The sequence below is a fragment of the Curtobacterium phyllosphaerae genome (assembly GCF_049341865.1).
Classification (GTDB): Bacteria; Actinomycetota; Actinomycetes; order Actinomycetales; family Microbacteriaceae; genus Curtobacterium; species Curtobacterium phyllosphaerae.
This window is the reverse complement of the sequence record NZ_JBMPIU010000003.1, coordinates 57,672-115,342: the sequence shown is the minus strand read 5'-3', so window position 1 is coordinate 115,342 and position 57,671 is coordinate 57,672. Positions and strand designations below refer to the sequence as shown.

At 69.8% G+C, this 57,671-nt stretch carries 40 protein-coding genes (2 of these 40 cut by a window edge); 16 read left to right on the top strand and 24 right to left on the bottom strand.

All coding sequences use genetic code 11. The features are described from left to right. Positions 1-1,100, bottom strand: partial view of an alpha/beta fold hydrolase gene (locus ACO0E0_RS06230; protein ID WP_422870539.1) — the 5' portion only. The gene continues 1,729 nt to the left of window position 1, outside the view; the window shows 1,100 of its 2,829 coding nt (coding positions 1-1,100); it begins with the start codon at positions 1,098-1,100; its stop codon lies off the left edge, out of view. A gap of 329 nt (positions 1,101-1,429) precedes the next feature. Between ACO0E0_RS06230 and ACO0E0_RS06225 the strand changes: the two genes are divergently transcribed. Next, entirely contained in the window at positions 1,430-2,047 is a 618-nt protein-coding gene (locus ACO0E0_RS06225) for a hypothetical protein (RefSeq protein ID WP_422870538.1), read from the top strand. Positions 2,048-2,069: 22 nt separating this feature from the next. On the opposite strand, the gene ACO0E0_RS06220 is transcribed toward ACO0E0_RS06225, so the two are convergent. The 5 genes from ACO0E0_RS06220 to ACO0E0_RS06200 all read right to left on the bottom strand — a co-directional run bounded on the left by ACO0E0_RS06220 (position 2,070) and on the right by ACO0E0_RS06200 (position 9,645). Continuing rightward, the gene (locus ACO0E0_RS06220; RefSeq protein WP_422870537.1) at positions 2,070-2,582 is read right to left on the bottom strand and encodes a DUF427 domain-containing protein; all 513 of its coding nucleotides are present in this window, start codon (positions 2,580-2,582) and stop codon (positions 2,070-2,072) included. Positions 2,583-2,702: 120 nt separating this feature from the next. Further along, positions 2,703-3,140 carry a hypothetical protein gene (locus ACO0E0_RS06215; protein WP_422870536.1) on the bottom strand — a complete coding sequence of 146 codons (438 nt, stop codon included), beginning with the start codon at positions 3,138-3,140 and terminating at the stop codon, positions 2,703-2,705. Between the two features lie 246 nt (positions 3,141-3,386). After that, complete coding sequence (locus tag ACO0E0_RS06210; RefSeq protein ID WP_422870535.1) at positions 3,387-5,309, bottom strand: S9 family peptidase; 1,923 nt, start codon at positions 5,307-5,309, stop codon at positions 3,387-3,389. Beyond that, positions 5,309-7,108: an N-acetylglutaminylglutamine amidotransferase gene (locus tag ACO0E0_RS06205; RefSeq protein WP_422870534.1), complete on the bottom strand. Its 1,800-nt coding sequence runs from the start codon at positions 7,106-7,108 to the stop codon at positions 5,309-5,311. The genes ACO0E0_RS06210 and ACO0E0_RS06205 overlap by 1 nt, the downstream gene beginning before the upstream one ends. Beyond that, positions 7,108-9,645, bottom strand: coding sequence for a glutamate--cysteine ligase (locus tag ACO0E0_RS06200; protein ID WP_422870533.1), 2,538 nt, complete (start codon positions 9,643-9,645; stop codon positions 7,108-7,110). Before ACO0E0_RS06200 ends, ACO0E0_RS06205 begins: the two co-directional genes overlap by 1 nt. 259 nt (positions 9,646-9,904) lie before the next feature. Here ACO0E0_RS06200 and ACO0E0_RS06195 point away from each other — a divergent pair, with 259 nt between their 5' ends. Genes ACO0E0_RS06195 through ACO0E0_RS06185 form a run of 3 tightly spaced genes read left to right on the top strand, consistent with a single transcriptional unit; the run spans position 9,905 to position 14,762 of the window. Continuing rightward, positions 9,905-10,885 (top strand): 3-oxoacyl-ACP synthase III, encoded by a 981-nt coding sequence (locus ACO0E0_RS06195; protein WP_422870532.1) that lies wholly within the window; start codon positions 9,905-9,907, stop codon positions 10,883-10,885. Further along, a complete protein-coding gene (locus ACO0E0_RS06190; protein ID WP_422870531.1) occupies positions 10,882-13,794 on the top strand; it encodes an alpha/beta fold hydrolase in 2,913 nt (970 codons plus the stop codon). Before ACO0E0_RS06195 ends, ACO0E0_RS06190 begins: the two co-directional genes overlap by 4 nt. Next, positions 13,791-14,762 carry an NAD-dependent epimerase/dehydratase family protein gene (locus ACO0E0_RS06185; protein WP_422870530.1) on the top strand — a complete coding sequence of 324 codons (972 nt, stop codon included), beginning with the start codon at positions 13,791-13,793 and terminating at the stop codon, positions 14,760-14,762. The genes ACO0E0_RS06190 and ACO0E0_RS06185 overlap by 4 nt, the downstream gene beginning before the upstream one ends. Positions 14,763-14,865: 103 nt before the next feature. Here ACO0E0_RS06185 and ACO0E0_RS06180 read toward each other — a convergent pair whose 3' ends face one another. From ACO0E0_RS06180 to ACO0E0_RS06155, 6 genes are all read right to left on the bottom strand, one after another. Continuing rightward, complete coding sequence (locus ACO0E0_RS06180; RefSeq protein ID WP_422870529.1) at positions 14,866-16,197, bottom strand: family 1 glycosylhydrolase; 1,332 nt, start codon at positions 16,195-16,197, stop codon at positions 14,866-14,868. Then, a complete protein-coding gene (locus tag ACO0E0_RS06175) occupies positions 16,197-16,994 on the bottom strand; it encodes a carbohydrate ABC transporter permease (RefSeq protein ID WP_422870528.1) in 798 nt (265 codons plus the stop codon). The genes ACO0E0_RS06180 and ACO0E0_RS06175 overlap by 1 nt, the downstream gene beginning before the upstream one ends. Before the next feature lie 139 nt (positions 16,995-17,133). Then, positions 17,134-17,967 carry a carbohydrate ABC transporter permease gene (locus tag ACO0E0_RS06170; protein ID WP_422870527.1) on the bottom strand — a complete coding sequence of 278 codons (834 nt, stop codon included), beginning with the start codon at positions 17,965-17,967 and terminating at the stop codon, positions 17,134-17,136. A 173-nt stretch (positions 17,968-18,140) separates the two neighbouring features. Beyond that, a complete protein-coding gene (locus tag ACO0E0_RS06165; RefSeq protein ID WP_422870526.1) occupies positions 18,141-19,400 on the bottom strand; it encodes a sugar ABC transporter substrate-binding protein in 1,260 nt (419 codons plus the stop codon). An 85-nt stretch (positions 19,401-19,485) separates the two neighbouring features. After that, entirely contained in the window at positions 19,486-20,514 is a 1,029-nt protein-coding gene (locus ACO0E0_RS06160) for a LacI family DNA-binding transcriptional regulator (protein WP_422870525.1), read from the bottom strand. Positions 20,515-20,661: 147 nt separating this feature from the next. Next, positions 20,662-22,530: an arabinofuranosidase catalytic domain-containing protein gene (locus ACO0E0_RS06155; protein ID WP_422870524.1), complete on the bottom strand. Its 1,869-nt coding sequence runs from the start codon at positions 22,528-22,530 to the stop codon at positions 20,662-20,664. Positions 22,531-22,693: 163 nt separating this feature from the next. On the opposite strand from ACO0E0_RS06155, the gene ACO0E0_RS06150 reads away from it, so the two are divergent. The 6 genes from ACO0E0_RS06150 to ACO0E0_RS06125 all read left to right on the top strand — a co-directional run bounded on the left by ACO0E0_RS06150 (position 22,694) and on the right by ACO0E0_RS06125 (position 28,369). Beyond that, positions 22,694-23,791 (top strand): PHP domain-containing protein, encoded by a 1,098-nt coding sequence (locus tag ACO0E0_RS06150; RefSeq protein ID WP_422870523.1) that lies wholly within the window; start codon positions 22,694-22,696, stop codon positions 23,789-23,791. A gap of 207 nt (positions 23,792-23,998) precedes the next feature. After that, positions 23,999-24,907, top strand: coding sequence for a hypothetical protein (locus ACO0E0_RS06145; RefSeq protein ID WP_422870522.1), 909 nt, complete (start codon positions 23,999-24,001; stop codon positions 24,905-24,907). Then, complete coding sequence (locus ACO0E0_RS06140) at positions 24,904-25,344, top strand: phage holin family protein (protein WP_422870521.1); 441 nt, start codon at positions 24,904-24,906, stop codon at positions 25,342-25,344. The genes ACO0E0_RS06145 and ACO0E0_RS06140 overlap by 4 nt, the downstream gene beginning before the upstream one ends. Beyond that, positions 25,341-25,946, top strand: a complete 606-nt coding sequence (locus ACO0E0_RS06135; protein ID WP_422870520.1) for a DUF3618 domain-containing protein — start codon at positions 25,341-25,343, stop codon at positions 25,944-25,946. The genes ACO0E0_RS06140 and ACO0E0_RS06135 overlap by 4 nt, the downstream gene beginning before the upstream one ends. Positions 25,947-26,127: 181 nt before the next feature. Next, positions 26,128-26,700 carry a hypothetical protein gene (locus ACO0E0_RS06130; protein ID WP_422870519.1) on the top strand — a complete coding sequence of 191 codons (573 nt, stop codon included), beginning with the start codon at positions 26,128-26,130 and terminating at the stop codon, positions 26,698-26,700. Between the two features lie 196 nt (positions 26,701-26,896). Then, a complete protein-coding gene (locus tag ACO0E0_RS06125; RefSeq protein ID WP_422870518.1) occupies positions 26,897-28,369 on the top strand; it encodes an amino acid permease in 1,473 nt (490 codons plus the stop codon). Between the two features lie 148 nt (positions 28,370-28,517). Here the strand turns inward: ACO0E0_RS06125 and ACO0E0_RS06120 are convergent, their stop codons facing one another. Beyond that, entirely contained in the window at positions 28,518-29,486 is a 969-nt protein-coding gene (locus ACO0E0_RS06120; RefSeq protein WP_422870517.1) for an alpha/beta hydrolase, read from the bottom strand. Positions 29,487-29,593: 107 nt separating this feature from the next. On the opposite strand from ACO0E0_RS06120, the gene ACO0E0_RS06115 reads away from it, so the two are divergent. Next, positions 29,594-33,028, top strand: coding sequence for a DEAD/DEAH box helicase (locus ACO0E0_RS06115; RefSeq protein ID WP_422870516.1), 3,435 nt, complete (start codon positions 29,594-29,596; stop codon positions 33,026-33,028). Positions 33,029-33,188: 160 nt separating this feature from the next. Here ACO0E0_RS06115 and ACO0E0_RS06110 read toward each other — a convergent pair whose 3' ends face one another. Both ACO0E0_RS06110 and ACO0E0_RS06105 read right to left on the bottom strand, forming a co-directional pair. Continuing rightward, positions 33,189-35,213: a S9 family peptidase gene (locus ACO0E0_RS06110; RefSeq protein ID WP_422870515.1), complete on the bottom strand. Its 2,025-nt coding sequence runs from the start codon at positions 35,211-35,213 to the stop codon at positions 33,189-33,191. A 77-nt stretch (positions 35,214-35,290) separates the two neighbouring features. Then, positions 35,291-36,079, bottom strand: coding sequence for an aldo/keto reductase (locus ACO0E0_RS06105; protein WP_422870514.1), 789 nt, complete (start codon positions 36,077-36,079; stop codon positions 35,291-35,293). 47 nt (positions 36,080-36,126) lie between these two features. Between ACO0E0_RS06105 and ACO0E0_RS06100 the strand changes: the two genes are divergently transcribed. Continuing rightward, on the top strand, positions 36,127-36,294 hold the full coding sequence (locus tag ACO0E0_RS06100) for a hypothetical protein (protein WP_422870513.1): 168 nt from the start codon (positions 36,127-36,129) through the stop codon (positions 36,292-36,294). Positions 36,295-36,301: 7 nt separating this feature from the next. On the opposite strand, the gene ACO0E0_RS06095 is transcribed toward ACO0E0_RS06100, so the two are convergent. After that, positions 36,302-36,907, bottom strand: a complete 606-nt coding sequence (locus tag ACO0E0_RS06095) for a hypothetical protein (protein ID WP_422870512.1) — start codon at positions 36,905-36,907, stop codon at positions 36,302-36,304. A gap of 193 nt (positions 36,908-37,100) precedes the next feature. Here ACO0E0_RS06095 and ACO0E0_RS06090 point away from each other — a divergent pair, with 193 nt between their 5' ends. Continuing rightward, positions 37,101-38,054: a diacylglycerol/lipid kinase family protein gene (locus tag ACO0E0_RS06090; protein WP_422870511.1), complete on the top strand. Its 954-nt coding sequence runs from the start codon at positions 37,101-37,103 to the stop codon at positions 38,052-38,054. Positions 38,055-38,186: 132 nt separating this feature from the next. Here the strand turns inward: ACO0E0_RS06090 and ACO0E0_RS06085 are convergent, their stop codons facing one another. Both ACO0E0_RS06085 and ACO0E0_RS06080 read right to left on the bottom strand, forming a co-directional pair. Continuing rightward, positions 38,187-39,131 carry an NADP-dependent oxidoreductase gene (locus ACO0E0_RS06085; RefSeq protein WP_422870510.1) on the bottom strand — a complete coding sequence of 315 codons (945 nt, stop codon included), beginning with the start codon at positions 39,129-39,131 and terminating at the stop codon, positions 38,187-38,189. Between the two features lie 408 nt (positions 39,132-39,539). Then, entirely contained in the window at positions 39,540-40,583 is a 1,044-nt protein-coding gene (locus ACO0E0_RS06080; RefSeq protein WP_422870509.1) for a hypothetical protein, read from the bottom strand. Positions 40,584-40,801: 218 nt separating this feature from the next. On the opposite strand from ACO0E0_RS06080, the gene ACO0E0_RS06075 reads away from it, so the two are divergent. Continuing rightward, entirely contained in the window at positions 40,802-41,602 is an 801-nt protein-coding gene (locus ACO0E0_RS06075) for a hypothetical protein (RefSeq protein ID WP_422870508.1), read from the top strand. 70 nt (positions 41,603-41,672) lie between these two features. On the opposite strand, the gene ACO0E0_RS06070 is transcribed toward ACO0E0_RS06075, so the two are convergent. From ACO0E0_RS06070 to ACO0E0_RS06045, 6 genes are all read right to left on the bottom strand, one after another. Continuing rightward, positions 41,673-42,125 carry a hypothetical protein gene (locus tag ACO0E0_RS06070; protein WP_422870507.1) on the bottom strand — a complete coding sequence of 151 codons (453 nt, stop codon included), beginning with the start codon at positions 42,123-42,125 and terminating at the stop codon, positions 41,673-41,675. A 113-nt stretch (positions 42,126-42,238) separates the two neighbouring features. Beyond that, entirely contained in the window at positions 42,239-45,736 is a 3,498-nt protein-coding gene (locus ACO0E0_RS06065) for a TM0106 family RecB-like putative nuclease (protein ID WP_422870506.1), read from the bottom strand. A 328-nt stretch (positions 45,737-46,064) separates the two neighbouring features. Continuing rightward, the gene (locus ACO0E0_RS06060; RefSeq protein WP_422870505.1) at positions 46,065-49,247 is read right to left on the bottom strand and encodes a type I restriction endonuclease subunit R; all 3,183 of its coding nucleotides are present in this window, start codon (positions 49,245-49,247) and stop codon (positions 46,065-46,067) included. Then, on the bottom strand, positions 49,231-50,415 hold the full coding sequence (locus ACO0E0_RS06055; RefSeq protein ID WP_422870504.1) for a restriction endonuclease subunit S: 1,185 nt from the start codon (positions 50,413-50,415) through the stop codon (positions 49,231-49,233). Before ACO0E0_RS06055 ends, ACO0E0_RS06060 begins: the two co-directional genes overlap by 17 nt. Beyond that, the gene (locus ACO0E0_RS06050) at positions 50,412-52,022 is read right to left on the bottom strand and encodes a class I SAM-dependent DNA methyltransferase (RefSeq protein ID WP_422870503.1); all 1,611 of its coding nucleotides are present in this window, start codon (positions 52,020-52,022) and stop codon (positions 50,412-50,414) included. The genes ACO0E0_RS06055 and ACO0E0_RS06050 overlap by 4 nt, the downstream gene beginning before the upstream one ends. A 9-nt stretch (positions 52,023-52,031) precedes the next feature. Next, positions 52,032-54,008, bottom strand: a complete 1,977-nt coding sequence (locus ACO0E0_RS06045) for a hypothetical protein (RefSeq protein WP_422870502.1) — start codon at positions 54,006-54,008, stop codon at positions 52,032-52,034. Positions 54,009-54,201: 193 nt separating this feature from the next. On the opposite strand from ACO0E0_RS06045, the gene ACO0E0_RS06040 reads away from it, so the two are divergent. Further along, positions 54,202-55,428 (top strand): DUF2130 domain-containing protein, encoded by a 1,227-nt coding sequence (locus tag ACO0E0_RS06040; RefSeq protein ID WP_422870501.1) that lies wholly within the window; start codon positions 54,202-54,204, stop codon positions 55,426-55,428. Positions 55,429-55,671: 243 nt separating this feature from the next. Beyond that, on the top strand, positions 55,672-57,671 hold the 5' portion of the coding sequence (locus ACO0E0_RS06035; protein WP_422870500.1) for a GmrSD restriction endonuclease domain-containing protein. It continues 76 nt past the right edge of the window; only the first 2,000 of its 2,076 coding nucleotides appear in the window; it begins with the start codon at positions 55,672-55,674; the stop codon falls past the right edge of the window.

The window sequence follows — 57,671 nt, the reverse complement described above, 5'->3', positions numbered from 1 at the left end:
GGGATCGGGTCGCCCGGTCCGATCTCGTTGAACGCGATGACGTTGGTCTCGCTCGACCCCGTCCAGTTCCAGAACGACGCCGTCGGACCCATCAGCGGTCGGAGCGCCGCGATGTCCGGTCCGGTGATCGCCTCGCCCACGGTGGCGAACATCCGGAGGCCTCGCAGGCGGTCGTCGGACGGATCGAGGGCGGCCGTGACGGAGCGCAGGAGGTGGGGCGTGCAGTGCAGGGTCGTCAAGTGCTGCGCGTCGACCCACGCCACGAGCTTCTCGATGCCCGTGTCCCGCGGGTCGACGATGTGCACGCTGGCGCCGGAGAGGAGGCTCGTGACGGGGAGCATGAAGCCCGCGGCGAACCCGTGCGGGAGCACCGAGGCCACCCGGTCCTGCGCGTCGAACCGGAACGTCAGCCGCTGGCTCGCCGCGTCGACGAGGGCCTGGCGGTGCGTCATCACGACGCCCTTCGGTGCCCCGGTCGACCCGGAGGTGAAGATGATGGTGAGCCCGTCGCGTCCGCCGCGTGCTCGGCCGGCGGGAACGACGGGGATGTCGTCGTCCGTCTCGGCGATCGCACGCGCCTCGTCGAGGAGCTGCTCGAGACGGTGGACGGTCCCGCGTCCCGCGTTCGGCGCCGCGGGATCGGGGGCGACGAGCGGCTGGCTCGCGGCCACGTTCTCGGCGTCCGCGAGGATCTCGGTGATCCCGGCGAGCCGGATCACGTGCATGAGCCGTGCCTCTGGGAGGTGCGGGTCGAGCGCGACGAACAGCCGACCAGCCTTCACCAGTCCGAGCATGGCGAGCAGGCCGTCGACGCTGTGCGTCGCCATCAGGCCGATGGGGACGGTGTCAGCGCCGAGGGGGGTGTCGCCGGTGACGGGACCGACACCGGCTCCGGTGTGCGGGTCCGGGACCAGCCGGTCGTCGAGGATCGTCGCGAGCGCGCTGGTGAGGCGGTCCGTCTCGCGGTGGGTGAGCGTGCGGTGCGCATCGGTGAGTGCGATGCCGTCGGGGTTGCCGACGGCGACGATCGCGAGCGCCTCGGTGAGGGACGTCGCGGGTGTTTCGTCGATTCGCGCCTGGGAGTCGGCGTGCGTCAACACAGGTGGAACCTCCCGTTCGGGTTCGGGGGTCGTCAAGGTCTTTTCACGGTACCTCGGGAGTCACAGGTCGTCCACAGAGCCTTCGGAACCATGCGGTGTCCCGCTTTCGAGGGACATCGCGATCGCCGGTTTGTCCGGCGGGCACACAGGGAGGACGGTTCCCTACTGTGGGAACAGACAGGTTCGTACCTGATCGAGCCCTGGTCGCGGCCCGGCCCGGGACGAACGCCGACTCCGCTCGGAGTGGGGGCATGTCGCTTCGCCGAACATCCAGGTCGCTCACCTACTGTCATGCCGTCCGTTTCCACAGTCCGCCCCGAGGGAGCCTCGTGCACCGCGCCGCCGTCGTCATCGCCACCGTGTTCGGTGCCGGAGTCGTCGCGGCCGCAGTCGGCGTCGTCGTGCTCGTCGTGCTCGCGGTCAACTCGCTCCACGGCCTGGCCGCCGGGTCCGCGACACCCACCGCCGTGACCTGTCCGGCTGCTGCGTCGCGGACGATCGGCGGGATCGTCGTCCCGGAGGGTCCCGTCGCCGGCTACTGCCAGGACCGTCTCGTGAACGCGGCGTACATCATCGAGGCGGCTCAGGCGCAGGGCATCGGGCCGCACACCCAGGCCGTCGGCGTGATGACCGCGATCGGTGAGTCCGGACTCGACAACATCGACCACGGCGACAGCGCCGGACCCGACAGCCGCGGCCTGTTCCAGCAGCGGGACAACGGCGCCTGGGGCTCGTACGAGCAGCGCATGGACCCGTACACCGCCGCGACGATGTTCTTCACGAAGCTCGTGAAGGTCCCCGGCTGGAAGTCGATGAGCCCGACCGAGGCGGCCCACTCAGTCCAGGTGAACGCCGATCCGGACCACTACGCGAAGTTCTGGACGCGCGCGACCGAGGTCGTCGAGGGCCTGACCGGTCAGACGGTGCCCGAGGTCGCCCCGCAGTGAGTGCAGCCCCGGACGACGGCCATCACCAGCCGAGCGTCCCGGGCTCCCCCTTGAACGGACCGACCACCCGCGACGTGATCCACCCGCCGTAGAAGTCACCCGCCTGGGCTCGCACCCGCTCGCCGTCGACCTCGCACGAGTCCATCTCGGCGGGGTAGATCGCGATCCGGTCCTGGAGCGCCGCGAACCCCGGCCACGGGGTCGGGTAGTACCACCCCGCGTGGACCGCCGTCCGCGCACCACCGTGGACGTCGACGTAGTTCGCCCGCCCCTTGAACTCGCACATGCTCGTCCCGCCGGTCGACGTGAGCGCCCCGGGCGTGAAGTCGTCGCGCGGCAGGTAGTAGACCGGCGGGTGGCTCGTCTCGAGCACGCGGACGGCCTGGTTCGTCGAGACGATGACCTGGCCGCCGAGACGGACGACGATCCGCTCCGAGGTCGGTTCCACCCGCGGCGGACGGGGGTACGCCCAGACCGACTCCTGTCCCGGCCCGGGTTCGGTGGGTGTCGGATGGCCAGGGTGCCGTGTGCTCATGGCTCCGGTCTACGCGCTCGAGATGGCGACCGCCCGATGACCGATGCCGTGGCGAGGACCGAGCGGCGACGTCGGTGATGCCGAGGTGCGCAGCCGAGGGCACCGGCACCGGGACGCGGGTCATGCGTCGACCGTCCGCGGTTCGGTCGACGCCTCGTCCGACTCCAACCAGGAGACGCCGTCGTCGTGCAGGAGCATCTGCCCGCGGACCGGGACACCGACGGCGGCGAACCCGACCTCGACCGCGTGCACCCATTCCCACTCCGATCGGCTCGGATCGGGACCGCCGCGCCGTTCCCACACGACGAGCACGACGGCCGAACCCAGTCGACGGTAGGCATGGGCCATCGCGCGTGCGAAGTGGTCTTCGGTGTCGTGGTCGACATGCTCGGGCATGTCCTCGATCGGCATGGCGAGGTCGATCGTGCGGAGGTCGTCCGCGATGAAGAGCACCCAGCACTGTCGCTGGTTCGCGCGTCGGAGGAGCGTCCCGACGAGCGCGACCGCGTCGGCGTCGGAGCGGATGGGTGTGAGCGTGGTCGGTGTGGTGTCTGGCATGCCGACGAGACTGGCCGAGCCGCGCCTCCCGTCCACCGGCGGACGCCGCTTCTGTGGAGAACAGGACGGGCCGCGCCACCTGTGCAGAACCAACGCCGCCCGCCGAGCATGCACGAACTCGGAGTCCGGAGGTCGGCCCACCCCAGGTCTCCGCATCCTCGGCGGCACCGACGGCCCCAGACCCGGCCGACGGCACCAGCCCCGGGGCCCCGGCCGCAGCCCCGGCCAGCCTCAGCCCCGGCCCGGCTAGGCCTGCAGCCGGTCGGCCAGGAACAGCACCATCGTCGACACCAGCGCCTGCCGGGATCCCTGGCGTCGGTACTCGTGGCCCTCCCCCGCGAGCTCGAGGTACGACACGTCGTGCGCCCGGTCACGGAGCGCGCCGACGACCTGCGTCGCCTCCCCGATCGGCACGTTCGTGTCGAGCTCCCCGTGCACGACCAGGAGGGGCGCCTCGATGTCGGCCACCGCACGCATGGGTGAGAGCGACGCGAGCAGGGCGGCGTCGTCGACCGGGTGCCCGTACTTCGTGGCGGCGGCCGCGGCGATCCACGGCTCGGTGTCCCGGTAGAACGTCGCGAAGTCGCTCATCCCGCAGACCGACACGCCGGCCGCGAACACGTCGGGCGTGAACGCCACCGACGCGAGCGTGGCGTACCCGCCGTAGGAACGACCCTCGACCGCGATGCGCGACTCGTCGGCGACCCCGATGGACACGAGGTACCGGGCGCAGTCCACCACGTCGGCGAGCGCATCCCACCGGAGCGCGAGGTCGTCGGCGTGCACGAACGTCCGGCCGAACCCGGACGACCCCCGGATGTTCGGCGCGAACACCGTGATCCCGGCAGCGGCGAGCGCCTGGTGCTGCGCCGAGAACGCCGGCCGCTCCTGCGACTCCGGACCGCCGTGCAGGTGCAGCATCGCGGGACCGGCCGTCGGACCGTCGGACGGTGCGGCCCGGTAGAGCCACCCCGTCAGCTCGAGGCCGTCGCGTGCCCGGAACCGCTCGAGCGTCGGCTCGACGAGCGGGACGTCGGGCAGGGTCGGGACCTGGGTGACCCGCGACCACGTGAGCGCGTTCGTGTCGAGCCGCCAGAGCTCCCATGGGTGCGTCGGGCTCTCGGCGGCGAGGAGCACGGACCGTCCGTCGCGGGAGAGCACCGGGTCGGTGACGACGAGCCCGGGCACGTCCGGGACCGGCGTCCGGGAGGCGCTGTGCGTGTTGACGAGTTCGAGCTCGCTCCGTCCGGCGACGTTCCAGACGAGGAGCAGCGTCCGTCCGGCGTCGTCGGCGTCGAGGTACTCGAGGTCGGCGTCGTCCCGCCCGACGAGCACGCGGGAGGTCCCCCGCCATCCGTGCGGTCCGAGCGGCTGCGCGACGAGCTGGCGACGCGGGAGCCCCGCCTCGGTCGCGAGGTAGGCCACGAGCGGCGAGGTCTCGGATGCCGGCGACGGTCGGATGAAGGCGATCTCGGCCGAGCCCGCGCGGGGTGCCGTCAGGAGCGGGTGGTCCTCGTCGGTGAGCCGGTCGACGACGACGACGAACTCCTGCCCGCGCTGCCCGTCGCGGAGCACGACGAGACGCTCCTCGACCGACACGTCGAGGATGTGGATGAGGTCGCCGACGGCCAGGTCGTCGCGGACGCCCGTCCCGGGGTCGACCATGAACGCGCGGGCCGGCTGCTCTGGCTCGGTCGACGGCAGGGTGATCACGACGCGGTGGCCGCTGCGGCTCCACGGTCCGAGCTCGGCGTGCTGGACCCGGGACCCCGCGATCTGCTGGGCGTCGGAGCCGTCCGGACGCACGACCCAGACCTGCTGCCGGACGCCGCCGTCGGTCGCGAGTGCCACGGCGAGCCACTCGCTGTCGGCCGACCACGACACCGCCACGACCGGGTCGTCAGACAGCCGGATCCGTGCGGGGTCCGGGAGCGGACCGTCGACCACGACGTCCTGCACGAACACCTCGGGCGTGCCGTACCGGTCGCTCACGAACGCCACGCGGCGCGCGCTCCGGGTCATCGTCGGCCCCCAGGATCCCCACGCCGCGACGAGCTCGTCACCGAGCGCGACCGCCTGCCGGACACGCGCCGACGTCGGGACGTCGGCCGCGCCTCCCGGCTGTCCGCGGGCTGCGTCGTCGAGGTGCGCCGCCGCGGATGCCGCCATCAGCGCACCCCCTGCGCCTGCAACCACATCTCGATCAGGCCGAGCTGCCAGAGGGCGTTCGAGCCGAGCTGCGTCCTGGTCTCGTTCGGTGCGTCGAGCATCCGCGACACGGTACGCGAGTCGAACAGTCCACGCGACCGGGCAGCGGGGTCGGTCAGCGCCGCGCGGACGCGGTCGAGCACCGGCCCCTCCATCTGGCGGATCGCCGGCACCGGGAAGTAGCCCTTCGTGCGGTCGATCACGGCGTCGGGGACGATCCCGCGCGCGGCACGCTTCATGACGCCCTTGCCCCCGTCGGACAGCTTCAGCGACGGCGGGATCTGCGCCGCGAGCTCGACGAACTCGTGGTCGAGGAACGGCACCCGCGCCTCGAGCCCCCACGCCATCGTCATGTTGTCGACGCGCTTCACCGGGTCGTCGACGAGCATCACGGTCGTGTCGAGGCGGAGTGCGGCGTCGACGCTCGTGTCCGCGCCGGGCAGGGCGAACCGCTGTCGGACGAACTCCATCGGGGTGTCGGTGTCGTCCAGCCACTCGGGGCGGAGCAGCCCGGACATCGCGGACCAGCGGCGGTCCATGAACACGTTCGCGTAGGCCTCGGCGGCCTCGTCGCGCGGGACGCGGGCCAGCGGCGGGTACCAGTCGTAGCCGCCGAGCACCTCGTCGGCGCCCTGCCCGGACTGCACGACCTTGACGTATTGCGAGACCTCCTCGGCGAGCAGGGAGAACGCGATGCAGTCGTGGCTGACCATCGGTTCGCTCATCGCGGCGACCGCGCCGTCCAGCCCGGCGAGGAGCCGCTCGGACGGGATCGGGATGCGGTGGTGGTCGGTGCCGAACTCCTGCGCGACCAGGGAGGAGTACTCGAACTCGTCGCCGGACTCGCCGCCGTGCGACTCGAACCCGATGCTGAAGGTCTCGAGGTCCCGTTGGCCGAGCTCGGCGAGGAGCGCCACGACGAGCGAGGAGTCGATGCCACCGGAGAGGAGCACGCCGACCGGCACGTCGGACACCATCCGGCGCTCGACGGCAGTGCGGAGGCTGTCGATGAACGCCCGCTCCCAGTCCGCGGACGTCCAGTCCGACTTGTCCGGGTCGCGCGTGAACGACGGCTCCCAGTAGGTGGTGTCGGTCGACGCACCCGTCGGTTCGTAGACGCGGACGGTCGCCGGTGGGAGCTTCTCGATGCCCGACAGGATGGTCCGGGGCGCCGGGACGATCGAGTGGAAGGTCATGTACGACGCGAGCGCGGTCCGGTCGATGGACGTGTCGACGTCGTTCCCGGCTGTGCGTGACCCGTCGAGGAGCGCCGGGAGGGTGGACGCGAACCGGACCCCGCCGCGGACGGGTGACACGTACAGCGGTTTGATGCCGAGGCGGTCACGAGCGAGCACGAGCCGGCCGGTGCGGTGCTCCCAGATCGCGATCGCGAACATCCCGAGGAACCTGTCCACGAACGCCGTGCCCCACTCGGCGTAGGCCTTCAGCACGACCTCGGTGTCGGAGGTGCTCTGGAACGTGTGCCCGAGCCCGTGCAGCTCGTCGCGGAGCGCCGCGTAGTTGTAGACCATCCCGTTGAAGACGATCGTCAGGCCGAGGGCGGCGTCGACCAGAGGCTGCGCGCCCGCCGTCGAGAGGTCGATGATCGCGAGCCGCCGGTGTCCGAGCGCCACCGGACCCCGAGCCCAGAGGCCGTCGCCGTCCGGGCCGCGGTGCGCCATGCACCCGGTCATGGTCGCGACGACGCCCGCGTCGGCGCGGGTCCCGTCGAACCGGAGCTCCCCGGCGAGTCCGCACATCAGTTGCCTCCGATGATCCACGTGTCCTTGGCGCCGCCGCCCCGCGAGGAGTTGACGACCATGCTGCCCTCCGGCGCCACCCGGGTCAGCCCGAGGTCGGCGAGCGTGCTCTGCCCGGGCTCCGTCCCCGTCAGGTACACGAAGGCCCGGAGATCGACGTGCCGCGGCTCGAGCCCGGTGGGCGTGAGCGTCGGGTGGGACGACAGCTGCACGACCTCCTGCGCCACCCACCGGTCGGGATGCGTGGCGATCTCGTGCCGGCGCTCGGCGACCTCCGGGGCACTCGCCGCCGGGCCGATGAGCACGCCGCGCCCGCCCTCGCCGTCGACGGGCTTCGTGACGAGCTCGCCGACGCGGTCGAGCACGGCCAGGCGCTCCCCTTCGTCGCTCGTGCGGTAGGTCGGCACCGACTCCAGGAGCGGCTTCTCGTCGAGGTAGTACCAGATGAGGTCGGGCACGGCGACGTACATCGCCTTGTCGTCGACGAGCGCGTTCCCGGGGGCGTTCGCGAGGAACACGTCCCCCGCCGCCGCCACGTCGAGGATGTGGGCGCCGAGGTCCGGGTCGTCGCCCGAGACCACCTCGACGATGTCGCCGTCGGACCGGAGGTACAGGGCGTCGAGCCGCTGCCCGTTCCGCGCGTCGACCACCAGCCCGTCGCGGACGGCGAGGTCGGCGGTCGTCAGGAGCACGAGTCCGGCACCGTCGGCGAGCGCCCGGTGCTCGTACCACGCGCCCGCGGTCGGGCCGTCGGAGACGAGCGCCGCCACGGGATCGGCGACGCCGCGCGCCCGGGCCGGCGCGAGCAGGGTGTCGCGGAGCAGGGGCAGCAGCGTCGTCGGGTCGAGGACGCCGTGCGGCCGGGGCGCGTCCGGGACGACCTCGTCCATCAGCTGCCGGACGGCGACGGCGAACGCCGCACCGCTCGGCGACCGGACGTTGTCCTCGAGGACCCGCCACCCGCCGAACTCGTTCCGCACGAGGTCGAACCCCATCACGGGCGCGTGCACGGTCCCGGCGGGCAGGCGCTCCGCCTCGGCCCGCCACCCCGCGGCACCGACGACCGCGGACTCGTCGAGCACGCCGTCCGCGACGACCCGGCGTGCACCGTAGGCGTCCTGCAGGAACAGCTCGATCGCCCGCGCGCGCTGTGTCAGCCCGTCGCGGAGGATCCCCCACTCGTACGCGCTGACGATCCGGGGCACGAGGTCGCATCCGAACGGCTGGCGTTCGCCGTCGACGACGAACCCGAGCTCCCGGGTCGCACTCCACGCGTCGCGGAGGCCGCAGTGGTCGGCGGTCGTGTCCGAGGTCCACCCCGAGAAGTACGCCGCGAGGTCCTGGAACGCGGGTCGCGGGAACGCCCCGGGCCCGACGGCCTCGTCACCGCGGCGGACCCGGTACCCGGCGATCGCGGACCCCCGGTCGGTGGCGTGGCCGGAGGCGGGACCGGACGTCTCCGACAGCACCTGCGCGACGACGTCGTCGAGGCGACCCCGCTCGGCGTACGCGGTCCGCTGCCGGTCGGCCGAGTTCCCGCGCGCCAGGGTCTGCTCGACGAGGGCGCACACGTCGGCCCAGTCGCCGAGCTCTTCGAGCTGCGGACGGAGGCGGTCGACGAGCTGCATGACCGCGAGGTGCGCCTGGACGCGCTCCGGGTGTTCGCCGAGCCCGAGGAGCTCCCCGCTCAGTCCGGCTCGGGCCGCCTGCCACATGGCGGCGCGGTGCACCGGCTCCCGGCGGTTCAGCTGCGTGCGCCCGGCGGTGATGTCGTCCTCGGCACGCTTCACCGCGGCGCGGAACAGCCCGGCGATGAGCACCGCGTCGTCGACGATCGGCGTCGCGTCGCACACCCGGAGTTCGAGCGTCGGCGCGTGCGACGAGGGGCGGACGTCGAAGTAGGCCATCTTCGAGTCGGCGATGACCCCGGACTCGATGAGGTCGGCGAGCAGCTGGTCATACTCCGCGGCCGTCTCGATCCGGCCGAAGGACCCGGCGCTCGGCCACCGCTGCCAGATGATGCTGCGGATCGACGCGTAGCCGGTGTCCTGCCCGTTCCAGTACGGGCTGCTGGCGCTGAGGGCGAGGAGGACGGGGAGCGCGGGGGCGACGCGCTGGGCGATCTGCACCGCGAGGTCACGGTCGCTCACGCCGACGTGCACCTGCAGGCCGCAGATCAACTGCTCGTCGACGAGCATCCGGTACTGCTCCTGCATCCGCCCGTAGCGCCCGGTCGTCGTCAGTTCGAAGTCCGCGAACTCCGACCGCGGCGCGGTGCCGACGCTCGCGATCGCGACGCCGGACGGGGCGATCGCGGCGGTGAGGTCGGTGCGGAGCCGCAGGATCTCGGTCCGCAGGTCGGTCAAGGTCGTGACGACCGGCACGTTCGTCTCGATGGTGGTCCGCTGCAGCTCGGCGCCGTACCGGTCGCCCGGCAGCTTGGACAGCAGCCGCGGGGCCTGCGCGGACAACCGCTTGGTCTCCAGGTCGATGAGGTGGAGCTCTTCCTCGGCGCCCAGCGTCAGCTCTGCCTTCATGGGTCGACCGTACGCGGAAGCGTGTGACGAGCGTGTTTCGGGCGTCGACATCGCAGAATGCAGCGCGCCCTCGGCGCACTTGCAGTTTCGGCGGAGCAGTATTGATTCGGTGTCAACGATCACAACTCGAGCGACTGCGCCGGTCGATGCGCAGCACGACGTCCCCGTCGCGGACGTCCCCCCGGCTTCGGCAGCCGCCGGGGGCGAGGGCGCTCCCGGCAACGCGACGACACGGCATCGGAACGTCGCCCTCCTCGCCGTGACAAGCACCCTCGCCGACCGCGTGACGACCTCCGCGGACATCGAGGAACGCCTCCACACCGTCCTCCGTCGGCTCCGGCTCCCGAAGCGCCTCCTCGAGCGCGTCGCCGGTGTCACCGAACGTCGGAACTGGGGCGAGGGGCAGTCCTTCGACGCCGCCGCGATCGACGCCGGCAAGCGTGCGCTCGCCCAGGCGGGCATCCGTCCGGACCAGGTCGGACTCCTCATCAACACGTCGGTGACCCGACCGCACCTCGAGCCGAGCGTCGCCGTGCGGCTGCACCACGGGATGGGCCTGCCGACGTCGGCGATCAACTTCGACGTCGCGAACGCGTGCCTCGGCTTCGTGAACGCGATGAGCATCGCGGCGGGCATGATCGACTCCGGCCAGATCAAGTACGCCGTGATCATCGACGGCGAGGACGCCGACCAGGTCCAGCTCAACACGATCGACCGTCTCAACCAGGGCGGCCGGAACCGCGACGACTTCATGAGCGAGTTCGCGAGCCTCACCCTCGGCTCGGGGGCGGCGGCGGCGGTGCTCGGTCCGGCGGACCAGCACCGCGAGGGCCACCGGCTGCTCGGCGGCGTCTCCCGCGCCGCGACGCAGTGGTACGGCCTGTGCGTCGGCAGCGTGGACGGCATGTACACCGACGCCAAGGCCCTGCTGAAGGGCGGGATGGAACTCGTCGTCGATGCCTGGAACGAGGCGCAGCGCGAGTGGAACTGGTCCGGCATGGACCGCTACATCCTGCACCAGGTCTCCGACGTGCACACCGACGCGTTCGTCAAGGCCGTCGGGCTCGACCGCGACCGCGTCCCGACGACCTACCAGAAGTACGGCAACGTCGGGCCGGCGTCGATCCCGATCACCCTCGCCGAGGAGGTCGCCGCGGGCGGTGTCAAACGCGGCGACCGCGTCCTGCTCGCCGGTGTCGGCTCGGGGTTGAACACCTCGATGCTCGAGCTCGCCTGGTGACGACGGAGCGACCGGTCCGCGGCCTGCCGCGGATCGCCGCGACGACCGCGCCCGCATCCCTGCCGCCGATCCTGCCGGGGCTCGACCCGGCGTGGTCGCGCCTGGTGACCGTGCCGACGGTCGAGACCGCCGGGGTACCGCTCGGCCGGACGGGAGGCACGGCCACCGTCCCGCGGACGTGGCACCTCCTCGACACGGCCGGGTCCCTCGGCGCGGCCGGCATCGACCCCGTCGGCACGATCCTCTGCGTGCACGGGAACCCGACGTGGTCGTACCTCTGGCGCTCGGTGCTGACCGCGTCGCTCGAGGCCGCCCGCGCCGGTGCACCCGCGTGGCGCGTCGTCGCCGTCGACCAGCTCGACATGGGGTACTCGGAGCGCACCGGTGCACCCCGCACCCTGCCCGACCGCGTCCGCGACCTCGGTGCGGTGACGGACGAGCTCGGCCTGACCGGACCGTCGGCGGCCGCCCGGGCATCCGGCCCCGTGGTGACGCTCGGCCACGACTGGGGCGGTGTCGTGTCGATGGGGTGGGCGGTCGACCACCCTGACGTCCTCGCCGCGGTGATGCTCTGCAACACCGCCATCCACCAGCCCGCGGACTCGTCGATCCCTGCGCCGCTCCGACTCGCGCTCCGCCCGGGGGTCCTCGGCCGCGCGACGGTGCTGACCCCGGCGTTCCTCGACACGACGCTCGCGATCGCGCACCCGGCGCTCACCACCGAGGTCCGGGACGCCTACCGGGCGCCGTACCGCGGTGCCGCCCGGCGTGGTGGCGTCGGCGGGTTCGTGGCGGACATCCCGGTCGACGCGCAGCACCCGAGCCGGTCCGAGCTCGACCGCATCGCCGAGGGTGTCCGACGGCTCGACGTCCCGACCCTGATGCTCTGGGGACCGCGCGACCCGATCTTCAGCGACCGGTACCTCGACGACCTGCGGGAGCGGATGCCGCACGCCGACGTCCACCGGTTCGAGGGTGCCGGACACATGCTGCCCGATGACGTCGACGTCGCGGGGAACGTGATGACGTGGCTCGGCGACCGGTTCGGTGCTGCGGGCACGTCGGGACCGACCGCCGCCGAGCCGGTCGCATCCGAGCCGGTCGCACCCGAGCCGGTCGCACCGGAGCCGGTCGCACCCGAGCCGAGCAGGCCGTTCCGTCCCGTCTGGGCCGCGCTCGACGACCTGGCCGACTCCGACGACACGGCCCTCATCGAGATGGCTCCGCCCGGCGTCGCACGACACCGCCGTCCGGCCACGACATCGCCCTCGACGACGGTGTCCCGCCCGGACAGCGGTGCGCGGTCACTCCTCGCCCCGCGCGCCGTGTCGTGGCGGCTCCTCACCCGCCGTGTCCGCGAGCTCGCCGTGGGGTTCGCCGACCTCGGCATGCGGGAGGGCGACCGCGTCTCCCTCCTCGTCACCCCCGGGGCCGACCTCACCGCCGTGCTCTACGCCTGCCTCCGCATCGGGGCGGTCGGCGTCGTGGCGGACGCCGGACTCGGCCTCCGCGGACTGACGCGCGCGGTCCGGGGTGCCCGCCCGGACTGGATCGTCGGGGCGCTCCCCGGTCTCACGGCGTCGAGGTCGCTCGGCTGGCCCGGGCGACGGATCTCGACGACACGGCTCGCGGCACCGGCGGCAGCGGCCCTCGGGGTCGAGCAGTCGCTCGCCGAGGTCGCTGCCCGCGGCGCGGACCTCCGGGCCCACGGCACGGCACTCCCCGAGCCGCCGGCGGCCGATGCCGTCGCCGCGGTGCTGTTCACCTCCGGGTCGACCGGCCCCGCGAAGGGCGTCGTCTACACGCACGCGCAGCTCGCCGCGGTGCGGGACGTCCTCGCGGCCCGGTACGACGTCGGGGTCGGCACCGGTCTCGTCGCCGGCTTCGCACCGTTCGCGCTCCTCGGCCCGGCCCTCGGCGCCCGCTCCGTGACGCCCGACATGGAGGTCACCTCGCCGCGGACCCTCACCGCGAGTGCCCTCGCCGCCGCGGTCGACCGCGCGGACGGCACGGTGGTGTTCCTGTCGCCGGCCGCCCTCGCGAACGTGGTGGCCACCTCCGCAACGCTGACGGACGCCGACCACCGCGCACTCGCCGGTGTCCGGGTGTTCCTGTCCGCCGGAGCACCGGTCCCCGAGCCCCTCCTCACCGAGGCCGCACGCCTGATGCCCGCGGCGAGTGCGCACACCCCCTACGGCATGACCGAGGGCCTGTTGCTCACCGACATCGACCTGCCGGGGATCCGGGCGGCCGCCCGGACGGGTCAGGACGGGGTCTGCGTGGGCCGGGCCGCCGCGGGCGTCACGCTGCTGATCAGCGCGCTCGACGACCTCGGTGCCGCGGTGGGCGTCCCGGACGACACCCCGGGCGTCACCGGCGAGGTCGTCGTCAGCGCCCCGCACGTCAAGGACCACTACGACGCGCTCTGGCGGACCGACCGCGAGGCGTCGCGCGGGACCGGGACGGACTCCGACGGACGGCGCTGGCACCGCACCGGCGACGTCGGCCACCTCGACGCCGAGGGCCGCCTCTGGATCGAGGGCCGACTCCCCCATGTCGTCACCACCGAGCACGGCGTCGTCACGCCGGTCGGCCCCGAGCAGCGCGCCGAGCGTGTCCGACAGGTCGGGCGTGCCGCGATCGTCGGCGTCGGGCCACGCGGCGACCAACAGCTCGTCGCCGTCGTGGAGACCGTCGTGCCCGTCCGGCGTGCCGGACTCGCGGACGCCGCCCTGACCGGCGCGGTCCGGCGCGCGGTCACGGACGCGACCACGTCGGTGACGCTGGCCGCGGTGCTCGCCGTGCCGCGCCTCCCGACCGATGTCCGACACAACTCCAAGATCGACCGGACCCGCCTGGCGGACTGGGCGTCCCGGATGCTCTCCGGCGCGCGGATGACGCGGCCATGAGGGTGCTCGTCACGGGTGCGAGCGGGTTCCTCGGCCGTGCGGTGGCGACCGCGGTCCGCGACGCCGGACACGAGGTCCGGACGTTCCAGCGGCGACCGTCCGGCGTGACCGGCGCCGGACTGGAGGACCGGCTCGGCTCCGTCACGTCGCCCCGCGACGTCGAGGCGGCCGTGTCCGGCATGGACGCCGTGGTGCACCTCGCGGCGAAGGTGTCCCTGGCCGGCGACCCGCGCGACTTCGGCCGGGTCAACGTGGACGGCACGCGGCTGCTGCTCGGCGCGGCTCGCGGAGCGGGTGTGACGCGGACGGTGTTCGTGTCCTCGCCGTCGGTCGCGCACACCGGGGCCTCGATCGTCGGGGACGACGCACTGCCCGCCGCACCGTCCACCGCCCGGGGTGACTACGCCCGCACCAAGGCCGTCGCCGAGCAGCTGGCGCTCGCGGCGGACGATCCGGCGTTCCGGGTCGTCGCCGTCCGCCCGCACCTGGTCTGGGGTCCGGGAGACAGGCAGCTCGTCGCGCGGATCGTGGACCGGGCACGGCGGCGGCGGCTGCCGCTGCTCGGTGACGGTGCGGCGCTCATCGACACGACCTACGTCGACAACGCGGCGTCCGCGATGGTGGCTGCGCTCGACCGGGTCGACGAGGTGCACGGGAACGCGTACGTCGTGACGAACGGCGAGCCCCGGCCGGTCGCCGAGCTCCTCGCCGGGATCTGCGGGGCGGCCCGGGTGCCGGCGCCGTCCGTCCGGGTGCCCGCGGGGCTGGCGCGGGCGGCGGGCTCGATCGTGGAGCGGGTGTGGGCGGTGCGGCCCGGGGAGGACGAGCCGCCGATGACGCGGTTCCTCGCCGAGCAGTTGTCGACGGCGCACTGGTTCGACCAGCGGCGGACGCGTCGGGATCTGGCCTGGGCACCGGCGGTGTCGCTCGACGAGGGCTTCCGCCGCCTGGCCGAGTCCGCGCGCTGACGGGCTGCCCCGGCAGTCCCGCGGGTGTCGCCTCGCGCACGGGCGGGGGCGGGGGCACGCGCACGGGCGGGGGCACGTGCACGCCACCCCCACCCGCACCGGCTCACGCCCGCTCGGACGCCGTCACCGCCCGGAACTGCTCGGCGGCCGCGGTCGCGACGCGTGCCAGGCTGCCGTCGGACTGCTCCTCGAGGCGGATGAGTCCCATCCGACGGAGGAACGGGGTCTTCACACCCGAGGACGTCGCCGCCTGCCGCTCCCGCACCACGGACTCGTCGACGCCGAACTCCTCGACGTTCCGGCCGCCGGACGCGTACGACCAGTCCACGAAGTCGAACACCGGCCACCAGGTGTACCCGCGGATGTCCACCCCCTCCGCGACGAGGTCCAGCACGGTCCGCGTCGAGTCGAGCACCCAGTCCGACCGCACCCGATCCGACCCCTCGATGCTCGTCTCCGTCACGACGATCGGCAACCCGTACCGATCCGCGAAGCCGCACAGCACCGTCCGGAGTCCGTCCGTCCACCGGTTCGTCGCGACCTGCACGACGCCGTCCCCGTCCGCGTCCGCGTCCGCCACCGCGGCGTCGGAGCGCCGCAACGTCCGCGGTGTCAGGTCCGGGTAGTAGTTCACGCCGAGCAGGTCGAGCCGCGCCGGCGCGTGCCGCAGCCGGTCGAGCCGCACCGGGTCGGCGCCGTGCTCGACGAGCCACGCCCGCATCGGGTGCTCCGACCCGACGAGCCCGAGCACGAGGTCGGTCGCCAGCCACCCGAGATCGGTCAGCAGTGCGGCGTGCGACACCAGGCCGTCGTCGTCCGGCACCACCATGGTGCCCGCCTCGACGTGCACGATCGTGGCGTCCGGGTTCGCCGCCCGGATCGCCTCGACGCTCGCCACGATCCCCTCGGCGAGGGCGACGGTGACCGTCGTCCAGCCGTCCCATCCGGTGAGCGCAGGCGGCCAGACGCCACGGAGACCGGCGAACGACGCGGTCGTCAGGGGTTCGTTGAGCGGCGTGAGGTGGTCGACGACCCCGCGGTAGCGCGTTGCGAACGCGGCGGAGAACTCGGCGATCGCGTCGACGTACCGCGGGTCGGCGAACGAGTCCTCGAGCCACGTCGGCGTGCCGTAGTGCACGAGGTCCGCGATGACGGTCAGTCCGAGCGACGACGCGTACGTCAGGCGTTCGTCGAGTTCGGCCCAGTCGAACACCCCCGGCGCCAGGTGCACGACCGGCCACCGGACGCCGTACCGGAGCGCCGTGACCCCGAGGTCGCGGACCGCGTCGAGGTCGGTGCGCCACCGGCTGGTGTGCTCGGTCAGGTCGTGCTCGTCGAGCGGCGCCATGTCGAACCGCGCCGGCGGGACGACGGAGGTGTCCTCGATCCCGGCGATCCAGGCGAAGTCGCCCGGACCGTGCTCCGTCCCGGGCATCACTTCAGCCCGCTCGTCGCGACGCCGGCCACGAAGTACTTCTGCGCGAAGAAGAACGCGACGGCGATCGGGATGAGCGAGATCGTCGCCCCGGCGAGCAGGATCGCGTGGTCGGTGACGTGGGCGCCGCCGAACAGGGTGAGCCCGGCGGGCAGGGTCAGCATGTCGTTCGAGGTGGACACGACGAGCGGCCAGAGCAGGTCGTTCCAGAGGTTCATGAAGTTGAGCACGGCGACCGTGGCGATCGCGGCCTTGGCGTTCGGCATGATGACCTGCCAGTAGATCCGCCAGTGCCCTGCGCCGTCGATCCGCGCCGCCTCGTCGAGCTCCGGCGGGATGTTCATGAAGAACTGCCGGAACAGGAAGATCCCGAACGCGCTCGTCGCCCGTGGCACGATGAGCCCCTGGTAGGTGTTCAGCCACCCGAGGTGGAACAGCTCGATGAACACCGGGATGAGCGTCACCTGGAACGGCACCATGAGCGTCGCGAGGACGATCACGAAGCAGACGTTCCGACCGACGAAGTGCAGCCGGGCGAGGGCGTAGGCGCACATCGAGTCGAACAGCAGCGTCGCCGCCGTCGTGACCCCGGCGAACACGAACGTGTTGAGCACGAGCCGGAGGAACGGGAGCTGCTGCCAGATCCCGATGTAGCCGTGCAGCGTGATGCTCGTCGGGAACAGGCTCGCGGGGTTCCCGAACAGGTCGGCCTCGCTCCGGAACGACCCGGACACCATCCAGATGAACGGCACGATGGCACCGACGACACCGATCCCGAGGTACACCCACTTGAGCACGTTGCCGACCGTCGGCCGGTCGGACCGGCCCGGTCGGTGCGGCCGGGAGGCCCGGGGCACGCGGCCCGGTCGGCCCACGTCCGTCGGACCGGGACGTCCGGCGGCCCGCGCTCCGCGCACCCGGTCGGTGCGCACCGTGTCAGTCGACATCGTTGTACCTGAACAATCTGAGCTGGATGAGGCTGATGATCATGATCATCGCGAAGAGCACCCACGAGATCGCGGACGCGTAGCCGGTCTGGTAGTTCACGAAGCCGTCGCGGTAGAGGAGGTTCACGAGGGTGTCGGTGTGGAACACGGGACCGCCGCCGGTCATCACGTAGACGAGGTCGAACACCTGGAACGACTGGATCGTCAGGATGAGCGAGGTGAAGAGCAGCGTCGGCCGGATGCTCGGCAGGGTGATGAACCAGACGAGCTTGAACCGTGCGGCCCCGTCGAGCTCGGCGGCCTCGTACCGTTCCTGCGGCACGCCCTTCAGTCCGGCGACGAACAGGATCATCGCGAAGCCGACGCTCTTCCAGACGGAGACGAAGATGACCGTCGGCAGGGCGAGCGTCGTCGACTGCAGCCAGGCGACGGACGGCAGCCCGAGTGCGGCGGTGATGCCGCCGACGAGACCGATCTGCGGGTCGAGGAGGAACTTCCAGACGAGGCCGATCGTGACGAGCGAGACGATCGTCGGGAAGAAGAAGATCGACCGCACGATGCGGGTCGGCAGCCCCTCGCCCTGGAGTGCGAGCGCCGCGAGGAACCCGAACACGAGGAGGAGGACCACGGACACGACGGTGTACTCGAGCGTGATGCCGAGCGCGTTCGTGAACTGCGGGTCCTGGAACAGCTTGACGTAGTTGCCGATGCCGACGAACGGCTGCTGCGTCGCCCCCACCGTCCAGTCGAAGAAGCTGTAGTACAGCGACCGGACGATCGGGAAGAGCACGAAGACGCCGAGGATCAGGAGGCTCGGGGCCATGAAGAGCCACGCCGGCTGGAACCGGTGCCGACGTGCGCGGAGAGGCCGTCCCTCCAGTCCGTCGGCGGAGGTCCCGGAACCGGCGGCCCCGGCTGGACCGGGACCGGTGGCCCGGGGGCGGCCCCCGCCGCGCGCACGGCGCGACGGGGACCGGTCGGTGAGCTGGCTCATGACTACTTGCAGCCGGTGAGACCGTCGATGGTCTGCGCGGCGGCGGTGGTGGCGTCCGCGACGGAGGTCCCGCGGGTGATCTTGCCGATGAGCGGGACGTAGGCGTCCGAGTCGACCTTCGTGGCGTTCGTGAGGTGCGGCAGGTACAGCCGGGAGTCCGGGACCTGCGCGGCGAACACCGACACGGTCGGGTCGGCCTTCAGCTTGCTGTCGTCCGACAGGTCGGTGCGGAGCGGCGGGAACCCGGTGGTCAGCGAGAACTTCTGCTGCACCGACTTGCTGGTCCAGTACGCCAGGAACTCCTTGGACTGCTCGGGGTACTTGGTCTTCGCCGAGATCGCGAGCGGCGCGGTGGACCCGAGCGTGACGGACTTGCCGTCGACGCCGACCGGGATCTTCGCGATGCCGAGGTCGATGCCGGCGGCCTTGTAGCCGGGCGCCGCCCACGGGCCGTTCATCTCCATGGCGGCCTTCCCGGCGGAGAACACCGAGTCCGCCTCGGCACCCGTCAGTCCGACCGGCGAGATCTTGTCCTTGCTGACGAGGTCGCTCCAGGTCGACAGGCCCTTCTGCGACGTCGAGGTCTGGAGGACGCTGCAGCCCTTGCTGTTGACGATGTCGCCGCCCTCGAGCCACTGCAGGATCGGCCACATCTGGATCGTCTGGTTGTCGGCGAGGACGAGTCCCGAGTTGCCGCCCGTCGTGAGCTTCTTGGCGTCGGCGGCCATCTCGGCGACGGTCGACGGCGGGTTCGCGATGCCGGCGTCCGCGAAGAGCTTCTTGTTGTAGTACAGGCTCAGCGTGGCGAAGTTCGCCGGGATCGCGTAGAGCTTGCCGTCGTAGGTGAACTCCTTGACGGTGCCCGGGGCGAGCTTCGACGTGTTGATGTCGTTCTTGCCCGACCCGGTGTTCGTCAGTGCCATCACCGAGTTCGTCTTGACGTACTGGGCGATCGCGTTCGGGTCCGAGCTCGGTGCGGCGATGTCCGGTCCCTGGCCGGTGAGCCACGCCGACGGCAGCTTCTGCTGGATGGTGTCCCAGGGCTGGACGGTCATCTGGACCTTGACGTCCGGGTGGGAGGCCTCGAAGTCCTTGACGATCTGGGCGTACCCCGGACGGTCGCCACCGGTGAACCCGGTCCAGACCTTGAGGGTGACGGGGCCGCTGGACGACGCCGACGAGGACGTCGAGCAGCCGGACAGTGCCAGGGCCACGGTGGCGGCTCCGGCGAGGACGGCGAGTGTCGCGTGCCGCTTCTTCATGGTGAACGCTCCTTTGCGCTGCGAGTGCTGCGAGGGGTGGTGGAGGGGGTGGTGGAGGGGGTGCTGCGAGGGGGTGGGTGCGGGATCAGGAGGGCTCGGCGCAGCCGCACGAGCCGCGGAGCACGAGGTCGACGCCGAGCTCGTGGCGGCTCCACCCGGCGACGTCGTCGACCAGGTCGAAGAGCCGTTCGGTGGCGACGCGCGCCATCTCCTCGGCGGGGACGCGGATCGTCGTGATGCCGGGGGTGGTGACGCGTGCGAACCCGAAGTCGTCGAAGCCGACGATGGACACGTCGTCCGGCACGTCGACGCCGCGCTGCTGCAGGACGCGGAGTCCGCCGAGCGCCATGTCGTCGTTCGCGAACACGACCCCGTCGAAGTCCGCACCCTCGTCGAGGAGCGTGGTCATCGCGTCCGCGCCGGACTGCTCGCCGAGGTCGCCCTCGACGATGCAGGCGTCGGCGTCCAGACCGCGTGATCGGACCGCGGCGAGGAACCCGGCACGACGGTCGACGCCCGTCTGGTGGTCGAGCGTGCCGGTGACGTGCACCAGCCGACGGCGTCCGTGCTCGACGAGGAGGTGCTCGGTGACCCGGTGCGTGGCGCCGACGTCGTCGATGCCGACGCTGATGCCGTCCGGCAGGTGGGGGAAGTTGCCGAGGAGCACGACCGGGAGCCCGGACGCGACGAGCCGTTCGACGTTCCGGTCGTCGATCGCAGCGCTCGTGACGATCGCGCCGTCGGCCGTGCGGGAGCGCATCACCCGCTCGTACGCGACGACACCGCGCTCGGCGTCCGCGTTCGTCGACACGATGACCTGGGCGTCGTGCGCGTTCGCCGCTTCGGACACCCCGTCGAGCACGTGCATGAAGTAGAGGTGCCCGAAGACGTGCTGGGCGCTGTTCGGGACGACGAGCGCGACGGCACCGGCCTTCTGGTTCCGGAGTGCACGGCCGGCGGAGCTCGGGACGTAGCCGAGCTCGTCGGCGGCACGGCGGACTGCGGCCCGGGTGGTGTCACTGATCCGGTCGTGTCCGGCGAGCGCCATCGACGCCGCCGCCGCGGTGACCCCGACGCGCTGTGCGACGTCCTTGAGGGTGACTGACTTGGCCACGGGGTCTCCTGCCGGGTCAGCAGTCGAGACCGACTGCTTTATCGATTAACTGGACTGAGCATACGACTGCTTTATCGATTCAGCAAGCATGGCGTGTCCCCAGTTTCGGGGACACGCCATGCTGTGGGTGTCGGACGAGCGACCGCGTCAGTTGATCGCGAACACCTGCGCCTGGTTGCCGTTGCAGTCGTACAGCTGCAGCGCCGTCTGGTTCGCCGTGTTCCCGGACGGGTCGTCGAGGCATCGCCCGGACTGCGGGTTGAGGATCGAGCCGTTCGCCTGCGGGATCCACTGCTGCCCACCGACGCCGTTGCACTGGTAGAGCTCGACGTGCGTCCCGTTTGCGGTGCCGTTGCCGTCCGCGTCGAGGCACCGGCCGAGGGTCCGGATGGTGTGGTCGGAGGACGTCACGGTCCACTGCTGGTCGAGGGCCGCCGGCTGCGCGGTCTCGATCGTCAGGCAGTCGTAGAGCTGGACCTGCGACCCGTTCTGCTGCAGGTCGTCACCGGCGACGTCGACGCACTTGCCGCCGTTGCCGATGATCGGGACCGCGACGGCGAACTGCTGCGCCTGGTTGCCGTTGCAGTCGTAGAGCTGCAGGGCCGTGCCGTTCGCGGTGTTCCCCGAGGGGTCGTCGAGGCAGCGTCCGGACTGCGGGTTCTTGATCGACCCGTCGCCCTGCACGATCCACTGCTGTCCGCCGACGCCGTTGCAGTCGTACAGCTCGAGCTTCGTGCCGTTCGCGGTGCCGTTGCCGTCCGCGTCGAGGCACCGCCCGAGCGTGCCGAGCGTGCCGGTGCCGTACGCACTGCCCGACCAGTGCTGGTCGGCGGCGAGCGCCTGGCAGTCCCAGAGCTGGACCACGGCGGTGTTGCCGCCGACGTCGTCGCCGGCGACGTCGACGCACTTGCCGCCGGGTCCGACGATCTGCGACCCCGGTCCCCCGCCGGTGCTGACGCCCTGGTAGTTCTGCGCGACGATGTTCGACTGCACGGCGTTGTCGGCCGCGTCGGTCGAGTACCCGCTCGTCATCACCCCCTCGAAGAACGACTGCGTGCCGCGGTTGGAGTTGTCACCGCCGGCGCCGAGGACGATCGAGCCCTCGAGTTGCATCGGCGTGTAGTTCCCGGCGGGCTCGGCCCCCTCGTACCAGGTGGTCAGCGAGCCCGTCTGGCTGTTCCCGCCCTTCAGCGCGAACGTGTTCGTGCCGTTGTTCTTGAGTTCCGCCGTGACGAACTTGCTGCTGTTGCCCTTGTTCGCTGTGTACGTCGGCGTCCCGCCCTGGAACACGCCGTTCTCGAGGTCGGCCTGCACCCACGGGCCCTTGCCCGAGCTGCCGGGGGCGTTGAGCGTCGACAGGTTGAGGGCGTCCATGTGCCCCTGCCCGGTGTCCTGCTCCTTCGTCTCGACGTTGCCGAAGTCCGAACAGCAGCCGTTGTTGCTGTTCGTGCCGCTCGCGACCTCGTAGATCGACTCCGGCGACGACCCGCGCGCGGTGCCCTTGGCGACCGTGCTCGAGATCCGGTACGCGACCTGGGGCGGCATGTAGATGCCGTAGGCCTTGTGCCCGGCGACCGTGATCGGCAGCGCGGTGGCGTTCGCCGCGTGGTTCGCGCCGCCCGCGTCACCCGCGGGTGCGACCGTGATGTCGTTGTGGTTGCTCGTCTGGTCGTAGATCTTCGGGATCGTGCACGTGGTCCCGGAGCAGAACGAGTCCTGCGCGGCCGCGTTCGCGTACCCGCCGGCGGCGAGCAGCCCGATGTTCGTCGTCGCCCCGTCCGAGGCCCGCTGCACCTGGTAGAGCGGCCCGTTGTAGCTCGCGAAGAGCGCTCGGGTCGAGCTGTACGCCGCCACGCAGGGGGTGCCGGCGCCGCTGTAGATGTCGCACGACGAGTTGGTCGCCGCGCTCGCGCTCTGCACGCCGACGGTGGCCGCGAACAGCGACCCGACGGCGAGCGCGAGTGCGCCGACCGCGGCGAGGAGTCTCCCCCGCCGCCTGGATGATGTGCCTTGCATGGTGTTCCTCTCGAGCGTCATTGCTGGAGTGGCTGATCTGCAGCGTCGGGAGTGCGGCATCTGGTCGCCGCTGCTTAATCGATTAACCACGAACAGTGTACAGCGGGCCGGCCCCGACCGCATCGGGTCGCCCGGAACCGGACACGGCGAGCAGGATGGACCGATGGAACCCGTCGACGCCCTGCACGAGATCGCCTTCTGGCTCGAGCGGGACCTCGCGCCCACGTTCAAGGTCAAGGCGTTCCGGACGGCGGCCGCCGCGATCGACGGGGTCGACCGGCCCGGACTGGAGGCACGACTCGCCTCCGGCGCGCTCGCCCGGACCAAGGGGGTCGGGTCCCGCAGTCTCGAGGTGATCGGCCAGGCACTCGGCGGTTCCGTGCCGGACTACCTCGAGGCGCTCCGGGACACCGAGCGCGAGACGCTGAGCGACGCGGGCGAGGCCCTGCTCGGACAGCTGCGGGGTGACCTCCACGCGCACAGCGACTGGTCCGACGGCGGCTCCCCCGTCGAGCTCATGGTCGACACCGCGGCACTGCTCGGGCGGGAGTACCTCGCGATCACGGACCACTCCCCGTCGCTGAAGGTCGCGCACGGACTCGACGCCGACCGCCTGACGGAGCAGCTCGACCTGCTCGAGGCAATCCGGGCCTCCCCACCGGCACGGCCGGACCGCCGACCGACCGCCTCCGGTCCTGCGGACGACACCCGGGCTGCGGACGCGACCGCCCCGTCGGCTGTCCGAGTGCTGTCCGGGATCGAGGTCGACATCCTCGAGGACGGCACCCTGGACCAGACCCCGCAGATGCTCGACCGTCTCGACGTCGTCGTCGCGAGCGTGCACTCGAAGCTCCGCGCGGACTCCCGGACGATGACCGAACGGATGCTCGGCGGGATCCGCGACCCGCACACGAACGTCCTCGGACACTGCACCGGACGGCTCGTCCAGGGTGGTCGTGGCGAACGTCCGCAATCGGCGTTCGACGCACGGGCGGTGTTCGACGCGTGTGCTGCGTCCGGGGTCGCCATCGAGATCAACTCCCGGCCCGAGCGGCAGGACCCGCCGGACGACCTGATCGCCGCAGCGCTCGACGCGGGGTGCCTGTTCAGCATCGACACCGACGCGCACGCCCCCGGCCAGCTCGACTTCCTCCGCCTCGGGGCCGAGCGCGCCGCCTCGAACGGGGTCCCCACCGACCGGATCGTCACGACGTGGCCGGTGGACCGTCTCCTCGCCTGGACGGCCGCCCGCCGGAGCTGATCAGACAGCATCCGCGGTGGCCGCCGCCGGACGCCCAGGTTGGACGCTCCGACGCGGTATCCGGCGACCCGGGGACGGGCGGTGCGGGAACCGGCCACGACGACCGGGACTCCCGGCCGGCACGCGCCCCCCTGAGCAGCCTGGGCAACGCACTGCACCGGAGCGATCGACGTTCGCCGGGCGGGCACCAGGGAAGGAACACACGTCATGAGCAGCTCCCCACCGGACAACGACACCCCGATCTCCCACCGTGCGGTCCCCGGGCCCACCGATCATCCGTTCGACGCCGGTCTCGACCGCGACGACGTGGACCGCGAGGACCGTGAGGACCGCGACGTCCTCGATCCCGACACACCGCTGACGTTCCCGGGCGTGCACGTCCCGGCGTTCGGCACCGACCGCGACACGGACGAACCCGTCCGGCACCGTTCGGACTCCGCGTCGGTCGACCCGGTCGGTGCTCCCGACCCGATCGTCCCGGAGTTCGGTGAGGGCCTGGCGTCCAACCCCCTGCCGCCGATCCCGACGCGGGACGGCGACTCCGGCGCACTCGGTTCAGGCTCGGGCACGGGCCTCGGCTCGGGCGCTGGGTCCGGCTCGGGCGCGGGGTCCGGCTCGGGTGGCACGGCAGACGCTGCGAAGGGCGCGGCCGAGAACGTCGCCGGTGACGCGAAGAGCGCCGCCGCGGACGTCGCCGGCAGCGCGAAGGACCAGGTCAAGCGCGTCGCGTCCGAGGCCACTGGCCACGCCAAGGAGCTCTACGGGCAGGCCTCGGCCGGGCTCAAGGAGCAGGCCGGCCAGCAGCAGGAGCGCGCCGCCGGTGGACTCCGGTCCCTCAGCGACCAGCTCTCGACGATGGCGGACAAGTCCGACGACGACGGCATCGCGCAGAAGGTCGTCCGCGACCTGTCGCACCGTGCGGGTTCCGCCGCCGGGTTCCTCGAAGGCCGCGACCCCGGGTCGCTCCTCGACGAGGTGAAGTCGTTCGCCGCGCGGAAGCCCGGGACGTTCATCGCGATCGCGGCCGGTGCGGGCATCCTCGCGGGACGCCTCACGAAGGCCCTCGCCGCCGAGACCAAGCACGAGCACGACGACGACAGCGGGCCGACCGCATGAGCGGCGAGACGCCGAGCCCCCAGGAACGGGCCGCCACGACACCTCTCGGGGAGCTCCTGACCGACGTCACGAAGGACATCTCGACGCTCTTCCGCCAGGAGGTCGCCCTCGCCAAGGCCGAGGTCGCGGAGTCTGCGAAGAAGGCGGGCAAGGGCGCCGGGATGCTCGGCGGTGCCGGACTCACCGGCCTCTACGTGCTGTTCTTCCTGTCGATCGCCGCGTGGTGGGCCCTCGGGTACCTCGTCGGCAACGCCTGGTCGGCACTCATCATCGCGGGTGTCTACCTGATCGTCACCGCGATCCTGGCCCTGCTGGGTCGCGCACAGCTCCGGCAGGTCAAGGGGCTCCCGCAGACGGCCGACACCGTCAAGGAGATCCCGGACGCCTTGATGCCGAACAGCTCGAACCCGAACTCGACCACGAGGAGCAACGCATGAGCACGCCAGACGAGATCCGCGCCGAGATCGAGGCGACCCGGGGCAACCTGGGCTCGGACGTCGACGCCCTGGCCGACAAGGTCAGTCCGTCGTCGATCGCCCACCGCCAGACCGAGAAGGTCAAGGGCAAGTTCGACTCCGTCCGCGAGAGCATGATGGGTGCCGCGGACTCCGCGCGGGCGAAGGTGTCCTCGGCCACGGGCAGCGGATCCGGGTCGGTCGGCTCCGCGGCCGGATCGGCGGCGGACTCGGCGAAGGGTGCGGCGAACCGCGCCGTCGGCAAGGCCAAGGGCAACCCGCTCGCCGTGGGGCTCATCGCCTTCGGTGCCGGCTGGCTCGCCTCGGCGCTCATCCCGTCGTCGGACAAGGAAGAGCAGCTCGCGAGCGACGTCAAGGAGAAGGCGGCCCCGCTCGTCGACCAGGTGAAGGAGTCGGCGCAGACCGTCGGCGCCGACCTCAAGGACTCCGCGCAGCAGCACGCGAGCGACCTCAAGGACACGGCGCAGGACGCTGCGCAGACGGTCAAGGGCGACGCGCAGTCCTCCGCGGCCGACGTCAAGGACAGCGCCCAGCACGCGAAGGACGACGTCCAGGGCGCCTGACCCGCCCCTCCCGCCTCCGCTCCGCTCCGCCCCGCGAGTGAGCAGCAATCGTCGAGTCCCACCCCGGGACCCGACGATTGCTGCTCACTCATCGGTGTCAGCGGCCGAGGTGCGGAGGACGCGGGGGCGCGGCGTCCTCGGTGCGGGGTGATGGGCCCGGAATATCAGTACAGTGTCCGGCATGGCGACTTCCCTCGACACGTTCTTCAACGGCATGAGCGCGGTGGCGACCGCCGGAGCCCTCATCGCAGCGATCTACGCCGGCTGGCAGGCCCGACAGCTCTTCGGCGTCGAGACCACCCGCGACGACGACCAACGCCGACGGGACGGCGAACGCCAGGCCTCGGGGGTGACGGCCTGGGCGGGTCTCCAGCTGCTGACGCGAGATCGTCAGGTGATGGGAGTCGTCGTGCGGAACTCGTCCGACGATCCCGTCTTCGACGTCGACATCCGTGTCCGCGGGTTCTCCAGACCATCGGTCAGCAAGCTCCGGATCCTGCCCCCGGGCGAGTACTTCATCCGGAACGACCTGCACACCGATCCCGACGGACGCACGTTCCACTGGGACTGGGCCAAACCCGTTCGCGAATTCCGGGACCCCCTCCGTCCCTACACCGCGGGGACGAAGTTCGCCGTCGAGCAGATCGGCTTCCGGGACAGCGCCGGGCACGGGTGGACTCGCGACGAGAGCGGCCGGCTCCAGTCCGACAGCACGCCGACCACGAGCACCCGTCCCCGAGGGTTGCGGCGATGACGAAGTCACCCATGAGCCGTCACCCGCCACCCGCCACCCGCCACCCGCCACCCGCCACCGTGCAGTTCTGCCGCGTTCTCGCCTCCCGAACCGGTCACGACTGCACGCTCGCGGAACGCGGCCCGGCGGGGGTCCGCCACTGCTTGACGGGTGCTCGGATGTGCGGCCTCGCGGGAACGCGGGCAGGATGTCGGGCATGACGACGACGTCGAGATCCACCCGTGCCACCCTGTTCCGCCGCAAGCCCATCGACCAGATCGACGACGATCCGGGCAGCGAGTCGAACGGCCTCTCCCGCCACCTCGGCCTGTGGCAGCTCACCGCGATCGGCGTCGGAGGGATCATCGGCGCGGGGATCTTCACCCTCGCCGGCCAGGTCGCGAACCAGGTCGCCGGACCGGCCGTGCTGTTCTCGTTCCTCGTCGCGGGGATCGCCAGCGCCGCCGCCGCCCTCAGCTACGCCGAGTTCGCCGGGATGATCCCGAAGGCCGGGAGCGCGTACACCTACGGCTACGCCGTGCTCGGCGAGATCGTCGGGTGGTTCATCGGCTGGGACCTGCTGCTCGAGTACACCGCGATCGTCGCCGTCGTCGCCATCGGCATCTCCGGGTACGTGCAGTTCCTCGTCGGGCAGGTCGGGCTCGACCTGCCGCACTGGATGCTCGGAGCGCCGGGGACCGGGAGCGGTCACGTGGTCGACGTGTTCGCGATCGTGCTCTGTCTGCTCACCGCGTTCGTGCTGTCCCGCGGCATCAAGAGCGCTGCGCGGTTCGAGCTGGTCGCGGTCGGCATCAAGGTGCTCCTCGTCGTCCTCATCGTCGTACTCGGCGTGTTCCACATCGACAGCGCGAACTACCACCCGTACTTCCCGTACGGCTTCGGCGGCGTGATGACCGGGGCGGCGACGGTGTTCTTCGCGGTCTTCGGCTACGACGCGATGAGCACCGCCGCCGAGGAGTCGAAGGACGCCAGGAAGCACATGCCGAAGGCGATCCTGCTGTCGCTCGGCATCGCGATGGTGCTCTACGTCCTCGCAACGCTCGTGCTCACCGGCATGCAGAAGTACTCGGACATCGCGCCGACGTCGGGGTTCGCGTCGGCGTTCGCCTCGGTCGGGCTCGGCGGCGTCGCGAACGTGATCGCCATCGGCGCGATCGTCGGCATCATCACGGTGCTGCTGACGTTCCTGCTCGGCGTCTCGCGCGTGTGGTTCTCGATGAGCCGTGACGGGCTCCTGCCGGCGTGGTTCGCAAAGGTGCACCCGACCCGCAAGGTCCCGACCCGGGTGACGTGGATCGCGGGCGGGGCGGCGGCCGTCCTCGCGGGGCTCTTGCCCATCGGGACGGTCGCCGAACTCACGAACATCGGCATCCTGCTCGCGTTCGTGGTGGTCTGCTCCGCGGTGATCGTCCTCCGGTACCGGCGGCGGCCCGAGCTCGACCGTCGCTTCCGACTGCCGCTCATGCCCGTCGTCCCCGCGATCGGTGTGATCGCGTCGCTCTGGCTCGTGACGTTCCTCCAGTGGGAGACCTGGGTGCGGTTCGCGGTCTGGTTCGCGATCGGTCTCGGCGTGTACTTCGGCTACTCGCGGCGACACAGCGTGCTCGCGAACGCGGACACCGACCGGCTGCAGGACACCCGCTCGCACCAGGCCGACGCAGGACGGTAGCGAGCCGGCCCGACACGAGCGGCAGCGCGCCGGCACGACGCAGAGGAGTGGCGCACCGGCGGCACCGGCAGCACCGGCAGCACCGGCAGCGCACTGCAGCCCCGGCGCGACACCGGAGCACCGGAGCACCGGAGGCACGCCACCGCGCTCAGGACAGGTGTGCCGCCAGGAACCGGAGCTGTGCCGGGGCCACCCGCCGCCAGTAGGCCATGTCGTGCCCGCCTGGCTCGAACGCGCCGATCGGCCCCGCCCCACCGGCCGAGCCCGACCCCGACCCCGACCCCGACCCGGGAGCCGACCCCGATCCCGCCCGGATGCTCGCCACCAGCGCGCGGTCGTTCGCGGCGAACCCGTCCCCCGTGCCGCAGTCGACACGGACGGGCACCCGCCCGAGCAGAGCGCCCCGTCGGTACAGGTCGTGCGCAGCGAAGTCGGCGGGACCGTCGAACGCACCGGACGCCGTCCGGTCCGCACTCAGCCAGAGCGCGACAGACATCCCACCGACCGCTGCGACACGCTCGCGTCCGAGCGTGCTCCCGAGCAGGAGGGCGCCGAACCCACCCATCGACCAGCCGAGGAACCCCACCCGGTCCGCCGGCCGGCTCCGGAGTCCTCGGTCGGCGAGCACCGGCAGGAACTCCTCGGTGACCATGCGTCCGGCGTCCTCACCGGACCGTCTGGCGTGCCAGTAGGTGTTGCCCCCGTCGACCGCGGCGATCGCGAACGGACGCGACCCGGCGGCGACGGCGGCGGCGAGGAACCGGTCGAGCCCGAGCCGGGTCCCGAACGCGTCGGCGTGCGTCTCGCCGTACCCGTGCAGGACGACCACGACCGGGAGCGAGGCATCGTCCCGGGATCCGGGCGGGTAGCTGACGCCCCACGACACCGACCGGCCGAGGCGCGCCGCCGACACGAACGACCCGGACGCGAACGGGCCGGCCGCGTCCGACGGGACCACCCCGGCCGGACCGTCGAGGCCGAGGGCGCGGTGCAGTCGCGATCGGCCCGGGAGGACGCCCGTCTCGACGCCTGCCGCACCCGCCGCGCCGGCACCGAGGACGGCGGCCGTGCTGGCGGCGGCGACGAGGAGCGTCCGTCGCGAGAGTGCGGGGGCCATGCGGCGATCATGCCCGACGTCGCCCATGGAGAGCCGGTTCCGCGCCGGGGTGCCCGATGTGGTTCCACTCAGCGACGGAGGTCGGCCGTCCCTGTCACGATGGGGACATGTCCGCCGCCCCGCTCGTCGACGCCGTCGACGTCATCCGGCTCGTCGGGCCCCGGGCGTTCGGACGCGCCAAGGACGAGCTCCGCACCGGGAACGTCGAGCAGGTGGCGTACGACGAGGACGACCTCACCGTGCACGCGAGCGTCCAGGGCAGCGCGCCGTCCCCCTACCGCGTCCGCGTCGACGTCCTCCCGGCGCGCGGCGACACCATCCGGCCCGTCCGGAGCTCCTGCACGTGCCCGCTCGGCGGCGACTGCAAACACGTCGCCGCGGCGATGCTCCAGCTCGGCGCGCAGGGGGTGTCCGCCGCGATGCCGACCCCGACGGCACCGGACCCCGATGCCGCGGACTGGAAACGGACGCTCGGTCGGATCGCGGGGATCGACGGACCGACGGCTGCGCGTTCGGCCGCGATGGGCCTCCAGTTCGAACTCCGCGACCTCGTGCCGCCGCGACTCGCGGCGCGCGCCGGTGCGTCCGGTGTCGGTCGCGCCCGCGCGACCGGGCCGGGCGGCGCGGGAGCGTCCGGCGGGTCCTCCGGGTCCGGCGGGTCCGGCGGGACTCCGGACGGGAGGCACGACCCGGGTCGACGGGTCCGCCTCGGTGTGCGACCGGTCACCCTGAGCACCGCCGGCAACTGGGTCCGCGGTCAGCTGACGTGGGGCACGCTGCCCTACTCGATGAACCGGCTGTCGCTCGACCCCGACCAGCACGCGTGGTTCGGGCAGTTCCAGGCGCTGCACCGGTCGGCGCACAGCGTGTACACCCCTGGTGAGGCCGACTGGCTGTTCCTCGACGACTTCGCGTCCCCGCTGCTCTGGCCGTTGCTCGCCGAGGCCGGCCGGCTCGGGATCGACTTCGTGGCGGGGTCGGCGCGGCGGTCGGATGGTCGGTCGTCCGGCGGCTCCTCGGGCACCGTCGAGATCGCGGAGCAGGCTCGGGTGACGCTCGACGCCACGCGTGAGGAGGACGCCGCCCTGGCCCTGACCGCCGGCGTCGTGGTCGACGGTCGGCCGATCGCACCCGGTTCGTCCGGGGTGATCGGGACGCACGGCGTCTACGCGTTCCGGCGAGCGCCGTCGCTGCACATCACCCTCGCACCGACCAGTGCGCCGCTCGACGACGAGCAGCGACGGCTCCTCACCCGGGGCGAGCGCATCATCGTCCCCGAGAGCGACATCGACGAGTTCGTCGCCGGGTACGCCACTCGGCTCCGTGGTGCGGTCGACCTCGTCAGCTCCGACGGCGCGCTCGACCTGCCGGACCGCACACCACCGCGGCTCGTGCTGACCGCCGCGTTCGCCGCCGACGACCACCTGCAGCTCACGTGGCGCTGGCACGTCGACGGTCGGCGGGACATGCCGTCGATGCACGGCCCGCTCCCCGACCTGTCCGCGCTGGAACCGCCGGCCGCCCCGGACGGCACGGCGCTGCCGTGGTTCGAGGACACCGCGCTCGAGGGCGCCGAGACCGCGGCGTTCGCCGCCGGGACCCTGCCGGCGCTCCAGGCCCGACCGGACCTCGTCGTCCGGGTCGTGGGCGAGCACCCCGACTACCGGGAGCTCACGGAGCCGCCGCTGCTGACGATCACGACGATGGAGACCGAGGACCGCGACTGGTTCGACCTCGGCATCCTCGTCACGGTCGAGGGACGGACCGTGCCGTTCACGCCGCTCCTCACGGCGTTGGCCAAGCGGCAGCAGAAGCTCAAGCTCGTAGACCACACGTACATGTCGCTCGGTCATCCGGCCTTCGACGCGCTCAAGGAGCTCATCGAACAGGCCGGCGAGCTCGACGAGTGGGAGCCCGGACAGCTGCGCATCAGCCCGTACCAGGCGGGGCTCTGGGCCGAGTTCGATCAGCTCGCGGACGAGACCGTCCAGGACGAGCGGTGGGCGCGGACCGTCGGCGGGCTGCTGCGGTTCCAGGAGGCGTCGGACGATCCGACCTCCGGTGCGGTGCACGTCGTCGACGAGGTCCCGGTGCCGTCCTCGGTGGACGCCGAGCTCCGGCCGTACCAGCGCGACGGGTTCGCGTGGTTGACGTTCCTCCACGAGTACGGGCTCGGTGGGGTGCTCGCCGACGACATGGGGCTCGGCAAGACCCTGCAGACGCTGACGTTCGTCACCCGTGCGATCGAGACCGCGTCCGAGGACGCCCGGCGACCGTTCCTGGTGGTCGCGCCGACGTCCGTCGTCGCGAACTGGGCGGCCGAGGCCGCACGGTTCACACCGGGGCTCCGCGTCGCCACGGTCACGACGACGAGCACCAAGCACCGCGCGCAGATCGCCGCCGCGGCAGCGTCCGCCGACGTCGTCGTGACGTCGTACGCCCTGTTCCGGCTCGACTTCGCCGCGTACCAGCACGAGGAGTGGGCGGGGCTGGTCCTCGACGAGGCGCAGTTCGTCAAGAACCCGTCCTCGCAGGCACACCGGTGCGCGGTCGAGCTCCGCGCACCGTTCAAACTCGCGATCACCGGGACACCGCTCGAGAACGGGCTGACGGATCTCTGGGCCCTGTTCCACGTCGTCGCGCCGGGCCTGCTGTCGAGTTCCACCCGGTTCACCGACGACTACGTCAAGCCCGCGGACTCCCCCGACGTCGACGCGGACGCCCGTGCCGCGCTCATCGACCGACTCCGCCGACGCATCCGGCCGCTCATGCTCCGGCGCACCAAGGAGCTCGTGGCCGCCGACCTGCCGGACAAGCAGGAGCAGGTGCTGCGCATCGACCTCGACCCTGAGCACCGCCGGGTCTACGACCTGACGCTCCAACGCGAGCGCCTGAAGCTGCTGGACCTGCTCGAGGACATCGACCGGCACCGGATGATCGTCTTCCGGTCGCTGACGCTGCTCCGGATGCTGGCGCTGTCACCCGCGCTCGTGGCCCGTCCCGACGTCGATCCGGACGGCGAGCCGGTCGTGTCGGCCAAGCTCGACCTGCTCGTCGCCGAACTCCAGGAGCTGCACGCCGAGGGCCGTCGTGCGCTGGTGTTCAGTCAGTTCACGTCGTTCCTCGGTCTCGTGGCGGACCGGCTCGACGCGTCCGGGGTCGGCTTCGAGTACCTCGACGGCTCCACGACGAACCGGCCGGTCGTCATCGACCGCTTCCGGACCGGCGACGCCCCCGCGTTCCTCATCTCGTTGAAGGCGGGTGGGTTCGGGCTCACCCTGACCGAGGCCGACACCGTGTTCATCCTCGATCCGTGGTGGAACCCGGCCGCGGAACACCAGGCCGTCGACCGGACGCACCGCATCGGGCAGCGTCGGCCGGTGAACGTGTACCGGCTCATCGCGAACGACACGATCGAGGAGAAGGTCCTCGCCCTCGCCGCGCGCAAGGGGGAGCTGTTCGACGCCATGATCGACGACGACGCGAGCACGTTCTCCGGGGCCCTGACGGCCGACGACGTCCGGGGCCTGCTCGCCGACTGAGCGGCCCGGCCGTCGGCCCCGGCCCCGGCCCGGCCCGGCCCGGCCCGGCCCGTCGAGTGAGCAGGAATCGTCGGCCGGCACCCGTCGACCCGACGATTCCTGCTCACTCACCGCCGAACGGGAGGGGAGGGGGACGGGGGCAGGAACGTGGCGCAGGCGCTCAGTCGACGCGCGTGGACAGGGGCTCGCCGCCCCGCACGTGCTGGTCGACGAACCGGGACACCGTCTCGTTCCACACCCGGGCGTTCGCCGGGCTGAGCACCCAGTGGTTCTCGCTCGTGAACTGGAGGAGCCGGTGCGGCATCGTGGACGGCGGCCCGTCGAACCCGGAGACCAGGTCCCACCACGCCCGCAGCGCCTCGGACACCGGCACCCGGTAGTCGCGGTTCCCGTGCACGAGCAGCATCGGCGTGCTGATCGCTGAGGCCGTGCGGTCCGGCGAGTTCTGTGCGTACCAGTCCGGGTGGTCGGTCTCGGTGTCGAAGATGCCGTTCTTGTTCTCGGCGGCGTCGGTCGTGTCGTGCTGCTGGTCGAGCGACCACAGACCGGCGTGCGTGACGATGCAGTCGAACCGGTCGGTGTGGCCCGCGATCCAGTTCGTCATGTACCCGCCGAAGCTCGCGCCGAGCAACGCCGTCCGCGTGCCGTCGAGGCCGAGCGACGTGTCGGCGAGCACCGCGTCGAGCAGCGCCTCGACCTCGTCCCAGACGACCGACGCGCGGTGCGGCCACGCTCGCGCGATCGCGGCGTACCCGTACCCGGTGGACAGCGCCGGGTCGGGGAGCAGCACCGCGTACCCGCGTTCGACAGCGAGCCACGGGCACCAGCGCCAGCTCCATGCGTTCCACGACGAGAACGGGCCGCCGTGGATCCAGACCTGGAGCGGTACCGGGTCGTCGGCCGAGGCGCCCATGGGCGTGCAGAGCCATCCCGGTACCAGTACCCCGTCGACCTCCGCCGCCACACGGCGCAGCGTCCCCGGGAGCTCCGGGGTGCCCCCGGGCGACGGGAGGGACAGCGGCTCCTGGTCCTCCATCGTCGTGTCGAGCCGGACCACCGTCGGCGGTCGGTCGATGGACGACCGGAGCGCGTACACCCAGCGGCCGTCGGGGCAGGGCTGCAGGTGCGAGTACGACGCGTCGGACGCCAGTCGTCGGAGCACCCGGCCGGTCCACGGGTCGACGGCGAGGACGGCACCGGCGCCCTCGAGGTCGCCCGCGACGAACAGGATCGCGCCGTCCCGCGCCCAGACGTACTCGGATGCGTCGACGTCCCCGAGGTCGACCTCGATCGGCTGCTCGTGCACCGCGGCACCGAGACCGCGGATCTCGACACGCTCGACGTGCGGGGTGTCGTACGTGCCACGGGTCCGTCGTCCGACCGCGTACCGGGACCCGTCCGGTGCGATCCGGGCATCGCCGAAGTCGTCGCCGGGTTCGTCCGCGATGACCTCGGGCGCAGCACCGCCGGATGTGGGGATGCGGACGACCACCGCATGGGATCGTCCGCGGGCCTCCCGCTCGGTGCGTGTCGCCAGGACGAACGACCCGTCCGCCGACAGGTCCGCGCCGGCGTTACGGTACTCCTGCGCCGCATCCGGGGTCAGGTCGACCAGGGACCCGTCCGGCCGGAGTGCGAACAGTCGTGCGGACGTGTCGCCGAGTTCGTGGTCCCACTGACGGATCGGCATGCCGTCGTGCAGGATCGCGGTCACGCCGGAGTCCTTGCGGGCCGCGCGCCGGACGGCGTCCTCGTCCGCATCGGTCGAACCGACGAGTCGGGACCCGCTGACGAGCACCGGCGCACCGACCTCGCCGGCCGCGACGGGCGAGGAGAGGCCTCCGGGCGAGGACGCGACGACCGACGCCTCGCCGACGAGCGGCAGTCGCCAGAGGGCGCGGTCGTCCGTGTCCCGACCGGGCGCCGGCCGCTTCGACACGAACAGCATCGAACCGTCCGCCGCGAACACGGGCTGCGACTCCCCCTCGGTGGAGAACGTGATGCGCACCGGCGCCTGCTCCCCAGCGGGATCGATCTCCCAGAGCGAGTCGGTGGACGCGGACAGCGTCTCGTTCGCCGTCGACACGGTCGCCACGAGGCGGGTGCCGTCCGGGCTGAGGACGAGTCCCGTCGTGCGGGGCATCCTGACGAAGTCGTCGAGGTCCACGAACGGGGAGTCGGTCACCCGATCGAGCCGAGACACCCGTCCCCGGGCCGGGTCGACCCCGGCACTGCCCGGAGCCGCCTGCGGGACGGCGTTCGTCACCGGGCGGAGCCCAGCCGGTCGATCGCCGCGACCTCGTCGTCGGAGAGCGTCACCGTAGCACCGAGCGCGTTCGAGCGGATGCGCTCCGGCTGCGACGACTTGGGGATCACGACGAACCCGTGCGCCACGTGCCACGCGACGATGACCTGCGCGGTGTCGACGTCGTGCGCCTCGGCCACGGACACGAGGGTCGGGTCCGCGAGGTTGCTCGCCTTGAACGGGCTGTAGCCCTCGAGGACGACGCCACGCTCGGCGAGTCCCGCGGCGAACTCGGCATCGTGCTCGGCGGGGCTCCACTTGACCTGGTTCACGGCCGGGGTGACACCCGTCGCGGCGGTGAGCTCGTCGATCTGCTCGAGCGAGTAGTTGCTGACGCCGACGTCCGCCACGAGGCCGTCCTGCTGCGCCTGGAGGAAGGCCTCCCAGACCGCGGGCGACGCCTCGCCGTTCGGCGGCCAGTGGATGAGCCACAGGTCGAGCTGGTCGACGCCGAGCGCCTGGAGGCTGTCGTCGAGGGTCTGCCGCTCGCGGCCAGCGTGGTCCGGCGGCAGCTTCGTCGTGACGAACAGGTCGGCCCGGTCGACGCCGGAGGACGCGATCGCCTCGCCCACCCCGCGCTCGTTGGCGTACCCGGTGGCCGTGTCGATGTGCCGGTACCCGGCCTCGAGCGCCGCGCCGACCGCGGCCGGGGCCTGGTCGTCCGGGATCTGCCAGGTGCCGAAGCCGAGGAGCGGCATGCTCCCGTGCTGCAGGGGGACGGCTGGTTCGTTGTACGTGTCTGCCATGCGTCCTGTCTACTCGCCGGACCGCTGCGGCCTTCCTGGTCGACGCGGTGTTCTCGACGGTCGAGACGTACGCCGGCGGGCAGCCGATCGTCACCGACGCGGCGGTCCGACTCGCGGAGTGGTTCGTGGAGTACGCACCGGAGGGCCGGCGTGGCCGTCTGCTACCGGTGATGGAGCGGCTGCGCGCCAGCGTCGTCGTCCCGAACGCCGCCTGACAGGCCGTCACCAGCCGGCTGCGGCCCACACCCGCTCGGCGAGTTCCTCGGGGGTCGCGGTCGCCGCGTCGAGCACGAGGTCGTCGACCCCCGCGCCGTCGAGGATCGCCGCGAGCTCGCCGACCCGGTCGAGGTGCCACGCGAGCTCCTCGGGGCGGCCCTCGTGTCGCGCGCGCAGTCGGTGGCGGAGGGTCGCGTCGTCCACGGCGAGCCGGACGACGAGCAGGGACCCGGAGTCGCGCAGGGACCCGGAGTCGCGCAGGGACCCGGAGTCGCGCGGGGACCCGGTGGCGAGCGCGGCCCGGAACCCCGGGAGCTCGGCGGGGTCCTCGACGACGCCGGCGAGGACGAAACGCTGCGCGCCGGCACCGCGGAAGTTCCGCACCATGTCCCGCAGGTTCGCGAGGAGCATCGTGCCGTTGAACCGATCGCCCTCCGGTGCTGGCCACCCCCGACGGATGTGGTCGAGGTCGATGACCGCGTGCGGCACACCATGCGCCTGCGCGAGCACGCCGAGCGCGTCGGCGACCGTCGACTTGCCGGACCCGACCGTCCCGTTCAGGAGGACGACGTCGACGACGTGGTCGACCCTCCTGTCCGATGTCCCGTTCATGCGGCGTCCGCCATGTCCGGCAGGGTCGGGACGGCGGTCCTCCAGGCGGTCGTCAGGGCTGTCGTCTCGGGGATCGTCTCGGCGGCGATGAACATGTGAACTCCCCCAGGGTCGGTACCGCGATCCTGCCCGAACCGGACGGGCCGCGCGAACCCCTGTTGACTGTGAGGTCCCACAGTCCCTGGAAGGTCCGATGCGCGCTGCAGTCGTCTACAACCCCGTCAAGATCGACCTGGAGGCGGTGCGAGCCGTGGTCCAGAAGGAGGAGCAGTCCGCCGGGTGGGACGAGACCCTCTGGTGCGAGACCTCGAAGGAGGACCCCGGTCGCGGCGCCACCCAGGAGGCGATCGACGCCGGGGTGGACCTCGTCATCGCAGCCGGCGGTGACGGCACCGTCCGGATCGTCGCGGAGACCCTCGCGGACCACGACATCACCCTCGCGCTGCTGCCGTCCGGCACCGGCAACCTGCTCGCCCGCAACATGGACCTGACGCTCGACGACGTCGAACACTCGCTCCACACCGCGTTCACCGGCGACGAGCGTGCGATCGACCTCGGCCGCATCTCGATCCGGACGGAGTCCGACGCGGTCGAGGAGCACGCGTTCCTCGTGATGGCCGGTGTCGGTCTCGACGCGCAGATGCTCGCCGCCACGGACGAGGACCTCAAGGCCAAGGTCGGGTGGCTCGCCTACGTGTCCGCGATGGTCACCGCGTTCCGGCACAGCAACGACCTGCGCATCCGCTACCAGCTCGACGACGGCGGCAGGTCGACGATCCGGGCGCACACCCTCATCGTCGGCAACTGCGGCACGTTGCAGGGGAACGTGCTGCTGCTGCCGGACGCGACCGTCGACGACGGGCTGTTCGACATCCTGCTGCTGAAGCCCGAGGGCATCGGGCACTGGATCCAGATCATCGCGAAGGTGCTGTTCGAGAACGGGATCGTCCGACGGACGCCGCTCGGCAAGTTCTTCAAGGGCAAGGAGATCGACGCGCTCAACTACCAGAAGGGCGCGCAGCTGACCGTCCGGTTCTCCGAGCCGCAGGACATCGAGCTCGACGGCGACGGGTTCGGGGTCGCGCGGGGGTTCCGGGCGCGGATCGACGCCGGGGCGCTGCGCGTGAAGGTGCCGGCCGCCGGGTAGGCGTCCCGTCGGGGGCCCGGGCCGCCGGGGCGCCGGGGCCGCGGCCGCCGGGGCCCCGCGTCCCGTCGAGTGAGCAGGAATCGTCGGCCCAGGTCGACCCACACGACGATTCCTGCTCACTCGCCGTCGCTGTCACCAGACCAGGACGAACCGACCCCGCACCCCGCCGGCCTCGAGCCGACGGTGGGCATCCGCTGCCGCCCCTGGCTCGGACGCCGGGAGGACCTCCGCCACGCGCGGCGTCAGCACCCCGTCCTCGACGTCCTGCCGCAACCGGTCGAGCTTGTCCTGCGAGTGGTACTCGTCGAACACGGCGGCCTGCTCGAACCGGATGCCACGCTCCCCGTTGCCCTGCCAGCCCCGCACCGCGATGAACACCCCACCGTCGCGGAGGACCGGCACCGCGTCCTCGTGCAGCAGCGCCGTGTCCGCGACCGCGTCGACCCCGTGCGGCGCGATCGCCTGGACCGCCGCCACGAACTCGTCCCCACGCGGCACGACGTGATCGGCGCCGAGGGACTCCACGAGCGCGCGATCCTTGTCCGCCGCGTCCGCGATGACGACGATGCCCTGCTGCTCGGCGAGCTGGACGACGTAGTTCCCGAGGAGGCCCGCGGCCCCCGTCACGACGAGCGTCTGCCCCGTCGCGAGACCCGCCTTCTCGAGGATCTGCACCGCCGTGAGGCCGTTCATCGGGACCGTGCTGGCCTCCTCGAGCGAGGTCCCCGCGGGGATGCGTGCGATCGAGTCGACCGGGGCGACGAGCTGCTCGACGTAGGCGCCGCCGTGGCCGCGGAGCGGGAGGGCGATCGCCATGACCTCGTCCCCGGTGCGCCACTCCGTGACACCCTCACCGACCTCGTCGACGATGCCGGCGGCGTCCATGCCCGGTACGTACGGCGGCTCACCGGCCTGGCTGAGGTCGCGCCCGCCCGCGCGGACGCCCGTGTCCGTGGGACTCACGGCGAACGCGCGGACCTGGATGCGGACCTCCCCCGGGCCGGCGTGCGGCTCCGGTACCTCGTGGATGGCGAGGGCGTCAGGCCCTCCGAACTCGGTGACTCCGATGACCTTCATGGGTCCGGTCTACGCGGGCGGGCTGGTCATGCGCTCCGGCGGTCCCTGTGGTGCGGTCGGTCTCGCCGGCTCGCGCCGACGTGTCGGACTGGAGGCGCGGGTGCAGTCCGGTGCGCGGCTCGCGCTGGGCGCGCGGTCGCCTCGCACAGCAATTCGGTGCGTCCGGTGTCTACCCGGCAACGCTTGTGACCGGAATGGATTCCCCGGAACGCATCATGCTCGCCACCGGGCAGGGACTCTCCCCCGTCCCGAACGGCGCGAAGGTGATCTACACGACGTCGCCCGATCGGCGGTCGTGGAGCGTGACGATCGTCGGTGCGTCGTTCGGAAGGGTCGCCACGTACGACTCAACGGAAGGGGTCGTGAGGACGTGACACGAGCAGTACTCCCGCCAGCGCTCGTCCACGCTCACCGCGCATCGGGCCTGACTGCTCGAAACGTGACGCCGGCTTCGCTGAAGGCCTGACTGAGCGACTCGAGAGTGGGCTCGGTGTTTCGGCCCCACATCCGGAACATGACGTGCGTCTCATCTGCCTCGTGGAATGGCGCGTTCGTGAAGTACCGGGCGAAGTCGAGCTGGGGCTCTCGATCGAGCAGCGCGTCGATGGTGGCCTCACCGGGCGCATGTTCTCCAGCGACTGTCCGGAACACTCGATCCGGGACCACGTTGCGGACGTCTCTGATCCGGACGCCATGATCGACGAGTTCCTGAACCATCCTGAGCACTGCGTTGCGCTTGTTGAGCACCGGACTTTCGGTTCCATCCGCGATGATGACGTACTTCGTGAAGTCCCGGGTGTCTCCGCCGGTCGTCCTTGCTCGAGCGGCTTCTTTCCGGCCGATCTTGATCTGGTAATCGGCCGCTTCAGGCAGTGGGAGCACCTGCTCGATGTCCAGGATCACCCGACCGTCGATCTCGTAGGGCTTGAGGCGGATGCAGCGCAAGTCGAGGCCTTCGAAGCGGTTGAGCCACAGCACGGCCGTCGTGATCTCGCGCCCGAAGTCCGCAGACACCAAGATGATTCGTACGTCGGTCGAGAGTGCGATCTCTCCGTCGCTGGACTCCAGGAACTCCGCGATCAATTCACGAGATCGAGTAGCCGTGATGGATGCGTCGAACCGCGAATGGTGAGCCGTGTGCGCCTCTACGACCTCGTCGAACGTCATCGACGAGACCATGGCTGCATATCGCAGAGCCTGGAGCTCCATGTGACCGCCGTCATCGGTCCGCTTGAGCTCGATGACGACGAGCTTGCCGTCTTGGTCGAGGGCAAGGAGGTCAATCCGACGCCGGGAATCCTCCCAGTTGCCGAATTCTTCGCTGACGATGATCAGATCCTCGCCGAGAGCCTCGGGCTGATGGCGGAGCAGGCGCTGGAGGTCCCCGCGCTCGTAGAGGTGGAGGTCACGGAAGGTGGCTGGTGCTTGCGGGACAAGCTGGTCGGCATCCATGCGATACAGGGGCAAGGCGGTCTCCTCCAGCGGACGGTTCGATGATTACCCTCGCACGTGCGCCTGCATTCAGGCGCACGCCGGCAAAGCGCGGGCGATGTCGCACCTTCGCCAGACCCCCAGATTAGGTGACATTCGCTCGAAATCGGGCGCTGTGAAGCTAGATTTGCAAACACACAGCACCTCGCAACACAACCCAAAGAGACCACGCGACGACCATGCTTGCTCAGAAGACCTTCCTGCCATTCGTCGCCGTCGGAGCGACAGTCCTCCTGCTCGCTGGTTGCAGCGGAACGTCCTCGCGATCGTCCGGCGGCGACTCGTCCAGCACCACCAGCGCCAGCGCCAGCGCGGAACCATCGAAGGCCGCCGCGGCTGGACCGCAGCCCTTCAACGTCGGTGGACTGCTCGCTGGCAACGCTCAGCCGACCTTCGGCGACGGGGAACCAGGAAAGGTGTCGGTTGTGGCGCAGGGTCCGCTGGAAAAGGACATGATCGGCGGCGCGGAGCTGTCCTTCGCCTATCGCAACAACACCGGGAAGGCCATCGCGCATGTGGACTTCACCGGCTCGGCTCGTGCAAACGGCGCGTTGGTCGCCAGCGGCAGCAGCCAAGATGCGACGCCCGCGCAGGTCCTGCCCGGCGAGGTTGGCTTCGCGATGCTCTACTTCGACGACGCGGCTTCCGTGCCGGACACTGGGGTCACCTACGACTTCTCGGCGACCACCTCGCCCGCGAACTCTTCCTCTTACAACACCGCACCGCTCAAGGTCTCCGAATCGAACAACAACGGAACCGCGATCATCGGATCTGCCGTCAACCAGACAGGCAAGCCTCTCACCGGGCCATACAGCGTCGATGTGTACTGCTTCACCGGCAACGACCTCACCGGTCGCCTCACCCACTTTGCATCGCAGGACGGTGACGTTGCCCCCGACGGCCAGGTGACGTTCTCCGCCACACTCAACGACACGAAGTGCGACAGCTACACGTTCGGTGTTTCGGGCTACTTCAAGTAGCCGCAACGCCCGGCCACGATGCCCCGCGAGTATGTTCTCGCGGGGCACTGTCGTGAGATGACGAACCGGCTCAGCTGCGCTTCAACTCCACGGTGCCCGTCGTGCCCTGGATCGAGACCGTGTAGCTGATGACGTCGTCGTTGAACGTGAAGTCCTTCGTCGGGTCGGACGAAGCGAGGAGCGCCGAGTCCGTCGCAGCTGTGTCGCGGGTCGACGTCCAGGTGAACGGCGTCTCGGCGTCTGTGGGCGGTGTGAACGTGCCGATCCAGTAGATCGAGGTCGTAGACCCACCGTCCGTCATCCAATCGACCGTGATCGTGTCTCCCGTGATCGTGGCCTTCTGGTAGGCGTCAGAACTGTTGGAGTTGGTCTGCTTCCACTCGCCGATCAAGTCTGGTGCTGGCGCGGCTTCCTCAGTGGGTTTGGCGGCAGCGCTCTTCTGGGTGCCGCTGCTGGCGGAGGTCTTTAAATCGGTCGCCGGTGCGGCGGGACTGGCAGCACTGCATCCCGTCAGAGTGAGCATTACAGCGAATGTGATGGGCGCGATCAATTTGTACATGGTGCCCCCATCGTGACAGGTCCTGAACGATCCTCAGCACGACGCGCTTGGGGACATTGCCGGGCCCGAGGGAACACCTACGCCGTGGCGGCGTGCCCGAGTCGCGACCGGCCGTCGACGAGACCGATGAACCTCGACAGCAGGGACAGGCCCGCGATCGACGTCGGGAGGGACGTCGTCAGCCCGGGCGAATGCACCACGAACGCGGCCCACTTCGCCCGGGAGATCGCCACGTTCAACCGGTTCGGCATCAGCAGGAAGTCGAGCCCCCGCGGGATGTCCGCCGCAGACGAGGCAGCTAGCGACACGATCGACACGACGGCCTCCCGCCCCTGGAACAGGTCCACCGTCCCGACCTGCGTCCCGCGGTAGCCGGCAGCATCGAGCGCCTCTCGGATCAGCGCCCCCTGCGCGTTGTACGGTGCGACGACGATGACGTCCTCGTCCGTGAGCAGCCGCGTCACTCCGTCGGCCGTCCACGGCAGCCCGATGACCGACGCCACGGTGGACACGACGACCGCGGCCTCCTCCGGCGACGACGTCGCGTTGCCGACGTGCGACACCGGCATGGGGTGCAACCCCGGCGACAGCCCGTCGAGAGAACGAGAAGGCGCCCGGGACTCCAACGCCCCGTCGTACGACAACGCCGACACGGGAGCCGTCAGCGCCGGATGCATCCGGTACGTCTGCGCCAGGAAGTACCCGAGCGCCGGCGGCAGCACATCGTGCCCGTCGGCGAGCCACCCGAGCGCGGACTGGTCCACCGGCTCCGGGTGCGACCCCTGGCTCACCTGCGGCAACTGCTGCGGATCCCCGAGCAGCAGCAACCGCCTCGCAGCGACCGACGACGCGATCGTCGGTGCGAGCGAGAACTGCCCCGCCTCGTCGATCACCAAGAGGTCGAGCGATCGACGGTCCACCGCGGACGCGTTCGCGAACGTCCACGCCGTCCCGCCCACGACTCCCCCGGTGGCACCCGGCCCGGCGAGGAACGCGGCCAGCGCGTCGTTGTTCCGGAGCGGCGTCCACGGCGCAGCCGCGACGGCATTCGACGAAGCACTCGACTGCGGGATCTTCGCGACCCGGTCCGCCGCGACACCCTTCTCGACGACCGCGGCGAGGAAGTTCTCGACGACGGCATGCGACTGCCCGACGACACCGACCTTCCACCCGAACTCGTTCACGAGCCGCGCGACGACGTTCGACCCGACGTACGTCTTGCCCGTCCCGGGAGGCCCCTGGATCGCGAGGTACGACATGTCGAGCCCGCGCAAGGTCTCGACCACCGCAGACACCGTGTCCCCGTCGGCGACCGGCAAGACCGGGCCGCGCGGCGGCACCCGACGGAGCAGATCGAGCGCAGGGTCCGCAGGCAACACGGAGCCCGCCGACAGGATGCCGCGCCCCCACTCCGAGATCGCCTCCGGCTGCGGCTTCGCCCGCGGCGGCGACTGCGGCGTCAGCGCGACCGGCAAATCATCGTGCCCGTCCTGCCCCTGCCCGACCGTCTCGACGAGCAGCACCTCGACGCTGTCGCCGTTGCTCCCGACCTCGAGGACGGTCGACTTGCTCGACGCCCCACGCATCCCCGGCCCGAACGCGGTGATGGACATCGGAAGTGGCTCGTCGTAGATGAGGTGGGGCGTGCCTCCAGGCCGAAGCCGACTGCCGGGCGCGAGCGCGCCCAGCAACCGTAGCTCCCTGGAGAACGTGCGCTTGCCGGGCAGTTTGGCCCAGTCGCGTTCGACGTGCGCCTGTTCGACCACGAACACATCGCGGGTGTCAGCCCACTCGTCGATGGGGTTGCGGAGCCGGTCGAAGTGCTCCTGCCAGAACTTCTTGCCCTCGCGGCGGTGGTAGTCGATCGCGGCGGCGGCCAGGGCGATCGCGGTCTGGTCGGGCGTGCGGTCGAGTGCGTCGATGCCGGCGATCCGGGCTTCGAGCTCGACGGCGACGGGGTCCGGCTCGCGGACGATCTCGGGAACCTCGATGTCGAGTTCGTCGGTCTCCCGAGCCTCGGGCGCCGGCGCGAACGTCAGCAGCCAGTCGCGGAGGCGCAGGGTCGAGCGGCAGTCGTACTCGTTGTAGTCGGCGACGTCATCGAGCATGCGCTGACCCGCTTCCCGGTCACCGTTCCGCAGCTCGTCGACCGCCCGGACGTAGGCGATGATGCTGTCCGCGGCATTCGTGACGTCGGCTTCGCGCAGGTCCTCGCCCATGTAGAGCGGTTCGAGTTTCTTGATCGAGTAGCTCTTGCTGCCGACCAGCAGGGCTTTCCGCACGATCGGGTACAGGTCGACGAGGACGTTGTCGCGGAGGAGGTCGTCAACGTCCTCCTCACCGATGCCATGCCGTGCGGCGAGCGACAGGAGATGCGTCCGCTCGTACGCGGCGTAGTGGTAGATGTGCATTCCGGGGTGCGCTGCGCGGCGCTCCTTGATGAAGGCGAGGAAGTCCTCGAGGGCCTGCTTCTCCTCGCGGATCGTGTGCGCCCAGAACGCGGTGAACCGGGCATCCGTGTCGACGAGGCCGAACAGGTAGTCGATCCCCCAGTCGTGCCCGTTCTCGGTGTAGAGCGGGTCGCCCTCGAAGTCGAAGAACACGTCGCCCGGGTCCGCTTCGGGAATTGCCCGGAGCGCGTTCGGGTCGAGGACTTCGACACGGGGCCGTTTCGGCGTTCCGTTCGCGTCGCGGAGATGGTCGCGTTCCGATTCGGTCTGGAGGCGCGCCTGACGGACGAGCTTGTCGAGTGACGCCGCGCTGATGCCTGGGACCGCTCTCGCTTTCCTGGTGTTGTCCGTCGCTGCGAGTGCGTCGATGGTCGAGATGCCTGCCGCGATGAGGCGCGCTCGTTGGTCGAGACGCATGCCTGCGACGAGGACGAGGTCGCGGTGTTCCTCGACCTGCGTCTGGCAGATCGAGCAGCGGCCGCAGCTCGTGTAGCGGGGATTGCCCCACGCGAGCGGTGTCGTCTCGGCTTGTCGTTCATTGATGACGCTTCGGAGTTGCGCCTGCTGGGTGCGGTAGACGGGGGTGATGTCGGCGAGGTCGTGCGTGGTCGTGGTGCCGTCGCCGAGGATGAGATGGACCTGCTTGCCGACGGGGATGCCGCGGTCGGCGATCTTGTCGGCGTAGGCGGCGACCTGGAGGAGCGCGGAGATCTTGGCGTGGCGGGCGAGCTTGGTGTCGTAGACCTCGTACTCGCCCTGGTCGTTGCGGATGAGGAAGTCCGAGAAGCCGATGAAGTCGTCGTCGTGGAAGGTCGCTTGATAGAGGACCTCGCGGCCCTGGTGCATGGCGGCGACGGCGGCCTGGGCTGCCTGCTCGTACTGGTCGGGCGTCGGGCGGTCGAACTCGATGACGTCGCGGGTGCGCTTGAGCTCGGCGAGGAAGCGGAGTTCGTGTTCGTCGCCGAGCCGGGCCGTGCGGTCGAGCATGTCGTCGGGTTGATCGACGATCGGCTCGGCGCGGCCGAGTTTGACGTCGAGGCGGCGGAGGAAGGCCCACTCGCAGGTGGCCCAGGTGCTCAGGTCGGACGGACTCGTGACGACGTGCCCGCCGGTGTCGATGTACATGGCGCTCCCCCTCCGGCCGCTCTCGGACCCCACGATGACGGTAGCGCCAGGCGGTGACACGAACGCAATCCGCTTTCGCCCTCGTCCGCCCCCAGTCCGTCACAATGCTGACGAGCATGCGCGCGATCGCCGGCACGATGCTCGACGCCTTACGCGCCATCACGAACGGCAGCGCCGCCGAACTGGCAGCCCGCGCGGCCGTCAGCGCGGCGACCGTCTCCCGCTTCGCCCGGTACCTTGGAAGAGGCCGAGCCTTCAGAAGGCGGCGGGTTACCAAACCCCGGGGCACATCAACGAGTCAACCCAACCTGCAGCTGTCTCAACCTCCTCAGCGCTCGCGCTCGGCCGCGTAGCGGGGAGCCATCGACTCCATCTGGTCCATGACCAGCTTGATCGCGTCGGGCTGCTTGTCCGGCGGGTACTTGTACTTCACCAGCAGCCGCTTGATCGATGACCGCAGCTTGGCACGTACGTCATCGCGTACGGTCCAGTCGGTGCGCACGTCTCGACGCATGACAGCGACAAGCTCTCTCGCGATCTGCGCGAGCACGTCATCGCCCTGCACTTCAACCGCTGACTCATTGGTGGCGACGGCGTCGTAGAACGCGAGTTCGTCGGCCGAGAGGGGCGGAGAGAAATGCGAGCCGCGTGATGCCTCCGCCGCGACCTCCTTTGCCAGTTCGACCAGCGCAGCGATCACTTCAGCCGATGTGAGCTGCTGGTTCGTGTAGCGGTTCATGATCTCCGCGATCCGATCCGAGAACGCCCGCTGCCGCACCACGTTGCCGCCGGTCGCGGCGGAACCGGCGTCGGTCAAGGACTTGCGCAGCGCCTCGATCGCGAGGTGCGCGTTCGGTGCGGCCTGCGCCTTCGCAAGGAACTCAGGGCCCAGGTCATCGAGCGCGAGGCGCGGGAGACCGGCGGCGTCGTAGATGTCGAGGACATCTCCCGGCGCGATCGAGTCAGCGACGAGGGAGCCGAGTAGCCGGGAGATCTCTTCGGGGATCGGTTCGTCGCGGGACTGTCGCTCAGCGGCGTCGAACTTCGCCATCCACACGCGCACTTCTTCGTAGAAGGCGATCTCATCGTGCAGTTCAGCGAGGCCGGTACGCCCCGAGGCGAGCGCCCACGCGCGGGCCAGGCGACCTGTCGCTGTCCGATACCGCACTGACAAGCGCTCGGCGCCTAGCTCCAGGGAGTTCAACGGGTTGGCGGCATCTCGCAGGTTGTTGGTCGCGGTGGTCGCGGCAGTGCGCCATGCACGCGATCCGCCCTCGGCCGCGATTGACCGCCAGTCGCAGCCCGTCAGCATCTCGCGAATCTGTGCCACCAGCTCCGACGCGATCCCGACGGCCTCGTCGACCTCCCGACCGATTGGCTTGTTCTCCTGGTCCGAGACGGTGTACTCCGACAGTGCCTTGGCGAGGTTGTCGGCCAGCGGCGCGTACGCGACCAGCAGTCCGTCCTGCTTGCCCTTGAATGTGCGGTTCACACGAGCGAGCGTCTGCATGAGCAGCGCACCCTTGAGGGGCCGGTCGAGGTAGAGGGTGTGCAGCGGCGGGGCATCGAACCCGGTGAGCATCATGTCCTTGACGATCACGAGTTCGAGTTCGTCCGAGGCGTCCTTCAGCCGTGCCTTGATTGCCTTGTTCTCGGAGTCGCGCCGCACGTGGTTGCTCACCGGCGGCGTGTCCGACGCAGACCCCGAATAGACGACCTTGATGCAGCCCCGGTCGAGTGCATCCGAGTGCCAGTCGGGGCGCAGGTCGACGATCGCCGAGTAGAGCCGTGCGCAGATCTCGCGCGTGCCGCCCACGATCAGCGCCTTGCCCGGCGACTCGAGGAACGGCTTCATCCGTTCGCGCCGCTCCTCCCAGTGCGTCACGAGGTCCGCGGCCAGGGTCTCGATGCGCTCGGGTGCGCCGTACACGGCGTTGACGACGGCGACGGATGCTTCGAGCCGAGCCCGCTCGGTGTCGTCGAGGCCGAGCGTGTACTCGTCCGCCGCGGCGTCGATGTCTTCTTCGTTGGCTTCCTTTGCGAACGACACCTTGATGAGCCGCGGTTCGAAGTACACCGGGACGGTGGCTCCGTCGTCCACTGCGCGGGAGAGGTCGTAGATGTCGATGTACTCGCCGAAGACCGCACGGGTGTCGCGTTCCGCAAACGAGATCGGAGTCCCGGTGAAAGCGATGAGGGTCGCGTTCGGCAGCGCATCTCGCAGGTGTCGGGCGTACCCGTCGAGGTCGTCATAGTGACTGCGGTGCGCTTCGTCGACGACGACGATCACGTTGCGTCGGTCGGTGAGTAGTGGATGCTGCCTACCCGACTGCTTTTCGGCCTCGTTCAGTCCGAACTTCTGCAGCGTCGTGAAGTAGATGCCACCGGTGATCCGGTTGCGCAGCTCGTCGCGAAGTTGCACTCGCTCGCGGACCTGCACCGGCTTCTCCGCCAGCAGGAGGCTCTGGTCGAACGTCTGGAACAGCTGCCCGTCGAGTTCGGTGCGGTCGGTGACGACGATCACGGTCGGGTTCTTGAGCTTCGGATGCCGCGACACGAGGTTCGCGTACAACTCCATCTCCATTGACTTGCCCGACCCCTGCGTGTGCCACACCACTCCCGCCTTGCCGTTCGTCTCGACCGCCTGGACCGTCGACCCGACTGCTTTCGTCACCGCGAAGTACTGGTGCGGCTTCGCAATGCGTTTGGTGAGCCCGTCGGAGTTCTCGTCGAACGCGGTGAAGTTCCGGACGAGCTGCAAAAACCGCTCTTGGTTGAACAGGCCGTTGAGAGCATCGTCGATCGGCTCGACCGAGACGCCTTCCTCGATGCGTGGCTGCTTCAACGGTGCGCCATCGTCGTCGACGTTCCACGGTGCGAAGTGGTTGAGCGGCGTGAACGGCGTGCCGTACTTCGCCTCAAGCCCATCGGTCGCGAGTGTGAGCACACAGAATCGAAACGCCATCGGAAGCTCGCGCAGGTACGTCTCCAGTTGCGCGTGCGCGGGAGCGACACCGGTGAATGCCGAACCCGCACGCTTCAGCTCGACGACGACCAGCGGCATCCCGTTGACGAACAGCACGATGTCGAACCGTCGATGCACGTCGCGCTGCCGCAGCGTGACCTGGTTGACAGCGAGCCAGTCGTTCTCGGACGGGTCCGCTCCAAGCAAGCGCAGGCGTGGGTTCTGTTCGACGCCGTCAGAGTCGATGTAGCTCAACGGATATCCGTTGACGAGGTAGTCGTGGATGCGGTTGTTCTCGGTGATCGCATCCTGCGACTTCGGCGCCGCAACCTCGGCCACCGCCTGCTGCAGATACTCGCCGGGAATGCCGGGGTTCAGGCGGCGGAGGGCATCGAGCAGACGCGGACGAATGAGCAGATCGTCCCAGGTGTCCCGCTCCCCGCTCCCGGGCGCGATGTCCTCGCCTCGGGCTGGGCGCCAACCGAGTGGCTCGGCGAGCGTCTCGAGCGCGTCCTGTTCCCAGTCAGCCTCACTCAGCGATGTCATGCGTGTCCTTTTCGAGTTCGTCATAGCCTTGTAACGCGCCGGCTTCGGATGCCGCCGCCTCGGCATCGCGGACGCGGAGCTTGCCCGACATGAGCTGCGGCAGCAGTGCGTCGCGAGTTGCGGCGAGGGTGCGGTTCTCCGCCACCGCGGCGAGTGCCGCTCCGCGGATGCTGTCGAGCCTCGACGCAAGCTGTGGCGCCGCATCGGCGGTAGGCCATCGAATCTCGACGGCCGCAAGATCCTTCCAACTTGTACGCGGCATTCGGGTGCCCTCGCTCGCCGCGACCACTTCTTCGATCACAGCATCGCTCGATAGAGCTGCGAGCAGAACGCTCGAGAGACCTTCGTATCGGGAGCGCACGACGAGGATGTCGGTCGAGCAGATTCCGCTTCGTGGCGCGACGACGACCTTATGGAAGTAGGGACGCAACTTGCCGAAAAGGATGTCGCCGGGTTCGAACCGCGATTTCGTGCTGCTGACGTCTTCGGCTCGACCACCATCCGCCAGCCACATGTGGCGGCGCCCCATGTGTTCTAGGCCGACAGAAAGATCGTCCAGATCAACGCTCGACGGATCCACGCCTGAGCGCGGTGATGCAGCCACCTCGCCAACGTGAACAACGTGAGATTTGAGCGCCGCGTATTCAGCCCGAACGAGCTTGTCAGCGGTGGCGGCGAGGGCGGCGTTGGCGGCGATCTTGTCGTCAAGCGCGCCCAGCACCTCGGCGATCGCCTGCCGCTCGGCCCGAGGAGGAACCGGGACCCGGTGACCAAGGATTTGATACCGCGACAGGTTTGGAAAGACGGACCCAGACACGCCGGCCAGAAGTTCAGATAGCGACGCTTCCAATGCGTACTTCACTATCCGGCTATTCACGCCATCGCGCGCACGTAGTGCCGCGATCCCACGGCCAATCGCATAGTTCTGATCCGCGCGATTCATCCGGCCAGTGGTCGACCCACGAACACAAAACAGTATGTCGCCAGCATGCGCAAACCGGACGCCAGCTTCCGTCCATTGCGCTGGAGTCGGATGCTGCTGTCCGAACTCGGTTGGACCGTTGAGGAGCGGAAGCCCTATCGGTACGCGGCGTACGGTGTTGCCTTTCGGTGACTGACCCATCTCAATTGTCGCCAAGTCGCCAATAGTTCCGATCGAATAGCTCACGAGACCCTCGCCAGCTGGTCGCGCACGATATTTACCAGTCGTGCCGAGTCCGCGAACTGCGCCTCAAGCTCCACCCGCAAGCGAGCAAGCTTCTCCTCGATCGGCTCACCATCGTCCTCGGCCTGAGTCGCTCCGACGTAACGCCCCGGCGTCAGGGCGTAGTCCGCAGCCTTGATCTCGGCGAGCGAGGCCGAGTAACAGAATCCCGGAACGTCCGCATACTCGTCGCGCGCAGCATCGGACTCGGCTCGTCTCCACGCGTGAAAGGTGCCTGCGATCCTGGCGATGTCACCTTCTGACAGCGCGCGCTCGGCGCGGTCAATCATGTGTCCTAAGTTCCGGGCGTCGACGAACAGCACCTCGCCAGCGCGTGCCCCCTTGTCTTTCGCGAAGAACCAGACACACACTGGAATTGGAGTCGAGCGAAACAATTGGGTCGGCAAGGCGACCATGCAGGAAACTAGGTCGGCTTCCACGATCTCCGCGCGGATCCGACCTTCGCCGCCCGAGTTCGACGACATGGAGCCGTTGGCCATGACGACGCCGGCCTGACCGCCCGGGGCGAGCTTGGACAGGACGTGCTGGATCCACGCGTAGTTCGCATTGCCTGCGGGGGGCACACCGAACCGCCAGCGGGGGTCGTCTTCGCTGCGGGCCCAGTCCTTGATATTGAAGGGCGGGTTGGCCATGACGTAGTCGGCCTGCAGGTCGGGATGCAGGTCGCGGGCGAAGGTGTCGCCCCAACGGGGTCCGAGGTTGCCCGTGAGGCCGTGGATCGCGAGGTTCATCTTCGCCATACGCCACGTACGTTCGTTGAGCTCCTGTCCGTACACTGAGATGTCCGCCCCTTCACCGTGGTGGGCGTCGATGAACTTCTCGGCCTGGACGAACATGCCGCCCGACCCACACGCCGGGTCGTACACCCGCCCGCGGGTGGGCTGCAGCATTTCGACGAGCACCCTCACGACGCCGGCTGGCGTGTAGAACTCGCCGCCCCGCTTGCCTTCTGCGGCAGCGAACTTCTCGAGGAAGTACTCGTACACCTCACCGAGCAGATCTCGGGCGCGGCGTCCGTCCGCACCGCCTTGGCCCTGGGTCGTGAATCGAGCTGAGTTCAACAGATCGAGGAGTTCCCCCAGGCGACGTTGGTCGACACTGTCGCGGTTGAAGATGCGCGGCAGTGTGCCCGAGAGCTGCGGATTCGCCTGCATGACCGCATCCATCGCCTCGTCGACGAGCGCGCCGATCGACTTCTCTGCGGAATCCACCGACGGCCCCTGACCCTTCGCATGCTCGGCGAGGAACCCCCACCGCGCGTTCGCGGGCACCCAGAACACGCCGCGGCCGGTGTACTCGTCGGTGTCATCGATGAGGTCGGCGATCTGGTCGTCGTCGTAGCCGTCGGCGGTGAGTTCGGCGCGGATGCCTGCGCGGCGCTCGTCGAAAGCGTCCGACACGTACTTGAGGAACACGAGTCCGAGAATGACGTCTTTGTACTGCGAGGCATCCATCGACCCACGCAGCTTGTCGGCGGCCCTCCAGAGCGTGTCCTTCAGCTCCTTCATGGTCGACGGCGCCTGGGGAGCGGCTTTGAGTGTGCGGGGCATACGTGTTCCTTACCGGGTGGGGGCCGCATCCGCGGCGTGGTTTGTATCAAGCATGGTGACTGCTCCTGACGTCGCACCGGCGACGATCAGGGCGGCGTAGTCGGCGAGGCGCGAAGCCCGCGTCACAAGTTCTTCGCGGGTCGTCGCGATGTCGGCGAGTGCCCGGCGGAGCGGGGCGATTGTCTGAGGGGCGACGCGACGCAGCATCCATCCCCTCCATGCCCCCGGACCATCGGTCGCGCCCGTGATGTCAGCAGCGATGACTTCAGGGACTAGTCCACCGGGGTCGTTCGCGGTGATGCGCAGCACGCGAGCGGGGTACGCAACGACCTTCGAGCCATCGACATCAACCCATGCAGCCGCTGACGGGCTGGTTCGGAAGACAACGTCACCGGGGCGAGTGAGTTGTGCGTTGGGCTTCTGGACGGCGAATACGAGCTGATCGATGCGGGTGCGACCGATCGACGCAGGGTCGTCGAGATCGGATGGCGTCACGACGATGAGTCCCTCAGAGCTGAGCAGGTCAGGGTCGAGGCGGACGCCCTGGATCCTCCTCAAGTGGCGGGCCTCGATCAGCTCGGGCAATGATGTGGCTCGCGGGACGACGTGGGAGTCGGGAGCAACCTCGAAGGGGGTGATGTCGTCACGAATTGCGTCGGCGGCGAGGTCGAGAAGCGCTGGAAGCTCGGCCGAGTCCGTGGTCGCGGGCACCGGCTTCCGTGTTGCCGATACCACGAGTGACCCGCTTCGAGCCTGTAGCGATGTCGTCCTCACGAACGTCGCGAACCGGAAGTGATGGGCGCGCAGGTCGCGACCGCTGCCCATGCCCGCAATCAAATCAGACACGAGGTCCGCGCGGGTAGCCGGAGTTAGCGGAACGGCAGTGAGATCGGCAACGGCGGTCACTCGCTCCGCCAGCGGGACGTCACCTGCCGGCTGCCCGAACACCCAGAGTGCGAGCGACTCGCGGACCGCGCTGTCGACCAGACCGGTCGACAAACGTGCAATCCCCCGAACTCGGCCAGTACGAAGGATGTCAGCGCGCGCCCGCTCGTCAACGGGCGCCAACGAATCGACGAGTGCCTTGGCCGGGCCGATCACCACTGCCGCATCCGAGTCACGCAGAGACAACGAGATCTCATCGACCGATCGCAAGATCTCTGCGACGTCGTCGCCTGGCTCAGACGGAACCCGCGCTACTGCGACGAGGCGGGGCGCGAGTTCCTCTCGATCAGCGAGCCAGTGACCGTCGACGAGCAGCTGGCGTCGAACACGCCGGCTGCCGGCTCCGGCGGGCAACACGATGCTCACATCGTCGCCAAGTTTTCCCGCGACTGTCGAGGAGAGCGCGGCATCGCGCGCATCGAGATTTACGGCATCGCCTTCGCGAACGAGTGCGAGCGTGGCACCGACGACCAAGCCGATCGCATCGTCGACGAGCTGTCCCGCGGACCCTGCAGTCCTGTGCGAGACGGCATGCCGCTGGCTCACTAGCGCCAACGCGGCCGACGGCGAGTACGCCGCGTCGATCAGGTGGGCTGCGTACCCCACCCACGGCCCACCTCGGAGCGCATGCGCGGCGATCTCGGACTGGAGCGTGACGTCGTGAGGGTCCAGCTCGGCGCCGGCCTCCTCGATTCCGGATGGCGTGACACCGTCCAGGTCATCGACCTGTGCGCAGAGCGCGATCAGGGCTTCCAACTCGGCGACGGAGCTTGCGTCTGCGAACGAGAAGTCCGGCGGGATCGCCGAAGCAGCTACATCCGCGCGTGCTTCGGGGTTGTTGCCATGGCCTGTGCGCACGAGCCAATCGGCGACCTCTCGTGCGTCGAACCGAGTCCGGCCGCCCTTCTCATCGACCGCCCGCGGGAATGGGTCGGACGTCGAGGCGAACCTCGATCGCCACATCGACGCCACTGGTCGCTTCACACCGGCCAGCCGGGCGACGCCCGCCAAGTCAACGAAGAGCGACGGTGTTGTGGACATGGGACTCAACGTACACGAATCTTCGAGCGCGCTAGATAAATAATTGATAAGAGGGCTTATCGGCCATTTTTTCTCACGCCGGCTTCACCTACTTCATGATCGGTCGCGGCGACATCACGTCGCTGCCGTCTGACGGAGCGCTACTGGGGCTGCCCGTCCGCGGAAGACACCTCGCCCCTACCTGGAGGTACCCATGACTAAAACCACACCGACCGTCGCGTCGAACGAGATCAAGTGCCCGCACTGCGACACCCTGTTCACGATTGACGAGGCGAAGTACGCCGACATCGTTCAGCAGGTGCGCACCACCGAGTTCGAGACCGAGCTCCACGCACGGCTCGCTGCGGCCGAGCACGCCAAAGACGCCGAGATCGCACTGGCTGTTGCGAACGCATCACAGCAGACGCTGAAGGTAAGCGCCACCAAGGACGCCGAGATCCAGCAGTTGACATCCGAGCTCAAGTCGGCGGCGACCGACCAGGAGCTGGCTGTCGCGAAGGCGGTGTCGGCTGCAGAGAAGAACCTCCACGAGGCGACGAGCAAGCTCGAAGTTCGAGCGGCTGAACAGAAGGTCAAGGATGTCGCGCTCGCGCAGTCGCACGCCAAGGAGCTCGCCATAAAGGACGAGCTCATCGACCGCTACAAGGACATGAAGGCCAAGCTGTCGGTCAAGCTGCTCGGCGAGACCCTCGAGCAGCACTGCGAGGTCGAGTTCAACCGCATGCGCTCCCTCGCCTTTCCCAACGCACATTTCGTCAAGGACAACGACGCGAGTGCTGGCACGAAGGGAGACTACGTCTTCCGCGACTACAGCGACGACCATGTGGAGTACGTCTCGATCATGTTCGAGATGAAGAACGAGTCCGACGCCACCGCGACCAAGAAGAAGAACAGCGACTTCCTCGCCAAGCTCGATAAGGACCGCAGCGACAAGGGCTGCGAGTACGCGGTGCTCGTCTCGATGCTCGAAGAGGACTCCGATCTCTACACGGGGATCACCGACGTGTCGCACCTCTACCCGAAGATGTTCGTGGTGCGTCCGCAGTTCTTCCTCGCGATCATCGCACTGCTGCGCAACGCCGCCCTGGACACGATCGTAGTCAAGGCGGAACTCGAGCAGGTCAAGAAGCAGAACATCGACATCACCGACTTCGAATCCGAACTCGACGGCTTCAAGTCGGCGTTCGGCCGCAACTACCAGCTCGCCAAAGGCAAGTTCGACACGGCGATCAAGGAGATCGACAACGCTATCGCCCGGCTCCAGAAAGTGAAGGGCGAGCTCCTCGGATCGGAGAACCACCTCCGCCTCGCGAACGACAAGGCCACAGCACTCACCGTCAAGAAGCTCACCAAGGGAAATCCGACCATGTCGGCCAAGTTTGCCGAACTCGATGCTTCCGAGCGGCCAGACGCCGCATAGCAGAGCCCGCGAAAGCGGCGCACAGACGTTGGGGGACACTTCACCGACGGCGCTCTGAGACGACGGGGTGCGCGAGAGCTACGAAGGACCGGATGAAGCGAAGCGTCACCGCGCTGAACATCCTGACCGAGCTATCGACCCGCACCATCGAAGCGCGAAGACGCCAGACGGACACGGCGAGCTCCCTGACGGCTACTCACCTTGACTACGATCACTCTTACCGCGGGCCGAGCGCCCGCGCCCGTGCCCACCACGTTCGAGGGGAACAGCTTGGCCCAGCTCAGCGCACACGAGATGTCTGTCTCGAAGATCTTCAGCTCCGACTACCAGTTTCAGATCCCGGAGTACCAGCGGCCGTACTCCTGGGGAGGCGCGCAGGCGCGCCAGCTAATGGATGATCTCAGCGATGCGCTTGCCCGTGGGACCGCAACCGAGCCGTACTTCCTCGGGTCGCTCGTGCTCATCAAGAGCGATGATTCGCCGTTCGCCGAGGTGATCGACGGGCAGCAGCGTCTCACGACATTGACAATCTTGCTGTCAGTGCTCCGCGCACTGTCAACAGGGGACTTCCGATCTGCGCTGAGCGCCCTTGTGATCGAACCGGGAAACAGCTTGCTCGACCTCGAGCCGAAGCCCCGCCTTCGCATCCGCGACCGCGATGCCGAGTTCTTTCAAACCAGGATCCAGCAGGCCTCCGATCTCGCAGGACTGATGTCCGTTCCGGATGGAGCACTCGCCACGGACGCACAGAAGAACATTCGTGATAACGCGCGTCTCTTCCACGAGGTCCTCCGTGATTGGGAGGATGAACGTCGTGTGGCGCTCTCGAAGCTCATCAGCTCCCGCACCTACCTCGTCGTCGTGACGACCCCAGACATCGCGAGTGCGCACCGGATCTTCAGTGTGATGAACTCGCGCGGTCTTGACCTGTCAGCCGCTGATATCTTCAAATCAGACGTCATAGGTAGTCTGCCGCCCGATTCGAGAAGCGCCTTCGCCAACAAGTGGGAAGAGGCGGAGATCGACCTCGGTCGCGCATCGTTCCAAGACCTCTTCGCACACATCCGAACGATCTTTTCGATGACGCGGCCCACCAGGGAGCTACTTCAGGCGTTTCCGGAGCAGGTCCTTCGGCGGTTCCTACCCGGGGACGGGTCGACGTTCATCGACGACGTTCTGCTGCCCTATGCAGATGCCTACGCGATCATCGACAACGAGAACTACTCCTGGCCGCACGACGCCGAAGCCGTCAATATCTGGCTTCGTACCCTCAATCAACTGGACACTGGCGACTGGCGCCCTGTCGCTCTGTGGCTGTTGAAGCGGCACTCGGAGGACCCCATCCAGCTCATCGAGCACCTCTCACTGCTCGAACGCTTGGCTGCCTCGATGCTCATCCGCCGGGAGTACGCAACCCCGCGCGCGACCCGGTACGCCAACCTCCTCCGGAGCCTCACCGCTGGGCTCGGAATCGACTCCCCGGAGTACGAACTTTCGGACGACGAGCGGCGCGAGACTCTTGCGCAACTGCGTGGACCGATCTACAAGTCCGCGCCAGTCCGTCGCTATGTGTTGCTGCGCCTGAACGACCTGCTCAGTAGCACGAGCATGCAGTTCAACCCGAAGATCATCACGGTCGAGCATGTTCTTCCGCAGTCGCCGGCCGAGAGCTCGATCTGGAGTGAGCTGTTCGACGACGAGCTCCGCGACCATTGGACGCATCGGCTTGCCAACCTGGTGCTCCTCGACCGCAAGAAGAACTCTGAGGCGCAGAACTACGAGTTTGAGACCAAGAAGCAGCGGTATTTAAAATCAGCAAGCGGTGTCACGACCTTTGCGATCACGGTCGGGGTCTTGAATGAGTCGGTTTGGACGCCCGAGCGGTTGGAGGAACGCCAGAGAGAGTTGCTTCTCAAGCTCGCGGCTGCGTGGGACATCGAGCGCACTGAAGACGGCACGTCACTTGTCGACCTGGACGAATTCGCTCTCTCTGCCCCGACCGTCCGTACAGGGCCAGGGCGGCCGAGGACGACCGTTCGTGATCTCATCGATGCAGGGCTGATTGAAGCTGGTGCGACCCTCGTGTGGGAACGACCGAGAGTCGGCGACCAGTACAGCGCCGTTGTTCAAGCAGACGGCTCCTTCGAGCTGCCTGACGGTCGAACGTTCGACACTCCCTCCCGGGCGGCCCGTGAGGCAGCCCGAGTTCCGACGGTGGATGGTTGGCGTAAGTGGACTCTTCC

Coding starts and splice junctions, on each gene's coding strand:
- ACO0E0_RS06220 (WP_422870537.1), bottom strand. CDS start 2,582: ATGAGCACACGGCACCCTGGCCATCCGACACCCACCGAACCCGGGCCG.
- ACO0E0_RS06215 (WP_422870536.1), bottom strand. CDS start 3,140: ATGCCAGACACCACACCGACCACGCTCACACCCATCCGCTCCGACGCC.
- ACO0E0_RS06210 (WP_422870535.1), bottom strand. CDS start 5,309: ATGGCGGCATCCGCGGCGGCGCACCTCGACGACGCAGCCCGCGGACAG.
- ACO0E0_RS06205 (WP_422870534.1), bottom strand. CDS start 7,108: ATGTGCGGACTCGCCGGGGAGCTCCGGTTCGACGGGACCCGCGCCGAC.
- ACO0E0_RS06200 (WP_422870533.1), bottom strand. CDS start 9,645: ATGAAGGCAGAGCTGACGCTGGGCGCCGAGGAAGAGCTCCACCTCATC.
- ACO0E0_RS06185 (WP_422870530.1), top strand. CDS start 13,791: ATGAGGGTGCTCGTCACGGGTGCGAGCGGGTTCCTCGGCCGTGCGGTG.
- ACO0E0_RS06180 (WP_422870529.1), bottom strand. CDS start 16,197: ATGCCCGGGACGGAGCACGGTCCGGGCGACTTCGCCTGGATCGCCGGG.
- ACO0E0_RS06170 (WP_422870527.1), bottom strand. CDS start 17,967: ATGGCCCCGAGCCTCCTGATCCTCGGCGTCTTCGTGCTCTTCCCGATC.
- ACO0E0_RS06165 (WP_422870526.1), bottom strand. CDS start 19,400: ATGAAGAAGCGGCACGCGACACTCGCCGTCCTCGCCGGAGCCGCCACC.
- ACO0E0_RS06155 (WP_422870524.1), bottom strand. CDS start 22,530: ATGCAAGGCACATCATCCAGGCGGCGGGGGAGACTCCTCGCCGCGGTC.
- ACO0E0_RS06150 (WP_422870523.1), top strand. CDS start 22,694: ATGGAACCCGTCGACGCCCTGCACGAGATCGCCTTCTGGCTCGAGCGG.
- ACO0E0_RS06145 (WP_422870522.1), top strand. CDS start 23,999: ATGAGCAGCTCCCCACCGGACAACGACACCCCGATCTCCCACCGTGCG.
- ACO0E0_RS06140 (WP_422870521.1), top strand. CDS start 24,904: ATGAGCGGCGAGACGCCGAGCCCCCAGGAACGGGCCGCCACGACACCT.
- ACO0E0_RS06135 (WP_422870520.1), top strand. CDS start 25,341: ATGAGCACGCCAGACGAGATCCGCGCCGAGATCGAGGCGACCCGGGGC.
- ACO0E0_RS06130 (WP_422870519.1), top strand. CDS start 26,128: ATGGCGACTTCCCTCGACACGTTCTTCAACGGCATGAGCGCGGTGGCG.
- ACO0E0_RS06125 (WP_422870518.1), top strand. CDS start 26,897: ATGACGACGACGTCGAGATCCACCCGTGCCACCCTGTTCCGCCGCAAG.
- ACO0E0_RS06120 (WP_422870517.1), bottom strand. CDS start 29,486: ATGGCCCCCGCACTCTCGCGACGGACGCTCCTCGTCGCCGCCGCCAGC.
- ACO0E0_RS06115 (WP_422870516.1), top strand. CDS start 29,594: ATGTCCGCCGCCCCGCTCGTCGACGCCGTCGACGTCATCCGGCTCGTC.
- ACO0E0_RS06105 (WP_422870514.1), bottom strand. CDS start 36,079: ATGGCAGACACGTACAACGAACCAGCCGTCCCCCTGCAGCACGGGAGC.
- ACO0E0_RS06095 (WP_422870512.1), bottom strand. CDS start 36,907: ATGAACGGGACATCGGACAGGAGGGTCGACCACGTCGTCGACGTCGTC.
- ACO0E0_RS06090 (WP_422870511.1), top strand. CDS start 37,101: ATGCGCGCTGCAGTCGTCTACAACCCCGTCAAGATCGACCTGGAGGCG.
- ACO0E0_RS06085 (WP_422870510.1), bottom strand. CDS start 39,131: ATGAAGGTCATCGGAGTCACCGAGTTCGGAGGGCCTGACGCCCTCGCC.
- ACO0E0_RS06080 (WP_422870509.1), bottom strand. CDS start 40,583: ATGGATGCCGACCAGCTTGTCCCGCAAGCACCAGCCACCTTCCGTGAC.
- ACO0E0_RS06075 (WP_422870508.1), top strand. CDS start 40,802: ATGCTTGCTCAGAAGACCTTCCTGCCATTCGTCGCCGTCGGAGCGACA.
- ACO0E0_RS06070 (WP_422870507.1), bottom strand. CDS start 42,125: ATGCTCACTCTGACGGGATGCAGTGCTGCCAGTCCCGCCGCACCGGCG.
- ACO0E0_RS06065 (WP_422870506.1), bottom strand. CDS start 45,736: ATGTACATCGACACCGGCGGGCACGTCGTCACGAGTCCGTCCGACCTG.
- ACO0E0_RS06060 (WP_422870505.1), bottom strand. CDS start 49,247: ATGACATCGCTGAGTGAGGCTGACTGGGAACAGGACGCGCTCGAGACG.
- ACO0E0_RS06050 (WP_422870503.1), bottom strand. CDS start 52,022: ATGCCCCGCACACTCAAAGCCGCTCCCCAGGCGCCGTCGACCATGAAG.
- ACO0E0_RS06045 (WP_422870502.1), bottom strand. CDS start 54,008: ATGTCCACAACACCGTCGCTCTTCGTTGACTTGGCGGGCGTCGCCCGG.
- ACO0E0_RS06040 (WP_422870501.1), top strand. CDS start 54,202: ATGACTAAAACCACACCGACCGTCGCGTCGAACGAGATCAAGTGCCCG.